At 47.2% G+C, this 57,671-nt stretch carries 51 protein-coding genes (1 of these 51 only partly in view); 33 read left to right on the forward strand and 18 right to left on the reverse strand.

Annotated elements, in window-relative coordinates; all coding sequences use genetic code 11:
- The first annotated feature begins 291 nt into the window (after positions 1-291).
- Complete coding sequence (greA, locus tag FCU94_RS02285) at positions 292-765, forward strand: transcription elongation factor GreA (protein ID WP_176286997.1); 474 nt, start codon at positions 292-294, stop codon at positions 763-765.
- A 62-nt stretch (positions 766-827) separates the two neighbouring features.
- On the opposite strand, the gene yhbY is transcribed toward greA, so the two are convergent.
- Positions 828-1,124, reverse strand: coding sequence for a ribosome assembly RNA-binding protein YhbY (yhbY, locus tag FCU94_RS02290; protein ID WP_176286938.1), 297 nt, complete (start codon positions 1,122-1,124; stop codon positions 828-830).
- A 113-nt stretch (positions 1,125-1,237) separates the two neighbouring features.
- On the opposite strand from yhbY, the gene rlmE reads away from it, so the two are divergent.
- The 6 genes from rlmE to rimI all read left to right on the forward strand — a co-directional run bounded on the left by rlmE (position 1,238) and on the right by rimI (position 7,114).
- Positions 1,238-1,867, forward strand: a complete 630-nt coding sequence (gene rlmE / locus FCU94_RS02295) for a 23S rRNA (uridine(2552)-2'-O)-methyltransferase RlmE (RefSeq protein ID WP_176286939.1) — start codon at positions 1,238-1,240, stop codon at positions 1,865-1,867.
- A 108-nt stretch (positions 1,868-1,975) separates the two neighbouring features.
- Positions 1,976-3,925: an ATP-dependent zinc metalloprotease FtsH gene (gene ftsH / locus FCU94_RS02300; RefSeq protein WP_176286940.1), complete on the forward strand. Its 1,950-nt coding sequence runs from the start codon at positions 1,976-1,978 to the stop codon at positions 3,923-3,925.
- Positions 3,926-3,975: 50 nt separating this feature from the next.
- Positions 3,976-4,806, forward strand: coding sequence for a dihydropteroate synthase (gene folP, locus FCU94_RS02305; protein ID WP_176286998.1), 831 nt, complete (start codon positions 3,976-3,978; stop codon positions 4,804-4,806).
- A 27-nt stretch (positions 4,807-4,833) separates the two neighbouring features.
- Positions 4,834-6,174 carry a phosphoglucosamine mutase gene (gene glmM, locus FCU94_RS02310; RefSeq protein WP_176286941.1) on the forward strand — a complete coding sequence of 447 codons (1,341 nt, stop codon included), beginning with the start codon at positions 4,834-4,836 and terminating at the stop codon, positions 6,172-6,174.
- Positions 6,175-6,269: 95 nt separating this feature from the next.
- On the forward strand, positions 6,270-6,668 hold the full coding sequence (locus FCU94_RS02315; RefSeq protein WP_176286942.1) for a DNA polymerase III subunit psi: 399 nt from the start codon (positions 6,270-6,272) through the stop codon (positions 6,666-6,668).
- A complete protein-coding gene (rimI, locus tag FCU94_RS02320; RefSeq protein WP_176286943.1) occupies positions 6,668-7,114 on the forward strand; it encodes a ribosomal protein S18-alanine N-acetyltransferase in 447 nt (148 codons plus the stop codon). Before FCU94_RS02315 ends, rimI begins: the two co-directional genes overlap by 1 nt.
- A gap of 4 nt (positions 7,115-7,118) precedes the next feature.
- Here the strand turns inward: rimI and FCU94_RS02325 are convergent, their stop codons facing one another.
- Positions 7,119-9,170, reverse strand: a complete 2,052-nt coding sequence (locus FCU94_RS02325) for a putative bifunctional diguanylate cyclase/phosphodiesterase (protein ID WP_176286944.1) — start codon at positions 9,168-9,170, stop codon at positions 7,119-7,121.
- Positions 9,171-9,386: 216 nt separating this feature from the next.
- Here FCU94_RS02325 and prfC point away from each other — a divergent pair, with 216 nt between their 5' ends.
- Positions 9,387-10,976, forward strand: coding sequence for a peptide chain release factor 3 (gene prfC / locus FCU94_RS02330; protein ID WP_176286945.1), 1,590 nt, complete (start codon positions 9,387-9,389; stop codon positions 10,974-10,976).
- Between the two features lie 222 nt (positions 10,977-11,198).
- Here prfC and srmB read toward each other — a convergent pair whose 3' ends face one another.
- Both srmB and FCU94_RS02340 read right to left on the reverse strand, forming a co-directional pair.
- Positions 11,199-12,434: an ATP-dependent RNA helicase SrmB gene (gene srmB, locus FCU94_RS02335; RefSeq protein ID WP_176286946.1), complete on the reverse strand. Its 1,236-nt coding sequence runs from the start codon at positions 12,432-12,434 to the stop codon at positions 11,199-11,201.
- A gap of 88 nt (positions 12,435-12,522) precedes the next feature.
- Positions 12,523-13,230: a tRNA1(Val) (adenine(37)-N6)-methyltransferase gene (locus tag FCU94_RS02340; protein ID WP_176286947.1), complete on the reverse strand. Its 708-nt coding sequence runs from the start codon at positions 13,228-13,230 to the stop codon at positions 12,523-12,525.
- 311 nt (positions 13,231-13,541) lie between these two features.
- Here FCU94_RS02340 and brnQ point away from each other — a divergent pair, with 311 nt between their 5' ends.
- From brnQ to FCU94_RS02365, 5 genes are all read left to right on the forward strand, one after another.
- Complete coding sequence (gene brnQ / locus FCU94_RS02345) at positions 13,542-14,855, forward strand: branched-chain amino acid transport system II carrier protein (RefSeq protein ID WP_176286948.1); 1,314 nt, start codon at positions 13,542-13,544, stop codon at positions 14,853-14,855.
- Positions 14,856-15,016: 161 nt separating this feature from the next.
- A protein-coding gene (gene prfB / locus FCU94_RS02350; protein WP_176286949.1) for a peptide chain release factor 2 occupies positions 15,017-16,115 on the forward strand; the annotation gives its coding sequence in 2 pieces (ribosomal slippage) (positions 15,017-15,091 and positions 15,093-16,115; 1,098 coding nt in all).
- 41 nt (positions 16,116-16,156) lie between these two features.
- Complete coding sequence (gene lysS / locus FCU94_RS02355; RefSeq protein WP_176286950.1) at positions 16,157-17,689, forward strand: lysine--tRNA ligase; 1,533 nt, start codon at positions 16,157-16,159, stop codon at positions 17,687-17,689.
- A gap of 326 nt (positions 17,690-18,015) precedes the next feature.
- On the forward strand, positions 18,016-19,350 hold the full coding sequence (gene vpsR / locus FCU94_RS02360) for a cyclic-di-GMP-binding transcriptional regulator VpsR (protein WP_176286951.1): 1,335 nt from the start codon (positions 18,016-18,018) through the stop codon (positions 19,348-19,350).
- 505 nt (positions 19,351-19,855) lie between these two features.
- A complete protein-coding gene (locus FCU94_RS02365; protein WP_176286952.1) occupies positions 19,856-20,107 on the forward strand; it encodes a DUF1127 domain-containing protein in 252 nt (83 codons plus the stop codon).
- A gap of 38 nt (positions 20,108-20,145) precedes the next feature.
- Here FCU94_RS02365 and FCU94_RS02370 read toward each other — a convergent pair whose 3' ends face one another.
- Positions 20,146-21,180 (reverse strand): NADP(H)-dependent aldo-keto reductase, encoded by a 1,035-nt coding sequence (locus FCU94_RS02370; RefSeq protein WP_176286953.1) that lies wholly within the window; start codon positions 21,178-21,180, stop codon positions 20,146-20,148.
- A gap of 129 nt (positions 21,181-21,309) precedes the next feature.
- Between FCU94_RS02370 and FCU94_RS02375 the strand changes: the two genes are divergently transcribed.
- Positions 21,310-21,621, forward strand: a complete 312-nt coding sequence (locus FCU94_RS02375) for a DUF6482 family protein (protein WP_176286954.1) — start codon at positions 21,310-21,312, stop codon at positions 21,619-21,621.
- Here FCU94_RS02375 and mutH read toward each other — a convergent pair.
- Positions 21,618-22,283, reverse strand: a complete 666-nt coding sequence (mutH, locus tag FCU94_RS02380) for a DNA mismatch repair endonuclease MutH (RefSeq protein WP_176286955.1) — start codon at positions 22,281-22,283, stop codon at positions 21,618-21,620. The genes FCU94_RS02375 and mutH overlap by 4 nt on opposite strands.
- Before the next feature lie 617 nt (positions 22,284-22,900).
- Between mutH and rppH the strand changes: the two genes are divergently transcribed.
- From rppH to FCU94_RS02405, 5 genes are read left to right on the forward strand one after another with little or no spacing between them, the layout of a single operon-like run.
- Positions 22,901-23,419 carry an RNA pyrophosphohydrolase gene (gene rppH, locus FCU94_RS02385; RefSeq protein ID WP_176286956.1) on the forward strand — a complete coding sequence of 173 codons (519 nt, stop codon included), beginning with the start codon at positions 22,901-22,903 and terminating at the stop codon, positions 23,417-23,419.
- A gap of 2 nt (positions 23,420-23,421) precedes the next feature.
- The gene (gene ptsP, locus FCU94_RS02390; RefSeq protein WP_176286957.1) at positions 23,422-25,668 is read left to right on the forward strand and encodes a phosphoenolpyruvate--protein phosphotransferase; all 2,247 of its coding nucleotides are present in this window, start codon (positions 23,422-23,424) and stop codon (positions 25,666-25,668) included.
- An 8-nt stretch (positions 25,669-25,676) separates the two neighbouring features.
- Positions 25,677-26,468 (forward strand): sulfite exporter TauE/SafE family protein, encoded by a 792-nt coding sequence (locus FCU94_RS02395; protein WP_176286958.1) that lies wholly within the window; start codon positions 25,677-25,679, stop codon positions 26,466-26,468.
- A gap of 57 nt (positions 26,469-26,525) precedes the next feature.
- Positions 26,526-27,347 (forward strand): prolipoprotein diacylglyceryl transferase, encoded by an 822-nt coding sequence (lgt, locus tag FCU94_RS02400; RefSeq protein ID WP_176286959.1) that lies wholly within the window; start codon positions 26,526-26,528, stop codon positions 27,345-27,347.
- Positions 27,348-27,356: 9 nt separating this feature from the next.
- Positions 27,357-28,208 (forward strand): thymidylate synthase, encoded by an 852-nt coding sequence (locus FCU94_RS02405; protein WP_176286960.1) that lies wholly within the window; start codon positions 27,357-27,359, stop codon positions 28,206-28,208.
- Positions 28,209-28,354: 146 nt separating this feature from the next.
- Here the strand turns inward: FCU94_RS02405 and FCU94_RS02410 are convergent, their stop codons facing one another.
- On the reverse strand, positions 28,355-29,500 hold the full coding sequence (locus FCU94_RS02410) for a Na/Pi symporter (RefSeq protein ID WP_176286961.1): 1,146 nt from the start codon (positions 29,498-29,500) through the stop codon (positions 28,355-28,357).
- Between the two features lie 410 nt (positions 29,501-29,910).
- Between FCU94_RS02410 and nhaR the strand changes: the two genes are divergently transcribed.
- Positions 29,911-30,801, forward strand: a complete 891-nt coding sequence (gene nhaR / locus FCU94_RS02415; protein WP_176286962.1) for a transcriptional activator NhaR — start codon at positions 29,911-29,913, stop codon at positions 30,799-30,801.
- A 175-nt stretch (positions 30,802-30,976) separates the two neighbouring features.
- Complete coding sequence (locus FCU94_RS02420; protein ID WP_176286963.1) at positions 30,977-31,270, forward strand: ArsR/SmtB family transcription factor; 294 nt, start codon at positions 30,977-30,979, stop codon at positions 31,268-31,270.
- 108 nt (positions 31,271-31,378) lie between these two features.
- On the opposite strand, the gene rpsT is transcribed toward FCU94_RS02420, so the two are convergent.
- Positions 31,379-31,639, reverse strand: coding sequence for a 30S ribosomal protein S20 (gene rpsT, locus FCU94_RS02425; protein WP_004410238.1), 261 nt, complete (start codon positions 31,637-31,639; stop codon positions 31,379-31,381).
- Between the two features lie 247 nt (positions 31,640-31,886).
- Between rpsT and murJ the strand changes: the two genes are divergently transcribed.
- From murJ to ispH, 6 genes are all read left to right on the forward strand, one after another.
- Positions 31,887-33,455 carry a murein biosynthesis integral membrane protein MurJ gene (gene murJ, locus FCU94_RS02430; RefSeq protein ID WP_176286964.1) on the forward strand — a complete coding sequence of 523 codons (1,569 nt, stop codon included), beginning with the start codon at positions 31,887-31,889 and terminating at the stop codon, positions 33,453-33,455.
- An 85-nt stretch (positions 33,456-33,540) separates the two neighbouring features.
- Positions 33,541-34,485: a bifunctional riboflavin kinase/FAD synthetase gene (gene ribF, locus FCU94_RS02435; protein ID WP_176286965.1), complete on the forward strand. Its 945-nt coding sequence runs from the start codon at positions 33,541-33,543 to the stop codon at positions 34,483-34,485.
- Between the two features lie 55 nt (positions 34,486-34,540).
- On the forward strand, positions 34,541-37,387 hold the full coding sequence (gene ileS / locus FCU94_RS02440; protein WP_176286966.1) for an isoleucine--tRNA ligase: 2,847 nt from the start codon (positions 34,541-34,543) through the stop codon (positions 37,385-37,387).
- 75 nt (positions 37,388-37,462) lie between these two features.
- Positions 37,463-37,972 carry a signal peptidase II gene (gene lspA / locus FCU94_RS02445; RefSeq protein WP_176286967.1) on the forward strand — a complete coding sequence of 170 codons (510 nt, stop codon included), beginning with the start codon at positions 37,463-37,465 and terminating at the stop codon, positions 37,970-37,972.
- Between the two features lie 138 nt (positions 37,973-38,110).
- Positions 38,111-38,542: an FKBP-type peptidyl-prolyl cis-trans isomerase gene (gene fkpB, locus FCU94_RS02450; protein WP_176286968.1), complete on the forward strand. Its 432-nt coding sequence runs from the start codon at positions 38,111-38,113 to the stop codon at positions 38,540-38,542.
- A 23-nt stretch (positions 38,543-38,565) separates the two neighbouring features.
- Entirely contained in the window at positions 38,566-39,531 is a 966-nt protein-coding gene (gene ispH / locus FCU94_RS02455) for a 4-hydroxy-3-methylbut-2-enyl diphosphate reductase (protein ID WP_176286969.1), read from the forward strand.
- Between the two features lie 115 nt (positions 39,532-39,646).
- Here ispH and FCU94_RS02460 read toward each other — a convergent pair whose 3' ends face one another.
- A complete protein-coding gene (locus FCU94_RS02460) occupies positions 39,647-41,131 on the reverse strand; it encodes a carbon starvation CstA family protein (RefSeq protein WP_176286970.1) in 1,485 nt (494 codons plus the stop codon).
- Positions 41,132-41,334: 203 nt separating this feature from the next.
- Between FCU94_RS02460 and FCU94_RS02465 the strand changes: the two genes are divergently transcribed.
- Positions 41,335-41,676, forward strand: a complete 342-nt coding sequence (locus tag FCU94_RS02465; protein ID WP_176286971.1) for a DUF2799 domain-containing protein — start codon at positions 41,335-41,337, stop codon at positions 41,674-41,676.
- Positions 41,677-41,718: 42 nt separating this feature from the next.
- On the opposite strand, the gene murQ is transcribed toward FCU94_RS02465, so the two are convergent.
- Positions 41,719-42,645 (reverse strand): N-acetylmuramic acid 6-phosphate etherase, encoded by a 927-nt coding sequence (murQ, locus tag FCU94_RS02470; protein ID WP_176286972.1) that lies wholly within the window; start codon positions 42,643-42,645, stop codon positions 41,719-41,721.
- Between the two features lie 8 nt (positions 42,646-42,653).
- Complete coding sequence (locus FCU94_RS02475; protein ID WP_176286973.1) at positions 42,654-43,769, reverse strand: anhydro-N-acetylmuramic acid kinase; 1,116 nt, start codon at positions 43,767-43,769, stop codon at positions 42,654-42,656.
- A 99-nt stretch (positions 43,770-43,868) separates the two neighbouring features.
- Here FCU94_RS02475 and nagZ point away from each other — a divergent pair, with 99 nt between their 5' ends.
- Entirely contained in the window at positions 43,869-44,855 is a 987-nt protein-coding gene (nagZ, locus tag FCU94_RS02480; RefSeq protein WP_176286974.1) for a beta-N-acetylhexosaminidase, read from the forward strand.
- 46 nt (positions 44,856-44,901) lie between these two features.
- Here the strand turns inward: nagZ and btsR are convergent, their stop codons facing one another.
- A complete protein-coding gene (gene btsR, locus FCU94_RS02485) occupies positions 44,902-45,621 on the reverse strand; it encodes a two-component system response regulator BtsR (RefSeq protein ID WP_176286975.1) in 720 nt (239 codons plus the stop codon).
- 12 nt (positions 45,622-45,633) lie between these two features.
- Positions 45,634-47,307: a sensor histidine kinase gene (locus FCU94_RS02490; RefSeq protein WP_176286976.1), complete on the reverse strand. Its 1,674-nt coding sequence runs from the start codon at positions 47,305-47,307 to the stop codon at positions 45,634-45,636.
- A gap of 237 nt (positions 47,308-47,544) precedes the next feature.
- On the opposite strand from FCU94_RS02490, the gene FCU94_RS02495 reads away from it, so the two are divergent.
- Both FCU94_RS02495 and tyrA read left to right on the forward strand, forming a co-directional pair.
- Positions 47,545-48,621: a 3-deoxy-7-phosphoheptulonate synthase gene (locus FCU94_RS02495; RefSeq protein ID WP_176286977.1), complete on the forward strand. Its 1,077-nt coding sequence runs from the start codon at positions 47,545-47,547 to the stop codon at positions 48,619-48,621.
- An 18-nt stretch (positions 48,622-48,639) separates the two neighbouring features.
- Complete coding sequence (gene tyrA / locus FCU94_RS02500) at positions 48,640-49,767, forward strand: bifunctional chorismate mutase/prephenate dehydrogenase (protein ID WP_176286978.1); 1,128 nt, start codon at positions 48,640-48,642, stop codon at positions 49,765-49,767.
- A gap of 47 nt (positions 49,768-49,814) precedes the next feature.
- Here tyrA and FCU94_RS02505 read toward each other — a convergent pair whose 3' ends face one another.
- From FCU94_RS02505 to ettA, 3 genes are all read right to left on the reverse strand, one after another.
- Positions 49,815-50,789 carry a M23 family metallopeptidase gene (locus tag FCU94_RS02505; protein WP_176286979.1) on the reverse strand — a complete coding sequence of 325 codons (975 nt, stop codon included), beginning with the start codon at positions 50,787-50,789 and terminating at the stop codon, positions 49,815-49,817.
- A gap of 12 nt (positions 50,790-50,801) precedes the next feature.
- A complete protein-coding gene (locus FCU94_RS02510) occupies positions 50,802-51,173 on the reverse strand; it encodes a PilZ domain-containing protein (RefSeq protein WP_176286980.1) in 372 nt (123 codons plus the stop codon).
- A gap of 156 nt (positions 51,174-51,329) precedes the next feature.
- On the reverse strand, positions 51,330-52,997 hold the full coding sequence (gene ettA, locus FCU94_RS02515; protein ID WP_176286981.1) for an energy-dependent translational throttle protein EttA: 1,668 nt from the start codon (positions 52,995-52,997) through the stop codon (positions 51,330-51,332).
- Positions 52,998-53,256: 259 nt separating this feature from the next.
- Here ettA and sltY point away from each other — a divergent pair, with 259 nt between their 5' ends.
- Both sltY and trpR read left to right on the forward strand, forming a co-directional pair.
- Positions 53,257-55,212 (forward strand): murein transglycosylase, encoded by a 1,956-nt coding sequence (gene sltY, locus FCU94_RS02520; protein ID WP_176286982.1) that lies wholly within the window; start codon positions 53,257-53,259, stop codon positions 55,210-55,212.
- A 14-nt stretch (positions 55,213-55,226) separates the two neighbouring features.
- The gene (trpR, locus tag FCU94_RS02525) at positions 55,227-55,523 is read left to right on the forward strand and encodes a trp operon repressor (RefSeq protein WP_176286983.1); all 297 of its coding nucleotides are present in this window, start codon (positions 55,227-55,229) and stop codon (positions 55,521-55,523) included.
- A 20-nt stretch (positions 55,524-55,543) separates the two neighbouring features.
- On the opposite strand, the gene yjjX is transcribed toward trpR, so the two are convergent.
- Together yjjX and FCU94_RS02535 are read right to left on the reverse strand one after the other, a co-directional pair.
- The gene (gene yjjX / locus FCU94_RS02530) at positions 55,544-56,077 is read right to left on the reverse strand and encodes an inosine/xanthosine triphosphatase (protein WP_176286984.1); all 534 of its coding nucleotides are present in this window, start codon (positions 56,075-56,077) and stop codon (positions 55,544-55,546) included.
- Positions 56,043-57,671: the 3' portion of a putative bifunctional diguanylate cyclase/phosphodiesterase gene (locus FCU94_RS02535; RefSeq protein WP_176286985.1), read on the reverse strand. The gene runs 708 nt beyond the window's last position; 1,629 of the gene's 2,337 nt are visible here — the last part of the coding sequence; its start codon lies beyond the right edge, outside the window; its stop codon occupies positions 56,043-56,045. Before FCU94_RS02535 ends, yjjX begins: the two co-directional genes overlap by 35 nt.

The raw sequence follows: 57,671 nt of genomic DNA on the forward strand, positions 1-57,671 counted from the left end.
AAAGGTTTTTATTCGATTGTTGACTGGCTTGTAATTAACGTGTGTTTTAGTTTTTTTTTGTTTGCTGCTGGGTTTTTTATCAATGTGGTGAATGAGTGCATTTAATTTGTGATTGGAAAAATCGAACATGGACGGGCATAAGTTAACGCAAAAACGTCGGGAATGGATTTAGGATGATTTCGGTGCTAAGTTTGTTTACACTAGAGAAAATTGATTAGCTTACACACTACCTAATCCTTGTGGTTGGGTAGTTTTGTTTTGTCCAAAGAAAGCTTTGGAATGAGGTAAATGATGGAAAAAGTCCCTATGACATTGCGTGGCGAACAAAAGCTACGCGCAGAACTCGACCGACTACTCAAGCTTCGCCCGCAAATTTCTGAAGCGATTGCCGAGGCTCGTGAGCTAGGTGATTTAAAAGAGAATGCAGAATACCACGCAGCTCGTGAAGAGCAGGGTATTTGTGAAGCACAAATTCGCGATATCGAATACAAGCTTTCAGTGGCGCAAGTGATTGACGTAACGAAAATGGACAACACGGGCAAGATCATTTTCGGCTCGACTGTTACATTGATCGACTGTGACACGGAAGAAGAGAAAACTTACCAGATTGTCGGCGATGATGAAGCCGACATTAAAGCGGGGTTGATTTCGGTTAGTTCCCCTATTGCTCGTGGTTTGATTGGTAAAATGGAAGGTGACGAGGTAGCTATCTCGACGCCTGGCGGCGAACGTGATTTCGAAATCGACCGCGTTGAGTACATTTAATTATACCTAGATAACAAAAAAGGTCGCTTAGGCGACCTTTTTTATTGCTCATTGCAGTACAATTACTTGCGTGGCAGTTCGATTTTACGCTCGTCTGATTGACGGAACAGAACCAGTGTTTTACCGATAACTTGTACTTTCTCAGCGCGAGTTTCACGCACGATAGCGTCGATAATCAGGTTTTTTGTTTCGCGCTCTTCAGAGGCGACTTTTACTTTGATCAGCTCGTGGTGATCAAGAGCAATTTCGATTTCCGCTAGAACAGCTTCAGTAAGTCCATTTGCGCCCATAAGCACAACAGGTTTTAGACTGTGCGCTAGGCCTTTTAGATGCTGCTTTTGTTTAGTGCTTAGGTTCATTACGCGGCCAATTTTCTTTACTATTAGGGTTGAAAAATACCATTTTAACGCCATCTAACCCTGAAGACTATAATTTATTGGGTTAGTTGCTCCCTCTCTCTGCTAGGAAACGAATGAGTAAACAGAAACATTCAGCCAGCTCAGGCCGTTGGTTGAAAGAACATTTTGACGACAAGTATGCCAATGAAGCCCGTAAAAAAGGCTACCGTTCGCGTGCGTATTTCAAAATCGAAGAGATCCAAACCAAAGATAAACTCCTAAAACCGGGTATGACGGTGGTCGATTTGGGGGCTGCGCCCGGTGGCTGGTCTCAATATGCTGCTAAGATAGTAGGAGAGCAAGGTCAGATTATCGCTTGTGACTTACTGCCGATGGACCCTATCGCAGGTGTGAGTTTCCTTCAGGGAGACTTCCGCGAAGAAGCGGTACTCGAGGCATTGCTCGAGCGCATTCAGCCGTCTATGGTCGATGTTGTCATGTCAGATATGGCGCCCAACATCGCTGGCAACAACTCAGTCGACCAGCCAAGAGCCATGTATTTGGTGGAGTTGGCCTTAGATATGTGTCGACAAGTTCTAGCCCCTAATGGTAGCTTTGTGGTCAAGGTTTTCCAGGGCGAAGGGTTTGATCAGTTCGTCAAAGAAGTCCGAAACGAATTTAAAGTCGTAAAAGTAAGAAAACCTGACTCTTCGCGAGCGCGCTCACGAGAAGTCTTCATCGTAGCCACTGGTTACAAAGGTTAACCATTTTGCGCTTTGATAGGCAAGTTAACACTATAGCTACAGGTTATAAACTGTAGTACCCTACCTTTAATTACAATTAGTTATCGAGAGGCTGACACCTTGAGTGACATGGCAAAAAATTTAATTCTGTGGCTTGTTATCGCCGTCGTGTTGATGTCGGTTTTCCAGAGCTTTGGCCCTGGAGAAAGCAATGGCAGAGCAGTGGATTACACCACGTTTGTACAGGAAGTTGGCCAAGGCCAGATTCAGGAAGCAACTTTTAAAGACGGTGAAATTACTTTCACTCGTCGTGGCGGTGGCGCACGTTATGTTACTTACATGCCTGTCTACGACCAAAAGCTCCTTGATGACCTCATCAACCAAAACGTGAAAGTGCAAGGTACGCCGCCAGAAGAGCAGAGCCTACTAGGTACAATCTTTATCTCTTGGTTCCCAATGATCTTACTGATTGGTGTATGGATTTTCTTCATGCGTCAAATGCAAGGCGGCGGCGGTAAAGGCGCGATGTCGTTTGGTAAGAGCAAAGCTCGAATGATGAGCGAAGAACAAATTAAAACAACTTTTGCTGACGTTGCAGGGTGCGACGAAGCAAAAGAAGATGTGAAAGAACTCGTTGACTACCTTCGCGACCCGAGCCGCTTCCAAAAGCTGGGCGGTAAGATCCCAACGGGTGTGTTGATGGTCGGTCCTCCAGGTACGGGTAAAACGCTACTGGCTAAAGCTATCGCAGGTGAAGCCAAAGTCCCATTCTTTACCATCTCTGGTTCTGACTTCGTAGAAATGTTCGTCGGTGTTGGTGCCTCTCGTGTACGTGACATGTTCGAGCAAGCGAAAAAAGCCGCACCTTGTATCATCTTTATCGATGAGATCGATGCGGTCGGTCGCCAGCGTGGCGCAGGCGTAGGTGGTGGTCACGACGAGCGTGAGCAAACCCTGAACCAAATGCTAGTTGAGATGGATGGTTTTGAGGGTAACGAAGGTATTATCGTTATCGCTGCGACTAACCGCCCAGATGTACTAGACCCAGCCCTTCTTCGTCCTGGTCGTTTCGACCGTCAGGTTGTGGTTGGTCTACCTGATGTCCGTGGTCGCGAACAAATCCTAAAAGTTCATATGCGTAAAGTGCCTCTTGCTGGTGACGTAGAGCCTTCTTTGATTGCTCGTGGTACGCCTGGCTTCTCTGGTGCAGATCTCGCTAACCTAGTTAACGAAGCGGCACTGTTTGCTGCGCGTGGTAACAAGCGCAATGTCTCTATGGTTGAGTTTGAACTAGCGAAAGACAAGATCATGATGGGTGCTGAACGCCGCTCTATGGTGATGTCTGAAGAGACAAAAGAGTCAACGGCATACCACGAAGCGGGTCACGCGATTGTTGGTCGCTTAGTGCCTGAGCACGATCCTGTGTACAAGGTGTCGATCATTCCTCGCGGCCGTGCACTTGGTGTGACCATGTACTTGCCGGAACAAGACCGCGTCAGCATGTCTCGTCAGCACCTTGAATCGATGATCTCAAGTTTATACGGTGGTCGTCTTGCTGAAGAGCTTATCTATGGTGCGGATAAAGTATCCACCGGCGCTTCAAACGATATCGAGCGTGCTACCGATATTGCACGTAAGATGGTGACTCAGTGGGGCTTCTCTGAAAAGCTCGGTCCACTGCTTTACGCTGAAGATGAAGGCGAAGTGTTCCTTGGCCGTAGCGTGACGCAAACTAAGCATATGTCCGATGACACGGCGAAACTCATTGATGATGAAGTTCGTAGCATCATTGACCGCAACTACGAACGTGCGAAGCAAATCCTTGAAGATAACATGGATATTATGCACGCGATGAAAGATGCGTTGATGAAGTATGAAACCATCGATGCTGGTCAGATTGATGACCTGATGGAGCGTAAGGCGGACATTCGTGAGCCTGCGGGCTGGGGGGATAACCCAAGTAATAAGCCAGAGGCGAAAAGCGAAGCCAAGCCGGAAGACGCGACGGATGAGCCGCAAACAGATGCTGTTCAAGAAGACGCCAATGTAGAGCCTACAGAGAAAAAAGACTCTGAGTGATTGCTAGTAATAATTAAACCCCGAGATTCCTCGGGGTTTTTGTGTTTATGATGAAAATTAAAGCCAACAATAAAACCCTCGACCTTTCTCAGCCTCAAGTGATGGGCATCCTGAATGTCACGCCAGACTCCTTTTCTGATGGCGGCAAGTTCAATCGTTTGAATGACGCTTTGCATCAAGCCAAACGCATGATTGATGCAGGTGTGGCGATAATTGATATTGGCGGAGAGTCGACTCGTCCAGGGGCTCCCGATGTGGAACTCGAACAAGAGTTGCAACGTGTACTACCTGTCATTGAAGCGATTCGCCGTGAATCGGATGTGTGGATTTCGGTGGATACCAGTAAAGCCGAGGTCATGCGCCAAGCCGTTGATGCTGGAGCCGATATTATTAACGATGTTCGAGCGCTACAAGAGCCGGGGGCTCTGCAAGTCGCGGCGGATTCTGGGTTGCCGATTTGTTTAATGCATATGCAAGGTCAGCCAAGAACCATGCAAGCCAATCCGCATTATGATGACTTGCTCAAAGACGTAGGTGAGTTTCTCGAGCAGCGCATAGCTGAATGTGAATCTGTCGGAATTAGTCGTGATAAACTGATCCTAGACCCAGGGTTTGGGTTTGGTAAAACCATGGCACATAACTATCATATGCTGGCAAATTTAGAACAGTTTCATCAGTTTGGGCTACCGATTTTGGCGGGGATGTCTCGTAAGTCGATGATTTTCAAATTATTAGAAAAAACGCCAGCGGAGTGTGTCGCGGCCAGTGTGAGCTGTGCGACCATTGCAGCGATGAAAGGCGCGCAAATTATTCGTGTTCACGATTTTGAACAAACGCTAGATGCCATGAAAGTGGTCTCAATGGTACGTAATCACCGTTGAGATAAGAAAAAAGATAAAGGAATCACTATGTCGACGAAAAGACGTTATTTCGGTACAGATGGTGTACGAGGAAAAGTGGGGCAGTACCCAATCACTCCAGATTTCGTGCTAAAACTTGGCTGGGCTGCGGGGCGCGTATTGGCTAAGCAAGGCACAAAGAAAGTCATTATTGGTAAAGATACGCGTATCTCGGGCTATATGTTGGAGTCTGCATTAGAGGCGGGCCTTGCCGCTGCAGGCCTTAAGGCGACGTTTACTGGACCAATGCCAACGCCCGCCGTTGCGTATCTGACGCAAACATTTCGTGCTGAGGCCGGCATTGTTATTTCTGCGTCGCACAACCCGTATTACGATAACGGTATTAAGTTTTTCTCGTCCGAGGGAACCAAACTTCCAGACGATATCGAATTAGCCATTGAAGCTGAGCTTGATAAAGAGATCGAGTGTGTTGAGTCGGCAGAATTGGGTAAGGCGACGCGCCTTAACGATGCAGCAGGTCGCTACATTGAGTTTTGTAAAAGCACTTTCCCCTCTGAACTAAGCTTGGCGGGACAAAAGGTTGTCGTTGATTGCGCGCACGGCGCGACTTACCACATTGCTCCTGCGGTGTTTAGTGAGCTTGGTGCTGAAGTCATTGCGATGGGCGTTGAGCCAAATGGCACCAACATCAATGATCAAGTCGGTGCAACCGATGTTCGCGCATTGCAGCAACGCGTGGTTGAAGAAGGCGCGGCACTCGGCCTGGCGTTTGACGGTGACGGTGACCGAATTATTATGGTCGACCATCTCGGTAATAAGATTGATGGGGACCAAATCGCCTATATCATCGCGCGTGATGCTCTGCGTCGTGGTGAGTTGAAGGGCGGTGTTGTCGGTACGCTTATGACCAACCTAGGTATGGAAAATGGCCTGAAACAGCTAGGCATTCCATTCGTTCGCGCGGCGGTGGGTGACCGTTATGTCATGGAGCAACTGCTAGAAAAAGGTTGGAAGATCGGCGCGGAAAACTCAGGTCACGTCATCTTATTGGATAAAGTCACGACGGGCGATGCGATTGTTGCTGCGCTACAGGTGTTGGCATCTGTGGTAGGAAGTGACATGTCATTGCATGACTTATCACAAGGTATGACGCTATACCCTCAAGTGCTAGAAAATGTGCGTTTTTCCGGTGACTCAAACCCACTTGAAGCCGACGCGGTAAAAGCCGCTGTTGCGACAGTAGAGCGTGAACTGGGTGACAAAGGGCGCGTACTACTGCGTAAGTCAGGAACCGAACCGTTGATCCGAGTGATGGTTGAGGGTGAAGACGCAGAGTTAGTTCAAAACTCAGCGCTGAAAATCGCCCAAGCGGTTAAAGAGAGTTTTTAAGGTCAATACAACTGCCGCCTAATGGTGGCAGTTTGTTTTCTATTCCGGTTGGCTTTTGTGCTAGTATCGGCCCGTTCTCACTAATGGCAAATGGTATGCAATCACAATCATTACAGTTTCTGCATGAAATGGGTGTTGATTACTATCAACTGCATCACCCAGAAAGACTGGCGGGATATCAGGCGCCTTCTTTGTCTCTTGAACCAAACTGCCGTCTGTTACTGGTCGCGCCGCATTGCCCAACCGGGCCTTATGCTGTTCTATTTGAGCGAGTGCTAACCAGCATCAATCTTAGTTTATCCGACGCTCGTCATATCGCACCTTACCAATTATCGATGTTGGGAGACCATCAGCTTGAATGGATATGGTTTGCTGGTTGTGAGGTGGAAGGGGTGTTCAACGCTAACGTATTAACCTCTCCCTCGCTCGATTTGATCGACGGTAATCAGCAACATCGCCGAGCTTTATGGCAGCAGATTTGTTCCTATAAATAATGAAAATTCTTCCTTTAGCCGAGACCCATCTTGACCAAGTATGGGCGATTGAAACTCAGGCTCACAGCCATCCTTGGGCTGAGAGCATGATCCGCGATTTACATTCTCGTGGCGCTTGCCACCACGTACTCGTCGACAATGAAAAGGTGGTCGGTTACTTCTATGCTCAGAATATTGTTGGAGAAATCACCTTACTGAATATCGCCGTTGACCCTAGTCGTCAGGGGCAAGGTTTAGGTAAAAAACTGCTCAACGGTTTTTTAGAGCTATGTGAACAGTGCCAAGCGGAAAGTGCCTGGCTGGAAGTGAGGGAAAGCAATTTCACAGCTTTTCATCTCTACCAAGCGTTGGGGTTTAATGAGGTGGATCGTCGTCGCAATTACTATCCGAGTGCTAACGGTAACCGAGAAGATGCCATCATCATGAGTTATCTGTTTTTCTACTAACTCACTACTTTTGTGCGGCTTTCATGACTGTCGGGGCAGGAACTTCGTAGAAATTGCGCTTAAAACGTTCGACGAGTTCTGACGCCGGTAGAGGCTTATCAAATAAATAACCTTGGAACTGTTCGCATCCTAACTGCTTAAGTGCGTACAACTCATTGGCATCTTCGACCCCTTCGGCGATCACTTCGAGATTTAGGCGTTGCGCAGTCATGATAATGGTATCGACAATCGCTTGGTCACTCTCGTCCATGTGCAACTGGGTGACAAAAGATCGATCAATTTTGAGTACATCGACGGACAAATGTTTCAAATAACGTAACGACGAGTACCCGGTACCAAAGTCATCGATAGACGTTTTTAATTGGTGCTGTTTTAGTTCCGCCATCTTCTCGACTGCGGCATCCACGTTCTCGAGCAATAAGTTCTCGGTGATCTCTAGCTCAATATCATGACCATCAATGCCGGCTTGAGCTAAAGAGTCGACAATGTGTTCAACAAAGGAGCTTTGCGAGAATTGTAACGGGCTGATATTGATGGCGAGGCGGCGAAAACTCTCGGGTAAGATGCCTTCTTTTTGCCAATTTGCGTATTGATAGCAAGCTTGTTCAATAATCCAATTACCTATTTGGAGTATTTGTCCTGTCTCTTCTGCGATAGGCATAAATAACCCTGGTGGTAGCAACCCTTTCGTCGGGTGGTTCCAACGAATTAAGGCTTCGACACCGATGATGCGGTGGTTTGAATCGACCTGTGGTTGATAATAAAGCTCCAATTGGCCTTTATTGAGTGCTTCATGCAGTCCTTTCTCTATCTCCAAGAACGATTCCACTTGCGCCTGCATTTCAGGCTCATAGAACATAAATTTATTACGCCCGGCGACTTTTGCGCGGTAAAGAGCGGTGTCTGCCTGGCGCAGCACATCAATATTGGTGATGCCAGCCGAAGGGAATAGGGCAATCCCGACACTCACGGTGCAGTAGAGCTGATGATCATCGATTGAGTAGGGATTTGAAATTAACGCCAGTAACTGCTTGGCAAGCTCTTGTGCTTTGTCTGAATCGACATTGGGCAATAGCAGAGCGAATTCGTCACCGCCGATACGCGCGGCGGTAAAGTCGGTTTTTAGCCACGCTTCAATCCGCATGGAAATGGCATTTATCAGCTTATCTCCAATCGTATGGCCGAGTGAGTCGTTAATGGTTTTAAATCGGTCTAGGTCAAGGTAGAACAGGGCTCCACTTTGCTGATTGCTGCGAGTGTCGTCGATGGCCTTGCCGAGCAGTTGCAGTAACAAGCTACGGTTGGCGAGCCCTGTCAGTGAGTCGTAGTAGGCTAACTGATTGAGTTTGACCTCGGCGGCCTCGCGCTCCTGCCACAAGGTATGAAAGGTTTTAGCCAGTTGCCCCAGTTCATCGTCTCGATATCGGGTCGGCGGCGGAACATCTTTGCTCGGTCCTTGCAGCGAGCGTACCCAGTCGATCAGGGTAACAAGCGGCTTAGACAGTTTTTGGTAGAAGAACAACAGCAGTATGGTTGTCAAAATAATGTTACGCAGCAGGTCAAACAGCAAAATTCGACTGGTTCGGCTAATAAAGTTTTGTGCGATGTGCTCCCCGTTGACAGAAAAGGTCAGATTGCCAACCACAACGTGAGAATTGGGCTGATGGAGCTCGGTGCTAAAGGTTGGCGTGGTCGGCGTTAAGTAAGACGATAAGGCTTCAATGAAGTTACCTTGGGTCGAGATATCACGCTGCTTCGAGGTGAGCGTATCGCCGAAATCATCAACGATCTCGACGTGATAGACCGCTTTATCCATCATTAACGTAGAGGCGACTTGCTCGGCGAGAAGTTGGTTTAGATGATAGGCGGCTTGGCTAGCATTGGAGTAATTCTGCAATAGCTTAAACTGGTAGTGTTCTTGAATGCGTTTTTGCTCCTGATGGAGATCCACCAAAATATGATACAAGCTAAAACAGAGCCCTAGAATCACCGAGACTAAGAATACCGTTTTCGCCTGGCGAAACGCTAATGAGTTGACTTTTTTGCTTTGATTCATCGTTTCGAATAGCTCCCTCTACTTCTTTAGTTATAGTTCATATTTATTGATAAATTAATCTGTAAATAAAAAACTCGCCTTTTTCAGCCAATCGGGTGGAGGAAGTTGCCCCTAACGCGAATATGAGCGAAAATACCGCGCAAATTTGAATCGAACCGCTAGAGCTAGCGTTAAGCGCTCGTCTTCTCTAGCCTACAGACAGAAGAAGACCCTTTCATGTCAAATACTCCTTTTGTTAGCGAAGTTTCTAAACGTCGAACTTTCGCTATTATCTCGCACCCTGATGCGGGTAAAACTACGATTACTGAAAAAGTACTGTTGTTCGGACGTGCGATACAAACAGCGGGTACAGTCAAAGGTCGTGGTTCAGCGCAACACGCTAAGTCTGACTGGATGGAAATGGAAAAAGAGCGTGGTATCTCGGTGACCACCTCGGTGATGCAGTTTCCGTACAACGAGTGTTTGGTTAACCTTCTGGATACTCCTGGACACGAAGACTTCTCGGAAGATACCTATCGTACCCTGACAGCGGTGGACTCATGTCTGATGGTTATCGACGCGGCAAAAGGTGTTGAGGACCGTACTCGTAAGTTGATGGAAGTTACTCGCCTGCGTGATACGCCTATCGTGACCTTCATGAACAAACTCGACCGTGATATTCGTGATCCAATGGAACTGTTGGATGAGGTGGAAAGCGAGCTAAATATGTCGTGTGCACCTATCTCATGGCCAATTGGTTGTGGTAAAGAGTTTAAAGGCGTGTACCACATTCACCGCGATGAGACGATCCTTTACAACACGGGACAAGGCCACATGATTCAAGACTCTCGCATTATTAAAGGCCTGGATAATCCAGACCTTGATGAAGCGGTGGGGCCAGAGTTGGCAGAGCAGCTTCGAGAAGAGCTCGAGCTGGTGATCGGCGCATGTCCGGAGTTTGATCAGGAACTGTTCTTAGCTGGCGAGTTGACGCCAGTCTACTTTGGTACCGCTCTCGGTAACTTTGGCGTCGACCATATGCTCGATGGCTTGACGGAGTGGGCTCCAGCGCCGATGCCACGTCAAGCGAATGAACGTGAAGTTGAGGCGAGCGAAGAGAACTTCTCTGGTTTCGTGTTTAAGATTCAGGCCAATATGGATCCGAAACACCGCGACCGTATCGCCTTTATGCGTATCGTGTCGGGGACCTATAAGCAAGGCATGAAGATGAATCATGTGCGTTTAGGTAAGCAGGTCAATATTTCAGACGCCGTGACCTTTATGGCAGGCGACCGCTCTCGCGCTGAAAATGCTTACGCCGGTGACATCATTGGTCTGCATAACCACGGCACGATCCAAATTGGTGATACCTTCACTCAAGGCGAATCTCTAAAATTCTCAGGTATTCCTAACTTTGCCCCTGAACTGTTCCGCCGTATTCGTCTGCGTGATCCACTGAAACAGAAACAGCTGCTCAAAGGCTTAGTTCAGCTTTCGGAAGAGGGCGCTGTACAGGTATTTCGTCCATTGCAAAACAATGACCTGATTGTAGGCGCTGTGGGTGTGCTGCAGTTTGACGTTGTCGTCGCTCGTCTGAAGGCGGAATACAACGTAGAAGCCATCTATGAAAGCGTTAACGTAGCAACCGCACGTTGGGTTGAGTGTGAAGATGGTAAGAAATTGGATGAGTTCCAACGTAAGAACCAAACCAACCTAGCGTTGGATGGGGGCGACAACCTAACCTACATCGCACCGACTATGGTCAACTTGAATCTAGCGAAAGAACGTTTTCCTGATGTGGAGTTCCGCGCGACCCGCGAACACTAATCTTCTTCGCCTTTGAGGCGATAACTTCGTTGACGGCGTAAACTCACCTTAGTCACGTAGCTTACTACGCTCCCAAGGTTGAGTTTACTTGTCGCCTTGTTCTAGCCCCAAAGGCTTTGAAGAGGTGATGAATAGCTGGATTCGAATATTGATCGTCTACTACGGATGTAAAAAATGCCGCTTCAATTGAAGCGGCATTTTTATTGTTTTAAAGCGTGGCGGTTACTTTTTCTTCTTCGCGTTTTTCTTCTTACCCTTAGCAGCGTTGGTCTTTTTCTTATCGTCTTTTTTCTTTTTCTTAAACACGGGCTTTTTGTGTTTTGGACGAAGCTCTTTGATAAAGCGCTCTTTGACCTCTTCTTTGGTATAGCGTACGACTCGGTCCATCATAGGTTGATCGTGCGCTTCTACTAGAGAGATAGCGTTGCCTTTTTTACCTGCACGAGCGGTACGCCCAATACGGTGTAAGTAGACGTCGGCGCTGCGTGGCATGTCGTAGTTGATCACATGACTCACATCCGGGAGGTCAATACCGCGCGCTGCCACATCGGTGGCCAGCAGTACGTTGACGGTGCCGTCGCGGAAACGACTGATCGCGTTGTTGCGACGATCTTGAGGCATTTCACCTTGAATCCACGAGCACGGGATTTGTGCTTTCTCTAGTTCAACGCGCAGCTCGGCTAGACGCTCACGGGTTTTGAGAAAGACGATCGATCGCTCAGCTTGCTCTGTGAGGATCTTTTTTAGTAGCGCTAGTTTGTGATTCATATCGTCGGCACGGTGATACCACTGAGCAATCTTTTTGCGTTCACGACGAGAAGGCTCGGCATCGATTTCTGCCGGATCTTTGAGAAGATCGGCGGTAAACCCTTCCACGCCTTTGCCTTCTAACGTTGCTGAAAAGAGTAGTGTCTGTTTACGCCAATGGCATTCTGAAGAGAGACGGTCGACGGTTGGACCAAAACCCATATCGAGCATGCGGTCGGCTTCATCAAGGATCAGCCATTCAATGGCACGACAGTCAAAACGTTCAGCGTTGATGTATTCCATCAAACGTCCAGGCGTTGCGACTACGATATCCTGAGTTTTACCTAAGATATCAGCGTGCTCTTGGTACTGAACTCCCCCAGTAATCGTGAAGATGTTCAGCTTAGTATGTTCGGCTAGTGCACGAGCTTGGTCTGCCACCTGCATCGCTAACTCACGGGTCGGAGTTAGGATCAAAACACGAGCTGGTCCTGGCTTGCGACGAGGAAAGTCTTGTAAATATTGCAGTGCAGGCAGTACAAATGCTGCGGTTTTGCCCGTACCCGTTGGAGCAGAAGCTAAGATATCTCGACCTTCCAACGCTTGCGGAATTGCCTGAGCCTGAACTTGTGTCGGGCGGCTAAACCCCATTTCTTCTATCGCGAGGAGTAGGTTAGGGTCTAACTCTAGGTCGGCAAAATTTTTGATCACTATGATGTCTCCACAAGCTTGTTGGGGTGAGCAATAAATAAGGGGTCGTATTATAGAGTGTTCGGTGACAAGGATCACACCTTATTTTTCACATCTTAAGATAAAACGCCTTTGTTAGCTGAACAAACTCTGCACTGTAACCTTGAGAGCTTGCGATTTGTAGCGTCTCATTCTGCACCGGAGATGGTTGCTTGGAGAGTTCTATCAATAGTCGATTGACGGGCTTAACCTCACTAGGTTTGACTTGGCAGTAACGGCTCAGATGCCATCCCATCTTTAGCGCCAACTGGATAAACTGCCCTCCTTCAGCCGCAGGCAGAATAAAGTTTGCTTTGCCATCATGATTTAGCAGACGCCAACACGTACTCAGTAGGGCCGGGTGGGTGAGCGTATCTGTGTGTCTAGCCGTTGCTCGAGCTTGGTTTTTCGCTTGTTCACCACTCGTGAAATAGGGAGGGTTGCAGATAATCGCTGAATACGTTTGGTTGAAACAATGGCTGAGCACATCGCCGCTCAGTAGCTTAAGACGCGGTCCCCAAGGTGAGTCTGCAAAGTTCTGTTTGGCCGCGCTGATCGCGTGTTGGTCGATATCAATCGCATCGACTTCGATGGAAGGATAGCGCTGCGCAGCCATTAGGCTAAGTAGGCCAGTGCCGGTGCCAATGTCGAGTAAACATGAACATTGGCTGAGGTTTGCCCAAGCACCAAGTAGGACGCCATCGGTACTCACGGGCATGCCTGAGTAACCGCCCTCTATGTTGAATTGTTTGAACTGAAAGTTTTTGGTCTTTTTCATTTATTACGTTTGTCGGCAATCGTTTAAATATTGAGTTAATTGATCTGTTGTTAACGTCTTGTTTGGTGTTTTGTTCTAACTGTTCGTGGTTTGTAATGAAATATGAATAGCAAATTGGTCTGACTATTTTTATTAATGTAGTTATATATGCTGGATTTTAGCCTTATTTATAAATTTATATGGTGTTTTAATCCTTTGGGTTGCGACTTGATGAGGATTTCGTCATTATGCGCGCCTAATTTTAAGAGTGTGCGCTGTGTCGCAACACTCATGCAACACAACATTAATTAAAGATAAGTAAAGGGTCGACAGTGAATCAGACTTTAAAACTAACAGATATTATTGCGGTAGGCTTTATGCTTTTCGCTTTCTTTTTAGGTGCAGGTAACATCATTTTTCCACCTCTCGCGGGTCAACTGGCGGGTGATAATCTGCTTCCTGCGATGACAGGTTTCTTAATCACTGCGGTAGGTCTCCCTCTTATTACTATCGTTGCTATTGCAGTGGCTGGTGGTTCTTGGGAACACTTGACTAAAGATCTCCCTAAGCGTGCTGCGATGGTGATGGCGGTACTGATTTTTATCATTATCGGTCCTGCGTTTGCAGCGCCTCGTACCGGCCTTGTGGCTTACGAAATGGCGGTGAAACCCTTCTTTATTGATGCCGCGCAGTCGCACCTCACCATCTTCTCAATTCTGTTCTTCGCCGTGGCGATGTTCTTCGCGTGGTCGCAAGGAAAGCTGATTGATGTGATTGGTAAAGTGCTTACGCCAGTGCTATTTATTGGTTTAATCGTGCTTGCGGTGGCTGTGTTTGTCGACCCACAGGGCGATATGATCGCCGCGCAAGGTGAATACCTCACGCACCCGTTGCAAAAAGGTTTCCTTGAAGGTTACAACACCATGGATACATTTGGTTCACTGATGTTTGGTGTGCTGATTGTTGATGCGCTACGCCAAAAAGGCATCACAGAGCAGAAAGCCACCGCCAAATACCTGATTAGCGCTGCGTGTATTGCGGCAGCAGGTTTGGCGTTTGTGTACATCTCACTATTTTATTTAGGTGCAACCAGTGCAGCCGTGGCGGCTGGCGCTGATAACGGTGGTGTGGTGTTGAGCCTTTACGTTCAGTCACTCTTTGGTCCATACGGTCAAGTTGTACTGTCAGTGATTGTGCTTCTGGCGTGTCTAACCACGGCAATTGGTCTAATTTCAGCGTGTTCTGACTACTTTAGTTCTCTGACGCCGATCTCTTATAAAGGTTGGGTTATCATCAATGGTGTGGCGTGTGCGGTTGTCGCAAACGTTGGTCTGTCACAGCTTATCGCTCTATCTGTACCGGTCCTATTTGCGCTCTACCCGGTGGCAATTGCGCTAGTGGCACTGACTTTCCTACGCAATAAAATGCCAAACCCTCAAGCGGCCTATCGCGTGGTGATCTTAGTTTCATTACTCTTTGCACTTATTGATGCGGCAAAAGTGGCGGGCGTGGATGTATCTGCCTTGTCTATGCTGCCTCTGTTTGATATCGGCATGGGGTGGTTGTTGCCTACAGCCGTTGCGATTGTGGCTATGTTCTTTGTTGGTCAAGCTGAGCAACCAGAACTGACGCAAGAAAACGCCTAATCTAGCGATCAATTGAGTGAAAAAATCCCCGGGTACGCAAGGCGTAACCGGGGATTTTTTATTGTTTGAGTTTTTAGTCGTCATTAAAAAATTCCTGTATCTTCGTCACACTTTTCAGTACAATTCTGCGGTTAAATTCTACTCATAAATGTTGAGCAAACATGTTTGAAATCAATCCTATTAAAAACCGCCTAAAGGACGTGTCTGAGCGCACTAATGTCCTGAGGGGGTACCTTTGACTATGACGCCAAACAAGAGCGTCTAGAAGAAGTCAACGCAGAACTGGAACAGCCCGATGTATGGAACGAGCCAGAGCGCGCTCAAGCGCTAGGTAAAGAACGTTCTTCTCTAGAAGCGGTTGTTGAAACCATTGATCAGCTGGAGCAAGGCGTCGAAGACGTTGAAGGTCTACTCGAACTTGCTGTAGAAGAACAAGATCAAGAAACCTTCGATGAAATCGAGCCAGAACTCGCTGAGCTTGAAGCAAAGCTAGAGCAGCTTGAGTTCCGTCGTATGTTTGCCGGTGACCACGACTCGTCAGACTGCTACATCGACCTGCAATCAGGTTCGGGTGGTACCGAAGCGCAAGATTGGACGTCTATGATGCTACGCATGTATTTGCGTTGGGCGGAAGCCAAAGGCTTCAAGACCGAAGTGATCGAAGTGTCTGAAGGTGAAGTGGCAGGTCTAAAAGGGGCTACCGTTAAGATCTCTGGCGAATATGCTTACGGTTGGTTGCGCACGGAAACGGGTGTACACCGCCTGGTACGCAAATCACCGTTTGATTCCAGTGGTCGTCGCCACACCTCATTTGCTTCTGCGTTTATTTATCCAGAGATTGATGACAACATTCAGATCGACATTAACCCGTCTGATTTACGTATTGACGTATACCGCGCGTCAGGCGCTGGTGGTCAGCACGTCAATACCACAGAGTCTGCGGTACGTATTACCCACGTTCCGACCAATACTGTGGTGCAATGTCAGAATGATCGCTCTCAGCATAAAAACAAAGATCAAGCGATGAAGCAACTGCGCGCAAAACTGTTTGAACTTGAGATTCAAAAACAGAATGCGGAAAAGCAGGCCAACGAAGATGCCAAGTCTGACATCGGTTGGGGGAGCCAGATCCGTTCTTACGTGCTGGACGACTCACGAATCAAAGACCTACGTACTGGCGTTGAAAACCGCAATACGCAAGCGGTTCTTGACGGCGACTTAGACAAATTTATCGAAGCTAGCCTGAAATCAGGTCTTTAAGCTTTTCACCGACACTCAAATCGAAACAGGATACATCGAAAATGACTGATGCTGTTCAAAACGACAACGCACAAGAAGGCTTTTCACCTGAAGAAAACAAGTTAATTGCAGAACGCCGCGCGAAACTAGACGAAATTCGTAAGAGCTGTAAAGCAAACGGCCACCCAAACGACTTCCGTCGTGACGCGCTAGCGGGCGATCTGCAAAAAGAGTTCGGTGATAAGACTAAGGAAGAGCTAGAAGCGCTGAACCACGTTGTGGCGATCGCTGGTCGTATCATGGCGAAACGTGGTCCTTTCCTAGTGATCCAAGAGACTTCTGGACGTATTCAAGCGTACGCTGCGAAAGATGTACAGAAAGCACTAAAAGAGAAATACCAAGGTCTCGACATCGGTGACATCATCGGTGTAAAAGGCGCGCTGCATAAGTCGGGTAAAGGCGATCTATACGTCAACATGGAAGAGTACGAGCTGCTAACCAAAGCACTACGTCCTCTACCTGAAAAATTCCACGGCCTGACTGACCAGGAAATGCGTTACCGTCAGCGTTACGTCGACCTGATTGTGAACGAAGATTCACGTCAAGCGTTCATCATTCGCTCTAAATTGGTTTCTTCAATTCGTAACTTTATGAGCTCAAAAGGCTATCTAGAAGTTGAAACGCCAATGATGCACGTGATCCCTGGTGGCGCGACGGCTCGTCCATTCATCACGCACCACAATGCACTAGACATCGACATGTACCTACGTGTTGCTCCCGAGCTATACCTGAAGCGCCTGGTTGTGGGTGGTTTTGACCGTGTGTTCGAGATCAACCGTAACTTCCGTAACGAAGGTTTGTCTCCTCGTCACAACCCAGAATTCACTATGATGGAATTCTACCAAGCTTACGCGGACTACAAAGATCTGATGGATCTGACTGAAGAGATGCTAAGCACAGTGGCGATGGATGTTCTAGGTTCAACCTCTATGCCTTACGGCGAAGAGACGGTTGAGTTTGGCGGTACTTACGCGCGTATGAGCATGTTTGAAGCGATCAAACACTACAACCCTGAACACGCAGAAATCCAAGCGTTGACGGAAGCGGATCTACAAGACCGTGAAAAGATGGTCGCGATTGCGAAATCAGTTCACGTTGAAGTGGAACCATTCTGGACATGTGGTCAGCTATTAGAAGAGATCTTCGGCGAAACGGCTGAACCTCAACTGATTCAACCAACCTTCATCACTGGCTACCCAGCGGACATTTCTCCGCTAGCGCGTCGCAGCGATGACAACCCATTCTTCACCGACCGTTTCGAGTTCTTTATTGGTGGTCGTGAAGTGGCGAATGGTTTCTCTGAGCTTAATGATGCAGAAGACCAAGACGCACGCTTTAAAGCGCAAGTTGACGCGAAAGACGCAGGTGATGACGAAGCGATGTACTACGATGCAGACTACATCGCGGCACTAGAGCACGGCCTTCCGCCGACAGCGGGCCAAGGTATCGGCATCGACCGTCTAGCGATGCTGTTTACTAACACGCACACGATTCGTGACGTTATTCTATTCCCAGCGATGCGTCCGCAAGCTTAAGCGCCAAATTAAACGCGTGTAATACAAAGCCATCTTCGGATGGCTTTTTTGTGTCTGTTATTAAATAAACCTCTTTCTTAGCTTGTTTTGGTGATTTGCGCTGGAAAATGTTTATAGAATTCTGTTTTGTATCGACTATGTAGTGCGATATCTGCCGCAAAAAGTCTTGTCGACTTTGCGCTAACATTTTGAAAAAAGGCCTTTCCGTCACTAGTCTTATTATTGAGACAGACTCTTGGGCCTAGTCTCTATAATGTAACCACATCACGGAGACTAAGCCTTTCTGTGGACAGTATTTGTATTATCAATAATAAGGAACAAGCTTCATGGGTAGTCAATTCCGAATGGATTCCGTTCCGGGTTCTTTGGTTGTCGTGGGCGGAACTTACGAGCCCTGGCTGTCTGTACTTGAGCAGGTTGGTTGGCGATGTACTCAATGTGGCGATTTACGTAAAGCAGATGCGTTATTTACGGAAACCGGACCTTGTATCGGTATTGTCGACCTAAGCCATGATGAGTTCAGTCTCAACGGTATTGCTAACTTGGTGAGTAAGCATAAGCAAGTTCGCTGGCTCGCCTTTATTCGAGAGTCTCAACTAAGCTCGGATACCATTTGCCAGTTCATCGTTAACTTTTGTATCGACTTCTTCACCGCACCAATTCCAGATGCTCAGCTACTCAGCACCATTGGTCATCAGTTGGGGATGCTCAAACTGGAGAAGAAAGTGTGGCCTCATTACGGTAACCAGAGCGATATGGGGTTGATTGGGGATTCTATTCCGCTTAAACGTCTCCGTGATCAAATTAAACGTATTGGTCCAACCGATGTCAGTATTCTTATTTACGGGGAAAGTGGCACGGGCAAAGAGACCGTCGCGCGCGCGGTTCATCGAACCTCTGCTCGGGCCAACAAAGAGTTTATTTCGGTGAACTGTCGCGCCATGTCTGAACGTCGAATTGAAAGCGATCTGTTTGGCATCAATCGTGAAGATCACGGTGAAGCATCGATTCTAGAGAAAGCTGACGGTGGTACCATCTTACTCAACGACATTTTAACGTTACCTAAATCGCAGCAGTACAACTTACTCCGTTTCCTTCAAGAAGGTACGGTGGACACCGCAAGTGGACGCAAAGAGGTAGATGTTAGGGTATTGGCGGCCAACTCAGCCGATATTGAGAAGGCACTGATAGACGGCGATTTCAATGAGGAGTTATACCATTACATCAATGTGTTGCGCATAAGTGTCCCTAGCTTAAAAGAGCGTGCGGGTGATGTCGCGATATTAGCGCGCCACTTTTTACAGGAGTACTCTAAAGAGTACAACGCACAGGCGCGTAGTTTTACTGAAGAAGCCAGCCGGGCGCTGACACGATATCACTGGCCAGGTAATGTTCGTGAACTGATGAATCAGATTAAACGTGTAGTGTTAATGTCGGATACCGTCATGCTCGATGAATGCCATCTCGATCTACCCAAGCGCAGTGACAATCGCCGTAGCCTGAAAAGCATTCGTGAACGCAGTGAGCGAGATGCTCTGTTACTCGTCCTTGAGTCGCATTCTGGCCAAGTATCGATGGCGGCCAAAGAACTCGGTGTATCGCGTGCAACTATGTATCGTTTATTAAACAAACATAACTTGATCTCAGATATCCCAGCCTAATTCATTGTTTTGTCAATTAAAAAAGCCGCAACTCTTGTGTTGTGGCTTTTTTGTTTTTAAAAATTATTCACCAGTAACAACTTATAACCAGGGTGAATATCTTATTTCTTTTGTGCTTAGCGCCATCTTCGCAGAGTATCAGGTTGTTTTGCGCCATTTTGTGACAAAACGGTTGAATTACTCGCTGTCGCGGTTAGAATTTAACCATGAGCTCAGGCTCATACACACTTAACTTTGGATTAATTACATTAGCTAGGAGGCGCACAATGAACCATTTTACTGTTCAAACCACTGTTTGCGCTTCTGATGATCGTTGCATCATGGCTTTGGCTGCCTTTATCGCCACTCCCGCCATCTTTGATCGCAAGCTAAACAAATCAATGTAATTAGTCCGTAATCAATCCTTTATTAATTGGCTGCGGAAAAGCAGCGAATTAACTATGTCTGATTGCCACACTTAGATTCGTTGTCTTTTTCCAGCCTTATACTCAACTGGAGAAAACTCATGAGTCATTCTGTTTACCTAAAACTTGCCACACTACTCGTTAAAGCTGACCTACGTCGAGAGGATCGACAATGGAAACGTAAAGTGCGACGCAGTGGCTATGATATTCCTTGGCACAATACTCATCTTTTGAAAGATATTGGTCTTGAACAAGATGGTCGACCAATTGGAATCTCAGAGCCTGATAGCGTGAAAGCTGAGCGTCGCATACGTCATCTTCGTCGTGTTTTAAGTGCGCGAATACCGACGTAATCAAAAGGGGCAGGTTGCTTCACCTGCCCCGATCTCTTTTATGGACAAGGATTGGAGTAAGTCGTCCCAATCTCTTGAATACCTTGAAGTAACTCATCTGACAACACGACATCTAAACTATCAATATTGGCTTTGAGCTGGTCTAAATTTGTCGCCCCAATGATGTTGGCGGCGACAAACGGACGTTGGTTAACAAAGGCTAAGGCCATTTGAGCAGGATCAAGGCCATGCTCTTGCGCCAGTTGGACATACGCTTTGGTGGCTTGCTCGCCTTGCGGAGTAAAGTAGCGCACAAAGCGTTCAAACAGCGAACACCTAGCGCCTTTAGGTCTTTCTCCATTCAAATATTTACCACTCAAACAGCCAAAGGCTAGCGGCGAGTATGCCAGCAGCTGTACGCCTTCATAATGGCTGATCTCTGACAGTCCCACTTCAAAACTGCGATTGAGTAGGTTGTAGGGGTTTTGAATCGAGACGATGCGTGGAAGGTCGTGTTTTTCCGCTAAGCGCAGTAGCGACATCACTCCCCACGGTGTTTCGTTAGACACACCAATGTAACGTACTTTTCCCGCTTTGATCAGTTCCGATAAGGCTTCAAGCGTTTCAATTAATGTCACCTCTTGCTGTTCATCCGGATAAGGATAATTGAGTTGACCAAAACAGTTGGTTTGACGCTGTGGCCAGTGTAACTGGTAAAGGTCGATGTAATCGGTTTGTAATCGCTGCAAGCTCGCATCAATCGCCACATGAATATTGCGTCGATCTAAGCTCATATTGTCTCGAATATAGGGGACGTTACGCGGGCCGGCGATCTTTGTCGCAAGCACGACCTTTTCTCGCTTCCCCGACTGAGCTAACCAATTACCAATATATTGCTCAGTGAGACCTTGGGTTTGTGCTTTAGGTGGAACTGGGTACATTTCCGCGGTGTCGATGAAATTGACGCCTCGTTCCAGGGCATAATCCAACTGACTGAAAGCTTGTTGCTCCGTGTTTTGTTCACCAAATGTCATGGTGCCAAGACAGATCTTACTCACTTCCAATGTTGAATGAGGTAACTTGTTGTATTGCATCGATCTTCCTTGTCGTAACGATTCAAGTGATCTCACTATAGGGGATTTGAGTAGGATAAGAAAAGAGTGTGATGCGACAAATTCGCAAAATGCGTGTTGTTGTCTAATACTCAGTAGTGGAGGTGAGTTATGCAAAAACGTCAGTTAGACAAATGGATTCATGGCCAACACAAAGAGAGTTACCAGCCACCCAAAGTGTTCGTCATTGGGTGTTCAGACCTTTCGCAATATATGTTAGCCGTGGAGTACAAACATCAACTCGAGCCAATACGCGTTGACGATGAACCTGTGCACTTTGATTCTTTAGACCAAGTCAAAGCGGAGTTACAGCGCTTAGGGGTCGAGCGTGCCTATTTAAGGCTGCACAACGCCTATGATGAATGTGGTGAGACCGAAGGGCCTATGTATCAGGATTTAGAAATACCTGTCACTACCCATTAAATAAAGTTTTGTTCTAATATTTGCGCTGTGAACTGAGTTCTGAGATAGAAACCTCTAGGCAGCGTTTTTATTGGCTTGCCACTGGCCCCGTAAGCTTCTGTGAGCACACGGCCGTTGGCGGCTTTTGGCCTTAATTGTAGTACTTCACCATGTCGCGCGTTGATCTGTTCTACTCGGCCTAACACGATCATTTCCATTAACTCTTCCCAATCGGCTTTGAGTTGCGATTCTTGGGCTTCACTCGGTGACCAGATAAGAGGCGACCCCACACGCCGCTCCGCTAAAGGTATTTCACGTTCTCCTTCTACCGGAACCCATAATACGCGGGATAGCTTGTTGCGCACATGGCTGGTTTGCCACGTTAAGCCGTGGACACCAATTAAAGGGGCGACGCAGACAAACGTCGTTTCCAGTGGTTTGCCAGTGTAATTAATAGGGATCGTTTTCAGTTCAATGCCGAGTTGATCGAAGTCTTGCTGAGGCTTGCTACCCGCCGTTGCACCTAGGTGCCACTCAAGCAATTGTCCAACCCAGCCTTTGTCGCGGCGTAAATCGGCAGGCACCTGAATGCCCGCTTCATCTGCCAACTCTTGGAAACGGATACCAGCAATATCGGTTGCGCGCGCCAGTAGCTCTTGTTCTGATTGAGGTTCGCTTTTCATGCTCTGTGATTCATCTTAGTCCGAGCTCTATTGTAACGGAACTGGGGTAAATATCGACTGGAGGGATTTTGATCATAGTGGAGAAAAGATCATCAACTTTTGACTTATCCACAGATTGATGCGGAGTTAAGACAAATAAATCTCAATATGTATGAATAAACAGGGTTTTTGGGTGAGAAAATGGTTTGATTTTTATGATTTAGGCGTTTTTCTGATAGTGCTGTGTGGATAAATGCTTGCCTGGTGGATCTTTGACCGATCTGTGTTAGTGGTTGGTTTTGATCTTAATTTGATTTCTCTAGAACTAGATTGAAGATTTAAAGTTATGATTTTTATGTAATTAATAAATTTTTTTGTTTCTCGGTACTATTGAGTTAACCAGTGTTGCGGTAAAATTGATCAGTTGCCCGATGATTCTTCACATAGTTATGCACAGAAAAGGTGAATAAATGTGGGCTAGGTCTCATCTATGTGTGAGTAACCTATTGGTTGGCTAAAAGTTATTCAGTCTACCTGTCCAGCATCATATTTTCTGTATCAGTCGCACGAGTTAGTTTGCTCATATTGGGGATATGTGGAAAAATCACTGTAATTAAGAATTTATTAGAGGTTGGCCAGTGATAGATGGCGACGGTTACCGCTTAAATGTGGGTATTGTAATCTGTAATAGCCATGGTCAGGTCTTCTGGGCAAAACGATACGGACAACACTCTTGGCAATTTCCACAAGGTGGTATTGATGACGGTGAAACCCCTGAGCAAGCCATGTATCGCGAGTTGTACGAAGAGGTGGGTCTCACCAAAAAAGACGTGAAAATCGTCGCGACGAGTCGTCATTGGTTAAGGTATAAACTACCAAAACGACTGGTTCGTTGGGATTCAAAACCGGTTTGTATCGGCCAAAAACAGAAATGGTTTCTACTGCGTCTAGATTGCGACGAATCGCGCATCAACATGCAAAGTGGTAGTTCCCCTGAATTTGATGGTTGGCGTTGGGTGAGTTATTGGTATCCAGTCAGACAAGTGGTTTCTTTCAAGCGTGACGTGTATCGACGAGCGATGAAAGAGTTTGCATCAATGGCAATGCCGTTCAAAGAGCGCAGAACAAAAGGCAAACGTAAACACCGAAGAGGATAGACATGCTTTCTCAACTAAGGGAAATAGTTGAACAAGTCTCTAAGGTTGATGAGGTTCATCAGGCTTTGGATATCTTGGTCAAACAGACATGCAGTGCGATGGACACTGAATGTTGTACTGTCTATCTTGCCAATGAAGAGATGCAGCGCCTTGAGTTAATGGCGACCCAAGGGCTGCGTTTTAAAGGCGATAAAATCCATATCCGCTTTAATGAAGGCTTGGTCGGCTTGGTAAAGCGTAGCGCTGAGCCCCTCAACTTAGCCGAAGCCTCAAAACACCCCAATTTTAAGTATTTCTCTGAGCTCGGTGAAGAGGTCTATCAGAGCTTTCTTGGCACGCCAATCATATACCGCAAACAGGTATTAGGGGTATTGGTCGTTCAACAGAAAACACCGCGTCTGTTCGATGAAATGGAAGAGTCATTTCTGGTCACCTTAGCCGCGCAGCTTGCGGTAATTATCGCCCACGCACAAACCCAAGGTCATTGGCGTTTAGAGAAGAAACAACAGGCGATTAAAGGTGTACCTGCCTCTTCTGGGGTCGCTATTGGTGAGTTTTGGTGGGATGATACCCAGCCCGATCTTGCCAACGTCTATCCCGCTTCAACGTTAGATATTGAACTCGAACAAGAATGGTTGTTGCTGGCCATTGAAGAAGCGCTGAGTGACTTTCGCCGTATGCGCAAAAAGCTCGATAGTGAGATAAACAAAGACGCATTGGCGATCTTTGATCTTTTCACCCACTTATTGAATGACCCTATGTTGCGCAAAGATCTCAAGGCGCAAATACAAAAAGGTGACCGCGCGGATTGGGCGCTACGACAAGTCGTCGAGTCATACTCGAATCGATTTGCGCGTATGTCGGATGTCTATCTGCGTGAGCGTGCCCAAGATATTCGCGAGCTAGGTCAACGTTTGTTGTTCTTTTTGCACAACACGGCGCAAGACCGTCAAGTTATCGAGAAACCCGTTATCTTAGTGGTCAGAGAGCTGACGGCTTCTCTGCTTGCCTCTGTGCCTAAAGAGAAATTGCTGGCGGTCATTTCTTTAGAAGGGGCCGCCAACTCGCATGCGGCGATCTTATCCAGAGCTTTGGGCATTCCTGCTGTAATGGGGGTTAGCCTCAATTTAAAAGCGATTAACGGCAAGCAAGGTATTGTTGATGGCTACAGCGGCAAAATTCTCGTCTCGCCCAGTCGTCAACTGCTGCGTGAATATCGCGCCTTAGCCAACGAAGAGCGTGAATTGGCCAATATGGTCAATCAGCGTATTGAAGAACCGGCATTTACCAAAGATGGTCATCGAATTGAGGTGATGCTTAATGCTGGATTGAGTGCCGATGCTAATATTGCCATCAACCAAGGCGTTGACGGAGTAGGGTTGTATCGCACCGAGATTTCATTTTTGCTTCAGCACCGTTTTCCTTCTGAAGAGGAACAGACTCACCAATATCAAGCAGTTCTCAACAGCTACCCAGATAAGCGAGTGGTAATGAGAACTTTGGATGTCGGCGGTGATAAAGCGCTCCCTTATTTGCCTATCGAAGAGGATAACCCCTTCTTGGGTTGGCGTGGCATTCGTTTCACGCTCGATCATCCCGACATTTTTTTAATGCAGATACGGGCTATGATGCGCGCAAGTGCGACTCACCAAAACTTAAGTATTTTACTGCCTATGGTGTCTGGTGCTCAGGAGCTAGATGATGCGATTGATTTGATTGAGCGTGCTTACCAAGAGGTCTCCGAGATCAATGAACGAGTCAAGATGCCGCAAATTGGGGTGATGATCGAAGTGCCCTCTATGATCTACTTGTTGCCTTTGATTGCTGAGAAGGTTGATTTTGTCTCTATCGGGACCAATGACTTAACTCAATATCTGCTGGCGGTGGATCGCAATAACGCGCGAGTCGCTGATGTGTATGAGTCGATGCATCCTTCGGTGATTATGGCCCTTCGCCATATTCATCAAACCTGCCAGCAGCTCGGTCTTCCGGTATGTATTTGTGGTGAGTTAGCTGGTGATCCAATTGGCGCGCTATTGATGGTTGGGCTTGGTTATCGCAGCTTAAGTATGAACACTTCCAACGTTGCTAAAGTGAAATATTTGCTGCGTCATACCGACATCGATGAGTTACAACAGCTTGCTGACAGAGCGTTGATACAACCCTACGGTCATAACATTTATACTATGATGCAAGCGTTTTTCGAACAGAAGGGCTTTGCTGGATTTATTCGCGCGGGTAACAAATAAGGTTTAATGTGTCGTTAGAATTGCTGTTTTCATTTATGTTGCTTGGCGCATTCGTTGGAGTGATGGCGGGATTACTTGGCATTGGTGGTGGTCTCATCGTGGTGCCAGCGTTGCTGTTTTTACTACCGATGGCCAATATCGATGCGGGGATTAGTATGCAGATTGCGCTGGCGACCTCCTTGGCCTCGATTATCGCTACTTCAGGCTCTTCTGCACTGAATCATTTTAAGCTGGGCAATGTCGACATGTTTGTGGTTAAGTGGCTGATGCCGGGAGTGGTTATCGGCGGTTTTCTCGGGGCTAACCTAGCCGAATGGATTCCGTCGCAATACTTACCCAAAGTGTTCGGTATTATTGTTTTGTTGTTAGCGATTCAAATGTTGTTTTCGATTCGAGGAACCAGTTCAAAAGCGATGCCGGGCAGTGGTGTGACCATGGTCTATGGTACGGGGATCGGTGTTGTCTCGAGTTTAGCGGGGATCGGCGGGGGCTCATTGTCGGTGCCATTTTTAAATCGCCATGGTATTGAGATGCGCAAAGCGGTGGGGTCGTCATCGGTATGTGGGTGTATGATTGCCATCTCTGGTATGTTGGGTTTTATCCTGCATGGCTATCAAGTCGAAGATTTACCTGCATACAGCGTTGGCTATGTTTATCTACCCGCGCTAATTGCCATTGCCTCCACCTCAATGTTGACCACACGTATCGGCGCAAGGCTCGCAACGTCACTGCCTACCCCAACCCTAAAAAAAATATTTGCTCTGTTTTTAGTTTTCGTGGCTGGAACTATGTTGTTGTAAGGCACTCTCACCTATACGTTTCATTATTATCAAAATTTCTATAAGAGTAGTCATCCTATGTCTCAAGGGTATTTAACCTTTCCTAATATTGACCCCGTGCTAATTTCACTGGGGCCACTCTCCATTCGCTGGTATGGATTAATGTACTTAGTCGGTTTCGCTTTTGCGTTGTGGCTGGCTAATCGACGCGCAGACCAACCGGGCAGTGGCTGGACTCGAGAACAAGTTTCTGACTTGCTGTTTGCGGGGTTCTTGGGGGTTGTTATTGGCGGCCGAGTGGGCTACGTGTTGTTTTATAACTTTGACTTGTTCTTGCAAGACCCTTTATATCTATTCAAAGTTTGGACTGGAGGTATGTCTTTTCACGGCGGTCTACTGGGCGTCATTAGTGCCATGTTTTGGTACGCAAAAAAGAATGGCAGAACCTTTTTTGGTGTTGCCGATTTTATCGCGCCGTTAGTACCGTTTGGTTTAGGAATGGGCCGCCTGGGTAACTTTATGAACAGTGAACTTTGGGGGCGAGTTACAGACGTGCCATGGGCATTTGTCTTCCCGAACGGAGGGCCTTTGCCACGTCACCCTTCTCAGCTATACGAGATGGCATTAGAAGGTATCGTACTGTTCTTCATCTTGAATTGGTTTATCAAGAAGCCTCGCCCGTTAGGCTCAGTGTCGGGTTTGTTCCTCGCGGGTTACGGAACCTTCCGTTTCCTAGTAGAATACGTGCGCGAACCAGATGCTCATTTAGGTCTATTTGGTGGGTTTATCTCAATGGGGCAAATCCTCTCACTGCCTATGGTGATCGCTGGTATTTTGATGATGGTTTGGGCGTACAAGCGCGGCCATTACAAAGACGAATTACCCCAACAAGCGAAGTAAGGAATTGGTGTGAAACAGTATTTAGATCTCTGTCAGCGTATCGTTGACCAAGGTAAATGGGTTGAAAACGAGCGAACGGGTAAGCGTTGTCTGACGGTCATCAATGCCGATCTCACCTACGATGTAGCAAATAACCAATTTCCACTCGTAACGACGCGTAAAAGCTTTTGGAAAGCGGCGGTCGCTGAGTTGCTTGGTTATATCCGAGGCTACGACAATGCAGACGATTTCCGTAAGCTTGGCACTAAAACATGGGATGCCAATGCAAACCTAAACGATGCTTGGCTTAACAATCCTCACCGTAAGGGTGAAGATGACATGGGACGTGTTTATGGTGTGCAAGGCAGAGCTTGGGCTAAGCCTGACGGCGGTCATATCGACCAGTTACGTAAGATTGTTGATGACCTGACTCGTGGTGTTGATGATCGTGGTGAAATCCTTAACTTCTACAACCCGGGCGAGTTCCATATGGGCTGTTTACGCCCTTGTATGTACAGTCACCACTTCTCACTGTTAGGCGACACCTTATATTTAAATAGCACCCAACGCTCTTGTGATGTACCCCTTGGTCTCAACTTCAACATGGTTCAGGTTTACGTGTTCCTCGCTATTATGGCGCAGATCACGGGCAAGCAACCGGGTCAGGCATACCACAAGATCGTCAATGCGCATATCTATGAAGACCAGCTTGAGTTGATGCGAGATGTGCAACTTAAGCGTGAACCTCTTAAAGCGCCAACGTTCCATATCAATCCAGAGATCAAGTCACTCGAAGATTTAGAGACTTGGGTAACTCTGGATGATTTCTGGGTAGAAGGTTACGAACACCACGAAGCGATCAAGTATCCGTTCTCGGTCTAGCTGGGAATGGATTTCAAAAGCCGCCGTTGATAGGGCGGCTTTTTTGTTACTCAAGCAGGCTTGGCCTGCGCCGGATAGGTCAACGCGGCGATACAAAAAAGCCCACGATCTGAGTCGTGGGCTTTGATATCAGCGATGGTGTTTGTTTAAGCAGTCAGCGCCAAGATAGTACCTGGTAGTAAGACGAATACTGCCAATAGGTAACCGGCAACAACCGCTTTGTTTTTCACTGCCATGTCAGAGATAAGGTCAGCGCCCTTGACTGGAATCTCGCGTAGGAACGGAATGCCATAGATGAATACCGTTGCCATGATGTTAAACACTAAGTGAACAAGTGCAATTTGTAGTGCGAACACTGCGAACTCACCCGATACTGCAGTTGCTGCCAGTAGTGCGGTAATACAAGTACCGATGTTTGCACCTAGCGTGAATGGGTAAACGTCACGAACTTTCAGTACACCAGAGCCTACTAGAGGAACCATCAAACTGGTGGTAGTTGAAGAAGACTGCACCAAAACAGTCACGATAGAGCCAGACATGATGCCGTGAATTGGACCACGACCAATGGCATTCTTGAGAATTTCACGAGCGCGGCCAACCATCAGGCTCTTCATGAGCTTACCCATCACTGTGATCGCGACGAAAATAGTCGCAATACCCAGAACAATAAGCAGTACGCCGCCGACGGTGTCGCCAAATGTGCCCAAAGGCTCTTTCACGGCGTTTACAACAGGCTTAGTGATAGGTTTGATAAAGTTCAAGCCTTTGATGCTCATATCGCCTGTTGCTAAGAATGGGGATACCAACCAATGAGAGATCTTGTCCAAAATACCAAACATCATTTCGAGAGGTAGGAAGATGGCCACCGCGAGTAGGTTGAAAAAGTCGTGGATGGTGGCGCTGGCAAAGGCGCGTTTGAACTCTTCCTTACAGCGGACGTGACCAAGACTGACAAGCGTATTGGTGACCGTCGTACCTATATTGGCACCCATCACCATAGGAATAGCGGTTTCTACCGGGAGGCCACCAGCAACAAGACCCACGATAATTGAAGTGACGGTACTCGATGACTGAATTAAGGCCGTGGCCACTAGACCAATCATCAAACCTGCGACTGGGTGTGAAGCAAACTCAAACAAAACTTTTGCTTGATCGCCTGTTGCCCATTTAAAGCCACTGCCTACCATAGATACTGCAAGAAGCAGTAGATATAACATGAATGCCAAGTTAGCCCAGCGCAACCAACGAGTCGTACTCGAAATCGGCGCCGCTGTTGTAGTAGCTTGGTTCATAATTTTTCTCCGTGGACCTGTATAAGTAAGTAAAGGTCGGTTGTTTAATCTGAGGCTGATGGTAGAGAGGAAATATTTCAGTAATATTACAGTTGTGTTTAAGCTGTCTTTTTTTGTCCCAGGGCGGGAGAAATGAGTGTACTGATAGTTTTACGAATTAACTAAGTTTTTGATTTTTAGTTTATTTTTGTTGATTCCTTCAAGGTGGCGAAGATGTGACAAAAGTCGAAAAAAATGCCTTTTAGTGACCGAGTTTGAGTCATGTTTATGACAATGCAGTGTCATAAATACAAGGTAATATTCGTTAAAACTTACTCTTGCTTGTTGAGTGTAAGGTTTTGACGAAATGTTGTTGTCATTGGAGCCTTCTGCTATAACCTAGACTCTCATAATTTCGAGTTACTACCGACATGTCGCATCTTAACTATAATCACCTTTATTACTTTTGGATGGTGTGTAAGCAAGGTTCAGTCACTAAGGCGGCCGATGCTCTATTTTTAACGCCGCAAACCGTTACCGGTCAAATCAAAGCGCTTGAAGAGCGTATGGATGGCAAGCTGACCAAACGCAATGGACGCAGTGTAGAGCCCACCGAGCTGGGACAGCTGGTGTTCAAGTATGCCGATCGAATGTTTGGTTTAAGCTATGAGATGTTGGATATCGTTAACTATAGTCAGCGCTCGAATATTCTATTTGATGTCGGGGTGGCGGATGCTTTGTCGAAGCGTTTAGTCAGCAAAATCCTTCTGACCACAGTGCCAGATGACGGCAGTCTTCATTTACGCTGTTTTGAGTCTACCCATGAAATGCTACTCGAACAGTTATCACAACATAAATTGGATATGATTTTATCCGATTGTCCGGTGGACTCGAGTCAAAGTCCCGGTTTGTACAGCATCAAGCTGGGCGAATCGAATATGAGTTTTTTCTGCTCCGGTAACGTTACCGATGTCACTTTTCCTGCGATTCTTGAACAACGTAAATTACTGATCCCAGGCAGCCGCACTGCTATGGGGCGTAAAGTTCTGCAATGGTTTGATCGCCAAGGTCTGCAACCCAACATTTTGGGTGAATTTGATGATGTTGCGTTGATGAAGGCGTTTGCGCGCTACCACCATGATGTTATCTTTCTTGCGCCCTCTATTTATGTCTCTGAAGTGGAGAGCGACCTTCCACTGCAATTGATTGGTCATATCGATGAACTAAAAGAAGAGTACTACGTTATTTTTGCTGAACGGATGATCCAGCACCCGGCAGTGAAAAACGTTTGTGATGCAGACTTCACAAGCCTTTTTAATTAGCGGTTATTTTTCAAACGAACAAATAGATTAATTGTTACATTTCGATTAATATTCAAAATAATTCACTGCATAAAAAATTAAAGATCAAGTGGATTGAATAAAGTTTGGTGATCAATACGCATATTGTATGGTCAATTGTTGTAGACGATGTTGTGGTATCAAGGGGTAGTGGCCGATGAACCTACAAGAGATGGAAAAAAACTCTGCTCAGGCGGTAGTGCTACTAAAGGCGATGGCGAATGAGCGTCGCTTACAAATTTTGTGCTTGCTGCACAATCAAGAGCTATCGGTGGGGGAGTTGTGTAATAAGTTGGAGCTGAGCCAATCGGCGTTATCTCAACATTTAGCCTGGTTGAGACGGGATGGATTAGTGAATACACGCAAAGAAGCGCAAACCGTCTTTTATACCTTGAGTAGTCAAGAAGTTAAAGCAATGATCCAATTGTTGCATACCCTATACTGTGCTTAAGGGCTAACTTGTTTTATTTTGAGGTGGGTCGTTCAACCTCAAAATAAAACAGATATAAAAAAACCGGCCTAGGCCGGTTTTTTCTTTCACTGGGAAATCAGAGTTCTATTATAGAGCTTTGATTGCAGCAGCGAAGCGAGACTTATGACGAGCTGCTTTATTCTTGTGAATAAGGCCTTTAGTCGCCATGCGGTCTAGGATTGGTGTAACTGTAGCAAATGCTTCAGTTGCAGCAGCTTTGTCGCCTGCTTCGATAGCAGCAACAGTTTTCTTCATGTAAGTGCGCATCATAGAACGACGGCTAGCGTTGTGCTGGCGACGTTTCTCAGCTTGGATAGCGCGCTTCTTAGCAGATTTACTATTTGCCAAGGGTCTAACTCCCAAAAACTTAGTTCGGTGACAATTTAAGGGCGAGGAATATCCCTCATTTGCGCTTAAATGTCAAATGATTTGTGCAAAAACCCATCGAGCCAAACAAATTTTGGATTGAAAGGTCTTCACGGTTAAGATGGCGGGGATTCTAACAGTATTTTTTTTTCAATGCTAATACTAATCTGCTCTGCTCATGACATTCCTGATGTAAAGTAGAGCGAAATTTTTGATTCCCGAGGTAATTGTGAGTAAACGTCTGCTCAAGTCAGGCATGATCGTCAGTGCCATGACACTGATCTCTCGAGTATTAGGTTTAGTTCGAGATGTGGTTGTTGCTAATTTAATGGGGGCAGGAGCGAGTGCCGATGTGTTCTTTTTTGCCAACAAAATTCCTAACTTTTTGCGTCGCCTGTTTGCTGAAGGTGCCTTCTCACAAGCCTTTGTTCCGGTATTAACCGAGTATCACGCCAGCAAAGACTTAGATAAAACACGTCAACTAATTGCTCGCGCTGCTGGCACTTTGGGCGTGATTGTATCGATTGTGACCTTGCTTGGCATTGTTGGCTCTGGGGTGGTCACTGCCCTGTTTGGTTTTGGCTGGTTTTTGGATTGGCTCAACGGCGGACCATCGGCAGAGAAGTTTGAGCTGGCCAGTTTAATGCTCAAAATTACCTTTCCTTATTTATGGTTTATTACTTTTGTCGCGCTGTCGGGCGCCATTCTTAATACCATGGGTAAGTTTGCGGTTTCCTCGTTCACGCCAGTGTTTCTCAATGTGATGATTATTCTTTCAGCCTGGTTTCTTGCTCCGCAACTGACTCAGCCTGAAATTGGTTTAGCCATTGGTGTTTTCTTAGGAGGATTGGTTCAGTTCCTATTTCAAATTCCGTTTTTGATTAAAGCTGGTGTGATGGTCAAACCTCAATGGGGATGGCGAGACCCGGGGGTAGTCAAAATTAGAACTTTGATGATCCCGGCGCTGTTTGGTGTGTCTGTCAGTCAAATCAATCTTCTATTCGATACCTTTATTGCTAGCTTCTTACAAACGGGGTCCATCAGTTGGCTGTATTACTCCGACAGATTGCTTGAATTCCCGCTCGGTTTGTTTGGCATTGCCATTGCAACCGTCATATTGCCCGCTTTGTCACGAAAGCACGTCGATGCTCATAGTGAAGGCTTTGCCCAAACCATGGATTGGGGGGTGCGAATGGTGACCCTGTTGGGAGTGCCCGCTATGTTGGGGTTGATGGTATTGGCCAAACCTATGCTGATGGTGCTGTTCATGCGTGGAGAGTTTACTGCGCAAGATGTCACCTTTGCCTCAATGTCCTTGATCGCCTACGCCTCAGGGTTACTCAATTTTATGTTGATCAAAGTGCTCGCGCCGGGATATTACTCGCGCCAAGACACCAAAACTCCGGTGCGCTATGGCATTATTGCTATGGTCACCAACATGGTATTCAACGCTATTTTTGCTTGGTTCTATGGTTACGTCGGGCTTGCTATCGCGACAGCGTTATCAGCGTTCGTCAATATGTCGCTTTTATATAGGGGGCTGCACCTAGCAGGGGTTTATCAGCTCACACGACGGACAGGGGTGTTTATCGGTAAGTTAGTTGTGGCGGGTGGTTTGATGGTTATGGCTATCTTATCGCAACTAGAAAGCTTGGATATATGGCTAACATGGAGTTTTGCGGAACGTGTTATGTGGCTCACAGGCTTAATAGGTTTGGGCGCGGGCGTGTATTTGCTGAGCTTACTGTTATTTGGTGTGCGTTTAAACGATCTAAAAGCAGCGACAGAGCAAGGCTGATTAGTATATAATCCGTCGGTTTCACGCAAGGTAAACGCAACCTTTAGCCATTTAACCCATAAAGATAGGTTTTTAGCAGTCTCCAATGGAATTGATTCGAGGGATTCATAACATCAAACCACACCACAAAGGGTGTGTATTGACGATCGGAAATTTCGATGGCGTGCATCTTGGGCATCAAGAAGTTTTACGTCAAGTTTCTGAAAGAGCTAAGGATTTAGGTTTGCCTTCGACGGTGATGACGTTTGATCCTCAACCGTTGGAGTTGTTTGCTAAAGAGAAAGCGCCAGCGCGTTTAACTCGATTGCGTGATAAGTTTGTTCAACTGAGCAAACTGGATATCGAAAGGCTGTTGTGCGTTAACTTTAACCACCAGTTCGCCACTCAGTCACCACAGTCATTTATTCGTGACTTGTTGGTTGAGCGTTTGGGTGTTAAGTTTCTGGTTGTTGGCGATGATTTCTGCTTTGGTAATCAACGCAAAGGTAACTTTGCCATGCTTCAGCAAGCTGGAGAAGAGTTGGGTTTTGACGTGGTCAGTACGCAGAGTTTTCGTCTACAACAGCTGCGTGTAAGCAGCACCGCTATCCGAGAAGCATTGGCGCAAGATAAGCTTGAAGCCGCTGCACAAATGCTGGGGCGTCATTACAGTATCAGCGGGCGGGTCTCCCACGGTAGAAAGTTGGGCAGAACGATAGGTTTTCCTACCGCGAATATCCCACTCAAACGTTGCGTGTCGCCAGTGTCGGGAGTCTACACCGTCGAGGTGCTAGGCCTTGCTGAACATGCGATTGGCGGCGTAGCTAACATTGGTAATAGACCAACGGTTAACGGGGTACGCCAACAGCTAGAAGTACATTTGTTTGACTTTAAAGCCAACTTATATGGCAAACAGTTGGAAATCGTACTTTTAGATAAAATTCGCGACGAACACAAATTTGAGTCGTTTGACGCGCTAAAACAACAAATTGAATTGGATGCTGAGGCAGCAAGGGTGTGGCTGCGTCAGCGTAAAGACCAAGCGGTTTAGTTCGCTGCTTGGCATAATGTCTAACTGTCACCCAAGACAACGGAATTAAGAATCGATGAGTGAGTATAAAGATACCCTGAACCTTCCTGAAACAGGGTTTCCGATGCGCGGCAATCTGGCGAATCGCGAGCCAGAAATGCTTGAGCGTTGGTACAAAGAAGACCTTTACGGTGCAATCCGTGAAGCGAAGAAAGGCAAAAAATCTTTCGTTCTACATGATGGCCCTCCATACGCGAATGGCGACATTCACATTGGTCACGCACTAAATAAGATTCTTAAAGACATTATTATTAAATCCAAAACACTTTCTGGTTTTGATGCACCGTACATTCCAGGTTGGGACTGTCACGGCCTACCAATCGAACTAATGGTAGAAAAGAAAAAAGGCAAACCGGGCCAAAAAATCTCCGCGGCTGAGTTTCGTGAAGAGTGTCGTAAGTACGCGGCAGGTCAGGTAGAAGGTCAAAAAGAGAGCTTCAAACGCCTAGGTATCATGGGTGAGTGGGATAAGCCTTACCGCACGATGGATTTTGCCACTGAAGCCAACATCATCCGTGCTCTTGGTAAGATTGCCGATAACGGTCACCTACTAAAAGGTTTCAAACCTGTACACTGGTGTACAGACTGTGGTTCAGCGCTTGCTGAGGCAGAAGTTGAATACAAAGATAAAGTGTCGCCATCTATCGATGTTCGCTTTAAAGCGGCAGACGCGCAAGCGCTGCTATCTAAGTTTGACCTAAATGAAGGTCACGAAGGTGAAGGCGACATTTCAATCGTTATCTGGACAACGACACCATGGACACTGCCTGCAAACCGCGCTGTGTGTCTACGTGACGATCTAGAATACGTGCTTATCCAAGTCGAAGGTGAAACGAAAGAGCGTATCATCGTTGCCTCTGAACTGGCTAAAGACGTGATGGATCGTGCGGGTATCGAGCACTTCCATAACCTTGGTTTTGCGAAAGGTGCCGACCTTGAGCTTTCTCAGTTCCAACATCCATTCTACGACTTCACTGTACCTGCGATCCTTGGCGACCACGTTACGACTGAATCCGGTACAGGTGTGGTTCATACAGCACCAGGGCACGGTCAAGAAGATTTCGCAGTCGGCAACAAATACAACCTAGAAGTAGCAAACCCTGTAGGTTCAAACGGTGTTTACCTACCGGATACTGAGCTATTTGCCGGTCAGCATGTATTTAAAGCCAATGATGCTGTGGTTGAAACGCTAAAAGAGAAAGGCGCGCTGCTTCATCACCACGCTTACGAGCACAGCTACCCACACTGCTGGAGACACAAAACGCCAATCATTTTCCGTGCAACACCACAATGGTTCGTGTCTATGGACCAAGCTGGCCTACGTGCAAAAGCACTCGAGTCAATCAAAGGTGTTGAGTGGATGCCTGAGTGGGGTCAAAGTCGTATCGAAGGTATGATTGAAGGTCGCCCTGAGTGGTGTATCTCTCGTCAACGTACTTGGGGTGTGCCAATCGCTCTATTTGTTCACAAAGAGACTTCAGAGCTTCATCCAAACACCATTGAGCTAGTAGAGAAAGTTGCTCAACTGGTTGAAGAGAAAGGCATTCAAGCTTGGTGGGATCTGGAAATCTCTGACCTACTCGGTGAAGAAGCAGATAATTACGAAAAAGTGTTAGATACACTCGACGTATGGTTTGATTCTGGTGTGACTCACTATTCCGTGGTTGATGCTCGTGAAGAGTACAACGGCAACAGTGCTGACCTATACCTTGAAGGCTCTGACCAACACCGTGGTTGGTTCCAATCTTCACTTATTTCATCTATCGCGATGAAAGACGAAGCGCCATACAAGCAAGTGCTGACTCACGGTTTTGTGGTTGACGGTCAAGGCCGTAAGATGTCGAAATCTATCGGTAACGTAGTTGCACCAAAAGATGTCACCAACAAGCTAGGTGCTGATATCTTACGTTTATGGGTGGCTTCAACTGACTACACAGGTGAAGTCGCGGTTTCTGATGAAATCCTAAAACGCAGCGCAGATGCGTACCGTCGTATCCGCAACACAGCACGTTTCTTCCTGGCTAACTTAAACGGCTTTAATCCAGCAACCGATCTGGTTCCTGCTGAAGAGATGGTTGCCCTAGACCGTTGGGCGGTCGGCCGCGCATTCGCTGCTCAAGAAGAGATCGTTAAAGCTTACGGTGAGTACAACACCCATGCCGTCACTCAGCGTTTAATGCAGTTCTGTTCTATTGAAATGGGCTCTTTCTACTTAGACGTCATCAAAGACCGTCAGTACACAGCAAAACGTGGCGGCCACGCGCAGCGTAGCTGTCAGACCGCGCTTTACTACATCGTTGAAGCACTCGTTCGTTGGATGGCGCCAATCATGTCGTTCACTGCAGATGAGATCTGGAACGAGATGCCAGCTTCCCTTCCTACAGGTGAAGGCCGTGATAAGTTTGTTTTCACTGGCGAATGGTATGAAGGTCTATTCGGTCTAGCAGAAGGCGAAGAGCTAAACAACGAGTTCTGGACGGACGTTCAATCAGTGCGTGGTAGCGTGAACAAGTTGCTAGAAGACGCGCGTAAAGAGAAAGTTATCGGTGGTTCACTACAAGCAGAAGTGACGCTTTACGCTGATGATGCGTTAGCAGCGAAACTCAGCAAGTTAGAAGATGAGCTACGCTTTGCACTACTGACTTCAGCGGCGGTTGTTAAGCCTCTCAGCGACAAAACAGATGCTGCACAGGCAACAGATGTAGAAGGTCTGTTCGTGGAAGTGAAAGCAACAGAGAACGAGAAGTGTGACCGCTGTTGGCACCACACGCCAGACGTAGGCACGATTGAAGGTCATGAGAAGATCTGTGGCCGTTGTGTATCGAACGTTGATGGCGAAGGCGAAGTACGTAAGTTCGCATAATTAGCGATAGAACGACTGAACTTTTCAATAATTAAACGGCCCCAGTATCTACTGGGGCTGTTTTTAGGTAAAGAAATGAGTGAACAAGCATTAACGCTTAAACAATCTGGCGTCCGCTGGCTATGGCTCGCGGCGGTCATATTTATTGCAGATATCGTGATCAAGTTATTTGTAATGGATAACATGGGATATGGCTGGGCAAACCGAATCGAAGTGTTGCCTTTCTTCAACCTATTGTATGTTCATAACTACGGCGCTGCGTTTAGTTTTTTGAGTGATCAAGCCGGTTGGCAACGCTGGTTATTTACTGGGATAGCTTGTGCGGTGACAGCAATGCTGACCTATTGGATGAGTAAACTGCCTGCTCAAGAAAAGTGGAATAACATCGCGTACGCCATGATTATTGGTGGGGCGATCGGCAATGTATTTGACCGTATTGTGCATGGTTTTGTAGTCGACTATCTCGATTTCTACTGGGGCTCTTACCATTGGCCTGCGTTCAACTTAGCCGATGCGACTATCTGCATTGGCGCGGCAATGATCATCCTCGACGGGTTTCGTAAAAAAGACAGCAGCCGTGCATAAAGCGTGATTAAGCGAATAACCCTAAGCGCTGTCTGTTGATTCAGATGGCGCTTTTCTTTATGTTGAAGCCCAAGTCGACAGTTGTTCCAATAACACCGTATAAAGAGTCGATATAACCACTAAAAAGGAAGCCAAGACGTGACCATCATTGCCCAAGATTCTGCAGTAACGCTGCACTTTACGATTAAAATGCCCGACGGTTCTATTGCTGACAGCACGCATAATATGAGAAAACCGGCCAAGCTCGTGATTGGCGATGGCAGCCTGAGTGAAAACTTCGAACAGTGCTTACTTGGCCTCAGTGTTGGCGACAACAAGGCAATTGAACTTAAGGCGCAAGATGCGTTTGGTATGCCTAATCCCGATAATATTCACTACATGGAGCGGAATAAGTTTGTGGGTGACGCCGAGGTAGAAGTTGGTACCGTGATGGCGTTCTCTGGCCCCGATGGTATGGAAATCCCCGGGATTATTACCGAGATCGCGGGCGACTCAGTGACGGTTGACTTTAACCATCCGCTTGCAGGGCAAGATGTGACTTTTGAAGTTGAAATTTTGTCAGTAGAATAGCGACCAATTAAGATAATGACTCTATGAGCAATGAAATGAAAATCCTGTTAGCCAATCCTCGTGGTTTTTGTGCTGGCGTTGATCGCGCAATTAGTATTGTCGAGCGTGCACTGGAACTCTATCAGCCGCCGATTTATGTCCGCCATGAAGTGGTCCACAACCGCTTTGTGGTCGAAGGGCTCAAACAGCGCGGAGCGGTTTTTGTCGAAGAGTTAGATGAAGTACCTGATGACAATATCGTTATTTTCTCGGCTCATGGTGTATCGCAGGCTGTGCGTAAAGAAGCCAAAGAACGCGCTCTGACCGTGTTTGATGCGACTTGTCCGCTGGTAACCAAAGTTCACATGGAGGTTGCTCGTGCCAGTCGCAAGCATATGGAAGTGGTATTGATTGGCCATGCTGGACATCCAGAAGTTGAAGGAACCATGGGACAATACGCCAGTGAACAAGGCGGCATGTACCTGGTTGAGACTCCTGCAGATGTGATTCAGTTGAAAGAGAAGGTGAAAGATCCCACTCACTTGCATTATGTTAGTCAAACCACCTTGTCGGTGGATGAAACCGCAGACGTTATTGACGAGTTACGTCGCGTATTCCCTGATATTCAGGGGCCGCGTAAAGATGACATCTGTTACGCCACCCAAAACCGCCAAGATGCCGTGCGTGATATGGCCGCTGATGTTGACGTGGTGGTTGTGGTTGGGTCGAAAAACTCATCCAATTCTACTCGACTAAAAGAGTTGGCAGAGAAACTCGGCACCCCAGGCTATCTCACCGATTGCCCTGAGGATATTCAGCCAGAGTGGTTCACTGGTAAAAATAAAGTCGGCGTGACAGCAGGGGCTTCTGCGCCAGAGGAGTTGGTTAATCAAATCCTCGAGCGAGTGAAACAGCTAGTCGGCGCGAAAAGTGTGGAAGAGATTCAAGGCCGTGAAGAGAACATGTTCTTCGAAGTGCCAAAAGAGCTGCAGATCAAGCAAGTCGACTGAGATAGGTAGAACAAAAAAGCCAGCGTTGATCGCTGGCTTTTTTGTTGGTATTCGTCTGATAAGTCAAAGGCTCCCGAAGGAGCCTTTGATAAAGTGCAAGCGAAGTGTAATTGACTTAGGCTGTTTCTGTGACAGCTTGTGGTTTCTCTTCGTCAGCCAAGTCAGTCTCACCTTTGCCTTTTGAGGTTTTGATGACGTAACCGGCAACCGCTAGGGCAAATAGGATGCCAGCAGTCGTCGAAACTTCAATTGGTAGTCCGAAGCCTAAGGTGCTGTTGTTGAGGATGAAAGTGGCACACACAGTGGTCATAAATACCGCTGGTACTGTTGTGATCCAATGTAGCTTATTGTGGCGCAGTAGGTAAGCGGATGCGGTCCATAGCATCATGACAGCGGTAGATTGGTTTGCGAAGCCGAAGTAACGCCAAATAATACCGAAATCAACTTGAGTCAGAACGCCACCAATGATGAATAGAGGCACCGCCATCATTAGGCGATTACGCAGTGCCTTTTGATCAACGTTGAAGTACTCAGCTAAGATCAAACGGCTAGAGCGGAACGCGGTGTCTCCAGACGTGATCGGTAGAATAACCACACCCAAGAATGCCAAGATACCACCGAACACACCTAATAGGCCGAACGATGCGCTGTAGACAACGTTACCAGGGCCACCATTCTTCACCGCTTCCGCAAGTGAGTCTAGAGAGCCGAAGAAAGACAATGCAATCGCACACCAGATTAGCGCGATGACACCTTCGCCGATCATTGCTCCATAGAACACAAAGCGGCCATTCTTTTCATTTTCCATACAACGCGCCATCAGTGGCGACTGGGTCGCGTGGAAGCCAGAAATCGCACCACACGCGATAGTGATGAATAGGGCTGGCCACAGAGGCATATCATTCGGGTTCAAGTTGCTAAACATATCTGCTACTTGGAAATCACCCATCACGGTATGTTCGCTTGAGAAAGCCACCGCGGTCATCAGGCCGACAGACATGAAAATGAGTAGCGCGCCAAATAGTGGGTAGAAGCGGCCGATAATCTTATCGACAGGAACGATGGTCGCAATGATGTAGTAAGCGAAGATAGCGATGACCATGGTGGTCATACTGACGTTTAGGCTGGTTTGATCATTGATAAGGTTTGTGATCATACCTGCTGGCGCTGAGACAAATACCACACCAACAAGAAGCAGTAGAACAATGGCAAAGATATTCATAAAGTGTTTTGCGCCATTGCCCAAGTAGCGGCCAGTGATGGTCGGAACAGAGGCGCCACCGTTGCGTACTGAGAGCATACCGGAGAAGTAATCATGGACTGCCCCCGCAAAAATACACCCGATAACAATCCACAACATGGCTGCAGGACCATAAAGTGCGCCCATGATCGGACCAAAAATCGGGCCGACGCCAGCAATGTTGAGGAGTTGAACTAGGTACACCTTCTTGGTTGACATTGGTACGTAGTCAACGCCGTCAGCTTTGGTGTGAGCCGGAGTTTGACGTTTTTCGTTAATGCCAAAGACTTTTTCAACAAAAGCCCCGTAGATAAAGTAGCCGCCAATCAAGGCCGCAACACAGGTTAGAAACCACAACATAGCACTCGTTCCTTTGTAAAATTTAATAAGCTCACTGTGCATACTATGCTCAATAATGACCATCGGCTTTCGCTTATCCAGTGAGTGGTCGTATAGGGAGACGAGCGGTTGATTGAGAAACTGAGTGGTTTTTCCTCAAGTGCAGTGGTAATTCTGTCCGAATAGTGGTTTGATAACCTCATCGGAAAAAGCAAGGAAAAACAATGAGAAAGTTATTTGTTGCCTTACTGGCATCATTGTTGGCAGCCTGTGCCAGTAGTCCGCAACAGTTGGCGAATGAGGGCGATTGGTATCAAATTGGTTACCAGGATGGCATTGTTGGCCATACTGCGCGAACGTTCAAAGAGCTGGCAAGTTTGGGGAGTGTAAAACAGTCAGACTACGACCAAGGTTACTTTGATGGAGTGGGTGAGTATTGCAATCCAGATTTCGCCTATCAGATGGGATTATCCGGTCAATACTATGAAGGCGTTTGCGAGGGGACGGACGAGGCGCAAAAGTTTCGAATGGAATGGCAACGTGGCTGGAACGAACACCAAAACTGATCGAACAGAGAGAGCAATAATGCTCTCTCCCAAAAAACTGCGTTATTCGCCCTGATGGTGTTGTACCGCCTTACGCAAGAAGCCGTTTTGTACTTCTAACTGATGTCTTGCACTATCGATATCCATACCAGTGAGTAGCATCAGTATTGCTAATTTGACGTCATAACCCGTATGCTCAAGGGTGCGCGTCGCGCTGTGGATATCGCACTCTGTTGCTTGCATCACAATTCGAGCGGCCCTGGCGATGAGTTTTTTGTTGGTGGCTTTCACATCGACCATTAAGTTTTGATAACTTTTACCCAAGCGGATCATACTGGCGGTTGTGAGCATATTCAGCACTAATTTCTGTGCTGTACCTGATTTCAAGCGGGTCGAACCGGTCAGAGCTTCTGGGCCAACCACTGGCGAAATAGCAATGTCGGCAATCTCTGCAATCGGCGAATCAGGGTTGCAAGAGAGTGCGACGCTGGTGGCTCCTATCTGGTTGGCGTACTCCAGCGCGCCGATGACATAAGGCGTTCGCCCGCTGGCGGCAATGCCGACTAGCACATCATTCGATGAAAAATGAATCGCGTTGAGGTCCGTGACACCTTGCTCTCTTGAGTCTTCCGCCCCTTCCTTTGCTTTGAGAATCGCTTCTGGCCCTCCAGCGATAAGGCCAATCACCATTTGGTCAGAGACGCCAAACGTCGGTGGGCACTCCGAAGCATCAAGTACCCCCAAGCGGCCGCTGGTTCCTGCGCCCATATATATCAGCCGTCCACCGACTTTGAATGCGGCGGTAATTTTGTCGACAGCTTTAGCGACGTCAGGTAGAGCTTTCTCAACGGCTAAAGGGACCAGTTGATCTTGTTGGTTGATGCGTTGGACTATCTCCAGCGAAGAGAGGAGATCTATGTCCATAGTTTCTGGGTTTCGACCTTCAGACACTAAATGTGAAAGTGCTGCGATCAGCGCGTCATTAGTCATAGTTGTCCTTATTTATCAGCCAAGTACAGCACACCAAGAGAAGCCAGTTGTGACGCTCCGGTGACTTCAGGCAGGTTGCTTGGCAAATTGTGAATGCGGCGATAGGCGAGCCAAGCAAAGGCCATCGCTTCCATATTATTGCTATCGACCCCTTTGTCATCGGTGGGCATAACCTGCCACTCAGGCAGTAGATCCTTTAAGCGTTGCATAAGTAATGGGTTGTGCGCGCCACCTCCACAAACGAGTAATTCAGGCTCTTGCCCTAGTTTAAATTGGGCCACTTCATTGGCAATGGTTTGCGCCGTGTACTCACATAACGTTCTTTGAACGTCGGCGCTAGAAGCGCTGTAACGCTTTACAATCGCCTCTAACCAAGGGATGTTGAATAACTCACGTCCGGTGCTTTTTGGCGCAGAGAGCGCTAAGTAGGGTTCTTTTAGCAGCTCACAGAGAAGTGGCTGATTAAGGTTTCCTTTGCTGGCAAACTTGGCGTCTTTATCAAAGGCTGCGCCCTCATGACGAAAGCACCAAGCATCCATCAACATATTACCTGGGCCGGTATCGTAGCCGATTACCGCCTGATTTGGACGCAGTACCGATATGTTGGCAATGCCGCCGATATTGAGTACGACTACCGTTGAGCTCTGAGGTTGAAAAATAGACTGGTGAAAGGCAGGGACTAACGGCGCCCCTTGCCCGCCTAAGGCGATGTCTTTGCGTCTAAAGTCGGCGACCGTATCGATTCGCGTCAGTGCGGCAATAATATTGGCGTCACCGAGTTGGAGAGTAAATGGCGTTTGCCCCGTTGGTTGGTGGAATACGGTTTGACCATGATTACCAATGGCAGTGATATCTGACGCTTTATAGCCGCTCTTGTCTAACAGAGCATGAACGGCTTGTGCATAGAGTTTACCGAGTAGGTGATCAATCTGTCCGATTTCAGGCAAGCTGGTTTGTTGGCCGAGTGACACATCTAAGATACGTTGCTTGAGTGAATCTGGAATTGGGTGATCATAGCTATCCAGCAAGCGCACCTGATTATTGTCGATTTCAACTAGTACTGTATCGATCCCATCAAGGCTGGTGCCTGACATGATGCCAATGTATAACGCGTTTGTTGTCATGCTCAAATTTCGCTAACAGTGAGGTTTATCCATTGTAAACCGAGAATAATCCGAATAACCTCGGTAGCATAGCGAATTTCAGCTCGATGTGGAGAAATTATGGGACCGTTATGGGTCGACGTTGCGGGTTGTGAACTCACAGCAGAAGACAAAGAAATCCTCGAACACCCAAGCGTTGGTGGGGTGATTCTATTTTCACGAAACTACCATGATAGTGAGCAGCTAGTGGCGCTGAACCAAGCCATTCGTCACGCTGCCAAACGCCCTTTTCTCATTGGTGTTGACCAAGAAGGCGGGCGCGTACAACGGTTTAGAGAAGGTTTTTCACGCATTCCCGCAGCGCAGCGATACGCCGAGATGCCTGATAGCGAAACCCTCGCTTATCAAGGTGGTTGGCTGATGGCCGCAGAGTTGATCGCCCACGATATCGATCTCAGTTTTGCTCCTGTATTAGACAAAGGCCATGAGTGTCAAGCGATTGGGGATCGTGCATTTGGCGAAGACAAAGAGACGATTTTGCGCCACAGCCTCGCCTATATGAGGGGGATGAAAGCGGTTGGTATGGCGACTACAGGTAAACACTTTCCGGGTCATGGTGGGGTGGTTGCAGACTCACATTTGGAGACCCCGTTTGATCATCGCGACAATATTTTCGACCAAGATATGGCGATCTTTAAAGCGCAAATCGACGCAGGTATCCTCGATGCTATGATGCCTGCTCATGTGGTTTTTCCACATTATGACGATCAACCTGCGAGTGGTTCTGAATACTGGCTGAAACAGATACTTCGTCAGCAACTTGGCTTTAAGGGAATTGTCTTTTCCGATGATTTGAACATGGAAGGCGCAGCGATTATGGGGGGGCCAGCAGAGCGTTCACACCAAGCTTTAGTCGCGGGTTGTGACATGCTGCTACTTTGCAATAACCGCCAAGGGCAAGTTGAAGTATTAGACAACTTACCGATTATGGAAACGCCAGGCGCGGCGAATTTACTCAAGAAGCAGAGCTTTACCTTGTCGGTTCTGCAACGCAGTGAAGCTTGGCGACAAACCACTGAAGCGATGAAACGTATAATGGAAGCCTAATAATAAAGAGCCGCAATCGCGGCTCTTTTGGTACCAGAGGTGCATATTAATGAAACCCTAGCATCTCTTTTAGCGTCTTGAGATAGCGCCGACTGACAGGCAGTGGATGGTTACTGACCGTGATGATTTCCGCTAAACCGTTGTCTAACAGTTTGATTTCTTTGATAGCTTTGATATTGACCAAAAACTGGCGATGACAACGTACTAGTGGGGTTTTCTCTTCGAGCACTTTGAGCGTCAGTTGTGAGGTGGCTTTTTGATCATGAGTTTGGACATGGACACCGCTGATATCGCTGTAAGCAAACTCCACGTCTTGAGTGGCAACAATCACAATACGATTGAGTCCGATACAAGGCACCTGATCTAGACTAGGCGGAGTGATGGCGGCGAGTTGATGCTGGTTTAACTTAGTGGATTTGAGCAGTCGTTGTACCGTCTTTTTCAACCGGCAGGTATCGACAGGCTTGAGCAAATAGTCAAAGGCGTTGTCTTCAAAGGCTTGTACTGCAAACTCGTCGTAGGCAGTGACGAATACCACCTTGGGCATGGTTTCTGGATCAAGCATGGCGAGTAACTCAATGCCGGTGATTTGTGGCATTTGAATATCTAAAAATACCACGTCAGGTTTGAGTTGATTGATTTTCTTCAACCCTTCAATGGCATTGCTGGCTTGATCGATAACTTGGATCTGCCCTGTCTCTTGCAACAGGTCCGTGAGTTCTTCTCGAGCAAAGAGTTCGTCATCAATAACCAACGCACGCAGCATAACGATTCCTTATTAACTGTGCTGACTCGGGATGATAAAGCTCATCCGAGTGTAGTGATTCGGCTTAACGTCAACATGTAAAGTCGCGACCCGACCAAACTTGTTGGTTAAGCGTTTGTCGACGATTTGCATCCCTAAGCCGAGATGATCGCTGGGTGGCGCCTGATAGCTACCGGCGTTGTCTTGTACCACAATTTGGTGCCCTTGAGGCACTTGTTGGCTGAAAATTTGGATTTCTCCGCCTTCCAGCAGGTGAGACACACCGTGTTTAATCGCGTTTTCGACCAAGGGCTGCAAGGTAAAAGTGGGCACTTTACGTTTTAAGAGCAACTCATCAATATCGATCGCGACCTCTAAGCGGTCGGTAAAGCGCGCCTTTTCTATGGTGAGGTAAGCGTTGACGTGTGCGAGCTCCTCTTTGAGCGTGACGACGTCAATATTCTGTTTCAAGTTACTGCGGAAAAAGTGCGACAAGTGTTGTATTAACTCACGTGCTTTCGGAGGATCGCGCCGGATCACTGCACTAATCGTGTTTAGAGCATTAAAAAGAAAGTGGGGGTTAACTTGTGCATGCAGCAGTTTAATTTCCGCTTGTGAGAGCAGGGTCTGTTTTTGCTGGTAGTCACCAAACAAGATTTGGCTGGAGAGCAACTGGGCAATGCCCTCTGCCATCGACATGTTGATGGTGGAGAACAGTTTGCGTTTCGGTTCATACAGCTTGATCGTTCCGATAACTTTATCTCCCGTTCGTAGCGGAATGATCAAGGCGCTACCTAGTTTACAGTCCGACTTCAAAGAGCATTGGTATGGCTTTTCTTTTCCATCGAGATAAATAATGTCATTCTGGCGGATCGCATCGAGTGTGCTTTGTGACGAGATGGGAGTCTCCGGCTTATGGTGATCATCTCCGATACCGACAAAAGCCAATATTTTCTCGTCATCGGTAATCGATACCGCACCGACATTGGTCTCTTCGTACACAATACGCGCAATTTTCTCAGCATTTTTGCTGTTAAATCCTGAGGCTAAAATACCAACGGAGCGCTCGGCGATGTTGAGTGCGCGACGAGAGAAGGTGGCAGAGTACTCTTCAAAAATGGTTTTTCGGTCGTGGAGAATGCTCATAAAGAGCGCAGCGCCGACAGAGTTAGCGATGATCATCGGAGCGGCAATAGCTGAAACCAATGTGTAGGCTTGGTCAAAAGGCTTAGCGACCAGTAAGATAATCGCCATTTGAATGATTTCTGCGACCAAGGTAATCGAAAAAACCACGCTAGGGTTAAATAGCTGTGCTGATTTTCCCTTGCGGACCAAATAAATGTGTAACAAGCCGCCGATCAAGCCTTCCGCTGTGGTCGAGATAGCGCAGGCCACATCGGTAAAGCCCCCTAAGGTGTACCTATGTAGTCCGCCAGTCAGGCCGACAAAGAAACCAACGACGGGACCGCCAAATAGTCCGCCCATAACGGCACCGATAGCGCGCGTATTGGCTATGGCATCATTGATCTGCAGTCCAAAGTAGGTCCCCATAATACAAAACAGTGAAAATAGGATATAGACACTGACTTTATGGCTAACTCGGTTGGAAATATTCAGCAAAGGCAGAAAGAGAGGTGTCTTGCTCAGCATATACGCAAGCACTAGATAGACACACATTTGCTGAAGTAACGATAAAATCAGGTCCATAATGATTTTTGTGGCGAACTTTGGCCTTATTTTAGTGAAGATATTCGCCAGAAAACATGCGTAATTCCGGTTTTTGATAATAAAGCCGACAAAAATCGATAGTGTAAAAAATAATTTACGGAGTGTTTTTTTTGGTTTACATATTGAAATCTTTTTCTGGGCTGTTATTTTATGGTTTATTAGCTGGAGACAAGGTTTTAGTTTCTTGGTGTAAATAATAATGTACAGGATTGGGTTATGCAGAAAAGTGAGTTGAGCAACGTTAATATTAGTGATGAACAGGTACTGATCACGCCTGATGAGTTGAAGGCCAAGTTACCTTTAAGTGATAACGCTCGTCGCTTTATCCAGCACTCTCGCCAAACTATCGCCGATATCATTCATAAAAAAGATCACCGCCTTTTGGTGGTATGTGGTCCTTGTTCAATCCATGATATTGACGCTGCAAAGGAGTATGCAAAACGGCTTAAAGCACTGTCTGAGCAACTGAGCGATCAACTGTACATTGTTATGCGTGTTTACTTTGAGAAACCTCGTACCACTGTGGGCTGGAAGGGGCTAATTAACGATCCTCATTTGGATGGCTCTTTTGATATTGAGCACGGTCTGCACGTTGGCCGAGAGCTGCTGGTTGACCTAGCCGAAATGGAGATTCCCTTAGCCACAGAAGCGCTCGACCCAATTAGCCCGCAGTACTTGGCCGATACGTTCAGTTGGGCGGCGATTGGTGCCCGTACTACCGAGTCACAAACTCACCGCGAAATGGCCAGTGGTCTTTCTATGCCTATTGGCTTTAAGAATGGCACTGATGGCAGTTTGTCGACCGCTGTTAACGCGATGCAAGCCGCCTCTTCGAGTCACCGCTTTATGGGGATTAACCGTGAAGGCCAGGTGGCACTATTGACGACACAGGGCAACCCCAATGGTCACGTTATTTTGCGTGGCGGTAAACAGACCAATTACGACTCGGTTTCGGTGACTGAGTGTGAACAAGACATGGCGCAACACGGGTTAGACGCCTCACTGATGATCGATTGCAGTCATGCGAACTCACGCAAAGATTTTCGTCGTCAGCCTTTGGTGGCCGAAGATGTCATTCATCAAATCCGTGAAGGCAACACATCCATTATCGGCTTGATGATTGAGAGCCATATCAATGAAGGCAATCAATCTTCTGATATCCCTCTCAACGAAATGCAGTACGGGGTTTCTATCACTGATGCGTGTATCAATTGGGACACAACTGAGGCACTATTACGTCATGCACACCAAGAGCTGGTCCCTTTTCTGGAAGACCGTTTAAAGGCTAAGTAACAAGTACAAGGAATTTCAATGGCCGTAGAGTTGAATCACTTGCGTGATCAAATTGACGCAGTAGATAAGCAGATCTTAGATTTGTTAGCGCAAAGACTGGCGCTGGTGGAACAAGTCGGCGAAGTGAAAAGTGAACACGGTTTGCCGATTTATGCGCCAGACCGAGAAGCCGCAATGTTGGCCTCGCGTCGCCAAGAGGCAGAAAAAATTGGTGTTCCGCCACAATTGATTGAAGATATTCTACGTCGCACTATGCGCGAGTCATACGCCAGCGAGAAAGACTCGGGCTTTAAGTGTCTTAATCCACAGCTTCGTTCAGTCGTGATCGTTGGTGGTAACGGGCAACTAGGCGGCTTGTTTGGACGCATGTTCAAACTGTCCGGTTATGATGTCAAAGTTCTCGGCAGTCAAGATTGGCAGCACGCGGATGCATTGCTAGAAGATGCCGGCATGGTCGTGGTCACTGTGCCTATTCATCTTACCGAGGGCGTGATAGAGAAACTGGGTAAGCTACCTGACGATTGTATCTTATGTGATTTAACCTCAATTAAGTCTAAGCCACTTGCCGCGATGCTTAATGTGCATCAAGGGCCCGTTGTTGGCCTGCACCCGATGTTTGGTCCCGATGTCCCAAGCTTAGCTAAGCAAGTGATTGTTTACTGTGATGGTCGCGGAGCCGAAAACTATCAGTGGTTACTGAAGCAGTTTTCTATTTGGGGTGCGAGTCTGTGTCAGATCGAAGCAGAAGAACATGATCATGGCATGACATTAATTCAGGCGCTACGTCACTTTACTTCTTTTGCTTACGGTCTTCATCTCAGTCGTGAAAACCCGAACATTGACAAGTTACTGCAGTTAAGCTCACCGATTTACCGCTTAGAGCTCGCGATGGTGGGGCGTCTGTTCGCTCAAGACCCAAATCTCTATGGGGATATTATTCTCTCGTCACAAGAAAATATTGATATGATTAAGCGGTTCCATCGTTGCTTTGGCGAGGCGTTGGATATCTTAGATAGTCACGACAAACAGGCTTTTGTCACCAGCTTTAATCACGTTAGTCACTGGTTTGGCGACTATTCTCAGCAGTTTCTAGATGAGAGTCAAAAGCTACTTAAACAAGCGAACGATTCTATTCATCGCGGTTGATAATGAGTGATAAGCGTAAAAAAACAGCGACCAGAGGTCGCTGTTTTTTATTGTACTGTGATCGATTCGCTGCGCTGGCTTGACTCGTTTTTCACTGTGTTAACCGAGCTATCCTGATAGGGGTGATTGGTGAGGTTAACTTGCAGTCTCACGGTGTCATCAATCAGCTTCACCAAAGGCGCCCACTTTACTTTTTTCTCTTTTTCAAACAGATAGTTGAAGTTTTCTGGCGTCCAATCCATGGTGTATTGCGGGTTTAAAGCTCGGCCTAAAAATCGCACTTCATAATGGAGGTGTGGTCCGGTCGAGTTACCTGAGTTACCACATGTCGCAATTTGCTCGCCTTTGCTGACAAACTGACCACTGCGTACTTTAAACTTGGCCAAGTGGGCGTAAGAACTCATAAAGCCGAAGGAGTGTCGCACCGTGAGGAAATTACCAAATCCTTTAGAACTGGGACGTACGGTTTCCACTACTCCATCTGCAGGTGCGTAGATAGCTTCACCACGTTTACAAGTGAGGTCTATCCCAGTGTGGGTATGACGTTTGCCTGTTATCGGGTTGGTTCGTCTGCCATAGGACGATGAGATTCGCAGGTAGTTCAGTGGCGCGTCATTCGGAATCATGCGAAACATAGTGGCACGCACCGCAGAGTCAACCGCTGCCGCATCAAGGCGGTTTTCAAGCGAGTAATCCTCGGGCAAACTCTCATCCGCTAAACCAAGCACGGATTCAACATCATAGACGCGTTTTCCGAGCATAGTGATTTGATTTCGTTTGTCTTCGAGTTCTTGCGACAGTGAATGTGCGGTATCTATTTGTTCTGCATATAGCTGTTCGAGTTGCGCTTTTTGCGCTTCGAGGGCGTTAAGCTGCTGATACCAATGGTAGGTTAAGTAACCGAGCCCAGCGGTAATGCCTGTCGTCAGAAGGCTCAGGCTAATGACGAGTGCTTTTCTTGTTACGTGAAAATGTTGTACCCCTGACTCATCAGGGATAGAAATGGTAATTTTGTTCGACATAGACTAATTGGGTTAGGTGTACTCACCGAGATCTGATAAGTGTTCGATATCTCTATGCAGCAGATCATCGTCACCTACGTTTAGTTCAACCAATCGCTTCAGGTGTCCGATACTCTCAATATCAATGTGATCAATACTCAGACGAATCACATTGTTATTCAGGCCAACAATGTTCCCTACCAGTTGGATCGTAACATCACTGTCCGGAAGCGTGAAGGCGACCTCAACTTGTTTATCTTGCGCAAGTAGGTCGGATTGTTCGCTGATTAACAACATACCATGCAGTGATAAGTCCCAAACCAGCCCATCTACAGTGAGTGAATCCTGTGTTAATGCAGCTTTAGCTTGATAAACAATGCGCGAAAAACGACGACGTTCGATCATAATTTTCTCTCTTAAGTTCAACGAGTAAGAGTAACAAAACTCAAGTGGTCACTATGCGCGTTTGTTCGCATTCTTCACGATTATTGCCTATTTCACCAAAGCAGGCGTGAAGAAAGGCCGCTATAGTAGCGGCCTCGGGTCAAAGATCAAGCAGATTTACTTGGCAATACGCTTGTACTTTATACGATGCGGCTCTGCAGCTTCAGGACCTAAGGTCTTCTTCAACCACTCCATGTACTCAGTATAGTTACCTTCGTAGAAGTTGACCTGACCTTCATCTCGATAGTCGATGATGTGCGTCGCGATACGGTCTAGGAACCAACGGTCGTGCGAAATCACCATGGCACAGCCAGGGAACTCAAGCAGCGCTTCTTCTAGTGCTCGTAGTGTTTCTACGTCGAGGTCGTTGGTTGGTTCATCGAGTAGCAGTACGTTGCCGCCCGCTTTAAGCAGTTTGGCTAGGTGGACACGGTTACGCTCACCACCAGACAGCTCACCGATCACTTTCTGTTGATCTGAGCCTTTAAAGTTGAAGCGTGAACAGTATGCGCGAGCCGGGATTTCGAAGTTGTTGATCTTGATGATATCTGCACCTTCAGAAATCTCTTGGTAAACCGTCTTCGAATCATCCATAGAGTCACGGAACTGGTCCACAGACGCCAGTTTTACTGTGTCGCCCATTTCAATGCTGCCTGAATCTGGCTGTTCAGTACCACTTAGCATCTTGAATAGGGTCGATTTACCCGCACCGTTGGCACCGATAATACCGACAATTGCCCCTTTAGGGATGCTAAATGATAGGTCATCAATCAGGACACGACCGTCAAAGGATTTGGTCAGGTTATTGACTTCGATAACCTTATCACCCAGACGCTCACCTGGCGGGATGAACAGTTCGTTGGTTTCGTTACGTTTCTGACGATCGCCGCTTTGCAGTTCTTCGAAGCGAGCCATACGCGCTTTAGACTTAGATTGACGACCTTTCGGATTTTGACGAACCCACTCAAGTTCTTTCTCTATCGTCTTCTGACGAGCTTTTTCTTGAGACGCTTCTTGTTGCAGACGGGCATCTTTCTGTTCTAGCCAAGACGTGTAGTTGCCTTGCCATGGAATACCTTCACCACGGTCAAGTTCAAGAATCCAACCCGCAGCGTTATCTAGGAAGTAACGGTCGTGGGTGATAGCAACAACTGTACCTGTGTAATCGACAAGGAAACGCTCGAGCCAAGCGACAGATTCTGCATCCAAGTGGTTGGTTGGTTCGTCGAGCAATAGCATATCTGGCTTAGAAAGAAGTAGGCGACAGATGGCTACGCGGCGGCGTTCACCACCAGATAGGTGTTCAATTTTCTGATCCCATTCAGGCAGACGCAATGCATCAGCAGCGCGTTCTAGAGCATTTTCTAGATTGTGCCCCTCTTTTGCTTGGATCAGTGCTTCTAGTTCGCCTTGCTCTTTAGCCAGTGCATCGAAGTCAGCATCTGGTTCTGCGTACGCGGCATATACTTCATCAAGACGTTTCATTGCTCCTGCAACGTCAGAGACCGCTTCTTCAACAATTTCACGAACGGTTTTCGATTCATCGAGAACAGGCTCTTGAGGCAGATAGCCGACATTAAGCCCTGGTTGTGGGCGCGCTTCACCGTCGATATCAGTATCGATACCCGCCATGATACGCAGTAGGGTAGATTTACCTGCACCGTTGAGACCCAAAACACCGATTTTGGCGCCAGGGAAGAAACTGAGAGAGATGTCTTTAAGAATTTGTCGCTTTGGTGGCACGATTTTGCTCACGCGCGACATGGTATATACGTATTCAGCCATTGCCGATCGTTCCTAAATAATCAATTTGTGTAGAGGGGCATTTTATACTAACTGAGCATAGTTTGTTACTCCCGAAACGAACTCCTTTGTTTCACGAACGTATTAGTGATGAATAACTAAACAAAAGTTTGCTCAAAGCTAGCCAAATGTCACAGTTATGTGAATTTATTATTAATTACATCTGTGCGCTTTACAGTGCTGTTTACAATGAGCATAAATAACAGAACTTAATCACTAGCTATCTCAGGATGAGACTACTATGACGTCGACTTTTCTTAAGTCGCTGCATCGCCTTCCTTCATCGATTGTCTTTTTGTCAACGATGGTTTGCAGCGCTGGCGTCGCACCCTACAGTGTGGCCGCAGACATTCAACAACAGCGAGAGCTATATGATCAAGCGCAGCAGTTGCTTGATGAAAAACAAGTCGAACAGTATCGCCAGCTACGCCCCCAAATAGCGAACTACCCGCTCACACCGTATGTGGATTATCGTAGTTTCTTGGTCGATATAGGAGAGAGGACGCCACAACAAGTCGAGGCATTTATTACGCAGCATCGTGACTTCCCTTTTTCGGGTCGACTGCGTGCGCCTTATATTGATGCGTTAGCCGGCAAACAGGACTGGCGTCGATTAATTGAGTTCCAAACCCGTGAACCTCGTGGTGAAACTTACCAATGCCACTACTACTACGCACACTCTCAAGTCGGTGATAAAGCGCTCGCTTATCAAGGTGCTGAGCAGTTATGGCTGTCGGGGCATAGTATTGCTGATGAGTGTGATGCATTATTTACTGCATGGGATCAAGCGGGGCTGAAAACCGATCAGCTGGTGCTTGAGCGTATGTTGTTGGCGTTTGAAGCGAGAAATGGCAGTTTGATGCGTTACTTGAGCAAGCAAATTAAATCGGACATCGCCAAACAACAAGCGACGGACATGCGACGTCTGTTTGCCGCCCCCGCTTCGGTACTTAGCTTTGCCAAACAGCACTCGGTGACCCCATTTCACCAAAGACAGGTTGAATTAGCATTAAAGAAGCTCGCGCGCAGTGACGTCGAGCAAGCTCAGGCTCTGTTCGAGCAAGTCACTGAGGCGCAGCAGATCTCAACACCGCGAAGCCAGCTCATTGCCGATTATATTGCGTTTCGTTTGATCAATACTGAGTCTGCGTCGCTCGCGCAATGGCGTGACCGTTATATTGCTACGTCGAGCAGTAAAAACTTATTGGAGCGACGCGTTCGCTTGGCGATTCAAGAAGGAAATTGGCAACACGTTATCGACTGGATTGAGCGGTTGCCAGAAGCGTCTCAACAAACACTGCGCTGGCAGTATTGGTTGGGTCGCAGTGAAGTGGCGCTGGGGGAAAAAGGCGCAGGTCAGCAACGTTTTGAGTCAATCATAGGTCAGCGTAACTTTTACAGCGTCGCCGCCGCAAAAGCACTCAAACGCTCGATTCAATATCCCACGGCAGAAATCAGCTTAGATAAAGCGCGCATCGCGCCTTATAACAAGGCGTTGGTTAGGATCGAAGAGTTAGTCGATCGAGATAAAATTGCGGCCGCTAAAAGTGAATGGCGCTGGCTGTTGGCTCGAGCCGATGATAAGCAGAAAGAGATGCTTGCGGCTTACGCCTCATTTATGGGGTGGCATAACCTAACTGTCACCGCCAGTATTCAAGCGCGCATGTGGGATAACATCGCTATTCGTTTTCCTGTGGCGCACCGCTGGTGGTTTAACTTCTATGCCGATAAGCACAGCATTGATCCTATCACTCTGATGTCTTTGGCTCGCCAAGAAAGCGCGTTGGATATCGAGGCCCGATCTCCGGTTGGTGCGCGTGGGATCATGCAGATCATGCCTTCAACAGCAAAATACACGGCTCGCAAATATAAGCTCAGTTATCAAAGCAGCGAGGATTTGTATCAGGTAGGCAAGAATATTGAAATTGGCAGCCACTACTTCAACGGCTTGTTAGAGCAGTACGATAACAATCGAATTTTTGCGTTAGCCGCGTATAATGCAGGTCCAAACCGAGTGCAAACTTGGCGAGAGAGAACTCAGGGCAAACTGGACGCTTTTGCATTTATCGAGTCGATCCCATTTAGGGAAACGCGTGGCTATGTGCAGAACATTTTGATGTTTGAAACCTACTATCGAGAGGTATTAGGCGTCGATGGAGCGTTTTTGAACCAACATGAGTTGAAGGCCAAATATTAACGAGCAAGGTATCAATGTCTTTACAACCTGCGTATCAAGAGTGGCAGCAGATCTTAGATTTGATCAAACACAGTACCGAGTCTGAGCAGCACGAGATGCTATTGACTATGCTGCTCACCTCAGATGAACGCGACGCTTTGGTCGCGCGAGTCAATATTTTTCGTGAGCTGCTTAAGGGAGACTTATCCCAGCGTCAGATCAGTCAAATGTTAGGAGTTGGTATTGCCACCATTACTCGTGGCTCAAATGAACTCAAATCTAAGCAAGACCAAGAAAAGCAACAGCTTGCGCAATTGTTAGATATAAAATAAGGATGCAGCGCATCCTTATTTTATAAGTTGGCCGGAAAATGCTGCGGGTTGATAAACGGAATTAACGCTAGGATCAGCGCCTGATGGTAGACGCTGCTGCGCGTCAATAAATCGTGAGTGAGTAAGCCAATGGCTCCGCCTTTTTGCTTGATGTTGTCAGTAGCAAACACCTCATCCATCACATCCCCGAGCTCATTGGCTTGCTGTAATTTTTCGATCACGACTGGGGGTAACATTAAGCTTGCAGAGCGAGACTCTCCGCGTTGCGTCGTCGATTCAATCACCATCCAAGCAAAGGTGACACTTCCCTCAATTCCAGCTTCAAGACCTACGTAATAATCTCCATGCGGTTTCAGTGCTTTAGCGTTTTTCACCCGGTTGAGCGCACCGCGATGCGTTTCATCGTTATCCATTGGCTGATCAGAGACTTCACTAGCAACGCTCACCCCAATAAATTCAAACTGTTGATGTTCAAATGCGGCGCAGAATGCGCTTTTAACAGCGTTGATTTTGGCGGGATTAAGCGAAGCGACAATAACCTTCTTCACTGACATTCTGTTGTCCTTTTGTTTGGTGGAGGCCCAATTGTAACTCAGATAGCGTCAAGGGTGGGGAGAGGAAAAAACCTTGCATATAATCGCATTGGTTGCTCGCCAACCAACGGTGCATTTCTTGAGATTCAATCCCTTCAGCCGTTACCTTCATTGACTGCGAGTGACACAGATCGACCAAAGGTTTTACCACTTGGCGATTATCGGTTTTGATCAGAGTTTCAAGGAACTGTCGGTCAAACTTGATCTTTTGCACTGGGTACTCAAACAGTTGGGTAATCGAGGTGTAACCAGAGCCAAAATCATCAATCGTCAGGTTGAAGCCCATGGTGGATAGCTCATACAGCAGTAGGTGGCTTTGAGAGTCTGACGCGAAGGTTTCGGTGATTTCAAAATCGATCTTATCTGGCGCTATGGGGTAGCGGTCCATTAGCTGGTGAATATCCTTTGCAAGTTTGAGGGAGTCGAGCTCTGCGGAAGATAAATTAATCGAGATTTGGATAGGTGAGGTAAAACAGCGTTGAACAGCACTAAAGTCTTGAAACGCTTGTTCGATAACCCAGCGGTCAATCGTGCCAAACAGGCCAATTTGCTCCGAGATAGGAATAAACTCACTAGGATTGACCCGCCCAAGTTCGAGAGAATCCCAGCGCAGCAGGGCTTCAACCCCGACGACCTTTTGTCCGCTGCGGTCGAAGTAAGGTTGGTAAAGAAGCGTAAACTGTTCGGCAAGAGTGTCGCTGCGTAAGGCCCGTTCTATTTGGGTACGACGAATCACGATCTCGTCGAGTTCTCTTGAGTAGTGAGCGATTTGATTTTTGCCTGCGCGTTTGGCCTGATACATAGCGGTATCGGCACGTGACAGCAGCTTGGCTAAATCATCGCCATCAGTGGGGTAGGAAGCAATCCCAATACTCGCCGTGATCGGAAAGTTGCCGATCACTTCTGCGGTATGATTTTGAATCGGAGCCAAGACCAATTCAGCCAAGCTCTCGGCATAGCGATGATTATCGTCAGACGCAATAAAAATGGCGAACTCGTCACCTGACAGCCGTGAGGCCAAACAACGAATACAGTGCTGGTGCTCGATCTGCTGGCTAACGGCTTTGATATGACGGGCAAAATTGACCAGCAGTGAATCACCGATCTGGTGACCATATTTGTCGTTGACGTATTTAAAGTTGTCTAGGTCGATATAGAGTATCCAAGCGTAATGTGTTGTTGCTAATGTCTGCTCGACAAAATTTTGGAATTGATAGCGATTGGCCAGTTGGGTTAGATGATCATTCTCAGCCATCGCTTTGGTTTTTTGATAGCTAGAGTCTAGCTCTTGATACATCTCATAAAACCGGGTGGAAAGCCGGCCAATTTCATTGTCACTCTCTAGTCGTTCTATATTTTTTCGTTTGCGTAACTCCACCTCGCGCAATTGGTTGTCAAGTTGGGTTATGGGGGTGACGACATGGCGGCGCAGCAATAGCAGTAGAATAGATACCGTTAAAACAGAAGAGAGGCCGAAGGAGAGTAGCAGTCGCAGCTCTATCTCGGCGAGTTTTTGTTTGATCAAGTATTGAGCGGGGTCGAGGACCGCATACAG

Source organism: Vibrio sp. JPW-9-11-11 (genome assembly GCF_013369335.1).
Classification (GTDB): domain Bacteria; phylum Pseudomonadota; class Gammaproteobacteria; order Enterobacterales; family Vibrionaceae; genus Vibrio.

What these genes read in the sequence shown, in the direction of transcription:
- greA (WP_176286997.1), top strand. Translation starts at nt 292, where the DNA reads ATGGAAAAAGTCCCTATGACATTGCGTGGCGAACAAAAGCTACGCGCA.
- yhbY (WP_176286938.1), bottom strand. Translation starts at nt 1,124, where the DNA reads ATGAACCTAAGCACTAAACAAAAGCAGCATCTAAAAGGCCTAGCGCAC.
- rlmE (WP_176286939.1), top strand. Translation starts at nt 1,238, where the DNA reads ATGAGTAAACAGAAACATTCAGCCAGCTCAGGCCGTTGGTTGAAAGAA.
- ftsH (WP_176286940.1), top strand. Translation starts at nt 1,976, where the DNA reads ATGGCAAAAAATTTAATTCTGTGGCTTGTTATCGCCGTCGTGTTGATG.
- folP (WP_176286998.1), top strand. Translation starts at nt 3,976, where the DNA reads ATGAAAATTAAAGCCAACAATAAAACCCTCGACCTTTCTCAGCCTCAA.
- glmM (WP_176286941.1), top strand. Translation starts at nt 4,834, where the DNA reads ATGTCGACGAAAAGACGTTATTTCGGTACAGATGGTGTACGAGGAAAA.
- FCU94_RS02315 (WP_176286942.1), top strand. Translation starts at nt 6,270, where the DNA reads ATGCAATCACAATCATTACAGTTTCTGCATGAAATGGGTGTTGATTAC.
- rimI (WP_176286943.1), top strand. Translation starts at nt 6,668, where the DNA reads ATGAAAATTCTTCCTTTAGCCGAGACCCATCTTGACCAAGTATGGGCG.
- FCU94_RS02325 (WP_176286944.1), bottom strand. Translation starts at nt 9,170, where the DNA reads ATGAATCAAAGCAAAAAAGTCAACTCATTAGCGTTTCGCCAGGCGAAA.
- prfC (WP_176286945.1), top strand. Translation starts at nt 9,387, where the DNA reads ATGTCAAATACTCCTTTTGTTAGCGAAGTTTCTAAACGTCGAACTTTC.
- FCU94_RS02340 (WP_176286947.1), bottom strand. Translation starts at nt 13,230, where the DNA reads ATGAAAAAGACCAAAAACTTTCAGTTCAAACAATTCAACATAGAGGGC.
- lysS (WP_176286950.1), top strand. Translation starts at nt 16,157, where the DNA reads ATGACTGATGCTGTTCAAAACGACAACGCACAAGAAGGCTTTTCACCT.
- vpsR (WP_176286951.1), top strand. Translation starts at nt 18,016, where the DNA reads ATGGGTAGTCAATTCCGAATGGATTCCGTTCCGGGTTCTTTGGTTGTC.
- FCU94_RS02365 (WP_176286952.1), top strand. Translation starts at nt 19,856, where the DNA reads ATGAGTCATTCTGTTTACCTAAAACTTGCCACACTACTCGTTAAAGCT.
- FCU94_RS02370 (WP_176286953.1), bottom strand. Translation starts at nt 21,180, where the DNA reads ATGCAATACAACAAGTTACCTCATTCAACATTGGAAGTGAGTAAGATC.
- FCU94_RS02375 (WP_176286954.1), top strand. Translation starts at nt 21,310, where the DNA reads ATGCAAAAACGTCAGTTAGACAAATGGATTCATGGCCAACACAAAGAG.
- mutH (WP_176286955.1), bottom strand. Translation starts at nt 22,283, where the DNA reads ATGAAAAGCGAACCTCAATCAGAACAAGAGCTACTGGCGCGCGCAACC.
- ptsP (WP_176286957.1), top strand. Translation starts at nt 23,422, where the DNA reads ATGCTTTCTCAACTAAGGGAAATAGTTGAACAAGTCTCTAAGGTTGAT.
- lgt (WP_176286959.1), top strand. Translation starts at nt 26,526, where the DNA reads ATGTCTCAAGGGTATTTAACCTTTCCTAATATTGACCCCGTGCTAATT.
- FCU94_RS02410 (WP_176286961.1), bottom strand. Translation starts at nt 29,500, where the DNA reads ATGAACCAAGCTACTACAACAGCGGCGCCGATTTCGAGTACGACTCGT.
- nhaR (WP_176286962.1), top strand. Translation starts at nt 29,911, where the DNA reads ATGTCGCATCTTAACTATAATCACCTTTATTACTTTTGGATGGTGTGT.
- FCU94_RS02420 (WP_176286963.1), top strand. Translation starts at nt 30,977, where the DNA reads ATGAACCTACAAGAGATGGAAAAAAACTCTGCTCAGGCGGTAGTGCTA.
- ribF (WP_176286965.1), top strand. Translation starts at nt 33,541, where the DNA reads ATGGAATTGATTCGAGGGATTCATAACATCAAACCACACCACAAAGGG.
- ileS (WP_176286966.1), top strand. Translation starts at nt 34,541, where the DNA reads ATGAGTGAGTATAAAGATACCCTGAACCTTCCTGAAACAGGGTTTCCG.
- lspA (WP_176286967.1), top strand. Translation starts at nt 37,463, where the DNA reads ATGAGTGAACAAGCATTAACGCTTAAACAATCTGGCGTCCGCTGGCTA.
- ispH (WP_176286969.1), top strand. Translation starts at nt 38,566, where the DNA reads ATGAGCAATGAAATGAAAATCCTGTTAGCCAATCCTCGTGGTTTTTGT.
- FCU94_RS02460 (WP_176286970.1), bottom strand. Translation starts at nt 41,131, where the DNA reads ATGTTGTGGTTTCTAACCTGTGTTGCGGCCTTGATTGGCGGCTACTTT.
- FCU94_RS02465 (WP_176286971.1), top strand. Translation starts at nt 41,335, where the DNA reads ATGAGAAAGTTATTTGTTGCCTTACTGGCATCATTGTTGGCAGCCTGT.
- murQ (WP_176286972.1), bottom strand. Translation starts at nt 42,645, where the DNA reads ATGACTAATGACGCGCTGATCGCAGCACTTTCACATTTAGTGTCTGAA.
- FCU94_RS02475 (WP_176286973.1), bottom strand. Translation starts at nt 43,769, where the DNA reads ATGACAACAAACGCGTTATACATTGGCATCATGTCAGGCACCAGCCTT.
- nagZ (WP_176286974.1), top strand. Translation starts at nt 43,869, where the DNA reads ATGGGACCGTTATGGGTCGACGTTGCGGGTTGTGAACTCACAGCAGAA.
- btsR (WP_176286975.1), bottom strand. Translation starts at nt 45,621, where the DNA reads ATGCTGCGTGCGTTGGTTATTGATGACGAACTCTTTGCTCGAGAAGAA.
- FCU94_RS02490 (WP_176286976.1), bottom strand. Translation starts at nt 47,307, where the DNA reads ATGGACCTGATTTTATCGTTACTTCAGCAAATGTGTGTCTATCTAGTG.
- FCU94_RS02495 (WP_176286977.1), top strand. Translation starts at nt 47,545, where the DNA reads ATGCAGAAAAGTGAGTTGAGCAACGTTAATATTAGTGATGAACAGGTA.
- tyrA (WP_176286978.1), top strand. Translation starts at nt 48,640, where the DNA reads ATGGCCGTAGAGTTGAATCACTTGCGTGATCAAATTGACGCAGTAGAT.
- FCU94_RS02505 (WP_176286979.1), bottom strand. Translation starts at nt 50,789, where the DNA reads ATGTCGAACAAAATTACCATTTCTATCCCTGATGAGTCAGGGGTACAA.
- FCU94_RS02510 (WP_176286980.1), bottom strand. Translation starts at nt 51,173, where the DNA reads ATGATCGAACGTCGTCGTTTTTCGCGCATTGTTTATCAAGCTAAAGCT.
- ettA (WP_176286981.1), bottom strand. Translation starts at nt 52,997, where the DNA reads ATGGCTGAATACGTATATACCATGTCGCGCGTGAGCAAAATCGTGCCA.
- sltY (WP_176286982.1), top strand. Translation starts at nt 53,257, where the DNA reads ATGACGTCGACTTTTCTTAAGTCGCTGCATCGCCTTCCTTCATCGATT.
- trpR (WP_176286983.1), top strand. Translation starts at nt 55,227, where the DNA reads ATGTCTTTACAACCTGCGTATCAAGAGTGGCAGCAGATCTTAGATTTG.
- yjjX (WP_176286984.1), bottom strand. Translation starts at nt 56,077, where the DNA reads ATGTCAGTGAAGAAGGTTATTGTCGCTTCGCTTAATCCCGCCAAAATC.